At 38.1% G+C, this 57,671-nt stretch carries 47 protein-coding genes (2 of these 47 cut by a window edge); 27 read left to right on the forward strand and 20 right to left on the reverse strand.

Features of this window, described 5'->3' with window-relative positions; translation table 11 throughout:
* From D0817_RS06050 to rpsF, 9 genes are all read right to left on the reverse strand, one after another.
* Positions 1 to 572: the 5' portion of an OmpA family protein gene (locus D0817_RS06050; RefSeq protein ID WP_127337508.1), read on the reverse strand. 1,363 nt of this gene lie to the left of the window's left edge; only the first 572 of its 1,935 coding nucleotides appear in the window; the start codon lies at positions 570 to 572; its stop codon lies off the left edge, out of view.
* An 11-nt stretch (positions 573 to 583) separates the two neighbouring features.
* Positions 584 to 1,516: a PorP/SprF family type IX secretion system membrane protein gene (locus D0817_RS06055; protein ID WP_127337509.1), complete on the reverse strand. Its 933-nt coding sequence runs from the start codon at positions 1,514 to 1,516 to the stop codon at positions 584 to 586.
* Positions 1,517 to 1,562: 46 nt separating this feature from the next.
* Positions 1,563 to 6,317 carry an Ig-like domain-containing protein gene (locus D0817_RS26190; protein WP_238160826.1) on the reverse strand — a complete coding sequence of 1,585 codons (4,755 nt, stop codon included), beginning with the start codon at positions 6,315 to 6,317 and terminating at the stop codon, positions 1,563 to 1,565.
* Positions 6,247 to 10,998, reverse strand: a complete 4,752-nt coding sequence (locus D0817_RS26195; RefSeq protein ID WP_238160827.1) for an immunoglobulin domain-containing protein — start codon at positions 10,996 to 10,998, stop codon at positions 6,247 to 6,249. Before D0817_RS26195 ends, D0817_RS26190 begins: the two co-directional genes overlap by 71 nt.
* Positions 10,999 to 12,245: 1,247 nt before the next feature.
* A complete protein-coding gene (locus D0817_RS06065; protein ID WP_127337510.1) occupies positions 12,246 to 12,719 on the reverse strand; it encodes a DUF6495 family protein in 474 nt (157 codons plus the stop codon).
* 108 nt (positions 12,720 to 12,827) lie between these two features.
* A complete protein-coding gene (locus D0817_RS06070) occupies positions 12,828 to 16,031 on the reverse strand; it encodes a TonB-dependent receptor (protein ID WP_127337511.1) in 3,204 nt (1,067 codons plus the stop codon).
* Between the two features lie 100 nt (positions 16,032 to 16,131).
* The gene (rplI, locus tag D0817_RS06075) at positions 16,132 to 16,572 is read right to left on the reverse strand and encodes a 50S ribosomal protein L9 (RefSeq protein WP_127337512.1); all 441 of its coding nucleotides are present in this window, start codon (positions 16,570 to 16,572) and stop codon (positions 16,132 to 16,134) included.
* Between the two features lie 66 nt (positions 16,573 to 16,638).
* Positions 16,639 to 16,935: a 30S ribosomal protein S18 gene (gene rpsR / locus D0817_RS06080; protein WP_002987043.1), complete on the reverse strand. Its 297-nt coding sequence runs from the start codon at positions 16,933 to 16,935 to the stop codon at positions 16,639 to 16,641.
* A 5-nt stretch (positions 16,936 to 16,940) separates the two neighbouring features.
* Positions 16,941 to 17,282, reverse strand: coding sequence for a 30S ribosomal protein S6 (gene rpsF / locus D0817_RS06085; protein ID WP_007810575.1), 342 nt, complete (start codon positions 17,280 to 17,282; stop codon positions 16,941 to 16,943).
* Between the two features lie 177 nt (positions 17,283 to 17,459).
* On the opposite strand from rpsF, the gene D0817_RS06090 reads away from it, so the two are divergent.
* The gene (locus tag D0817_RS06090; RefSeq protein ID WP_127337513.1) at positions 17,460 to 18,158 is read left to right on the forward strand and encodes a LytR/AlgR family response regulator transcription factor; all 699 of its coding nucleotides are present in this window, start codon (positions 17,460 to 17,462) and stop codon (positions 18,156 to 18,158) included.
* A gap of 2 nt (positions 18,159 to 18,160) precedes the next feature.
* On the opposite strand, the gene priA is transcribed toward D0817_RS06090, so the two are convergent.
* The 5 genes from priA to nadC form a co-directional block, all read right to left on the reverse strand.
* Positions 18,161 to 20,611 carry a replication restart helicase PriA gene (gene priA / locus D0817_RS06095; protein WP_127337514.1) on the reverse strand — a complete coding sequence of 817 codons (2,451 nt, stop codon included), beginning with the start codon at positions 20,609 to 20,611 and terminating at the stop codon, positions 18,161 to 18,163.
* A gap of 26 nt (positions 20,612 to 20,637) precedes the next feature.
* On the reverse strand, positions 20,638 to 21,381 hold the full coding sequence (gene bla-B1-FLAV, locus D0817_RS06100; protein ID WP_127337515.1) for a subclass B1 metallo-beta-lactamase: 744 nt from the start codon (positions 21,379 to 21,381) through the stop codon (positions 20,638 to 20,640).
* 18 nt (positions 21,382 to 21,399) lie between these two features.
* Complete coding sequence (locus D0817_RS06105; protein WP_127337516.1) at positions 21,400 to 21,831, reverse strand: DUF2147 domain-containing protein; 432 nt, start codon at positions 21,829 to 21,831, stop codon at positions 21,400 to 21,402.
* A gap of 1 nt (position 21,832) precedes the next feature.
* The gene (locus D0817_RS06110; protein ID WP_127337517.1) at positions 21,833 to 22,756 is read right to left on the reverse strand and encodes a YihY/virulence factor BrkB family protein; all 924 of its coding nucleotides are present in this window, start codon (positions 22,754 to 22,756) and stop codon (positions 21,833 to 21,835) included.
* 153 nt (positions 22,757 to 22,909) lie between these two features.
* A complete protein-coding gene (nadC, locus tag D0817_RS06115; protein WP_127337518.1) occupies positions 22,910 to 23,767 on the reverse strand; it encodes a carboxylating nicotinate-nucleotide diphosphorylase in 858 nt (285 codons plus the stop codon).
* 238 nt (positions 23,768 to 24,005) lie between these two features.
* Here nadC and D0817_RS06120 point away from each other — a divergent pair, with 238 nt between their 5' ends.
* Entirely contained in the window at positions 24,006 to 25,103 is a 1,098-nt protein-coding gene (locus D0817_RS06120) for a DNA alkylation repair protein (RefSeq protein WP_127337519.1), read from the forward strand.
* A 43-nt stretch (positions 25,104 to 25,146) separates the two neighbouring features.
* On the opposite strand, the gene D0817_RS26620 is transcribed toward D0817_RS06120, so the two are convergent.
* The gene (locus tag D0817_RS26620) at positions 25,147 to 25,584 is read right to left on the reverse strand and encodes a hypothetical protein (protein ID WP_161568418.1); all 438 of its coding nucleotides are present in this window, start codon (positions 25,582 to 25,584) and stop codon (positions 25,147 to 25,149) included.
* A gap of 16 nt (positions 25,585 to 25,600) precedes the next feature.
* On the opposite strand from D0817_RS26620, the gene D0817_RS06130 reads away from it, so the two are divergent.
* The 9 genes from D0817_RS06130 (at position 25,601) to rlmH (ending at position 38,054) form a co-directional block, all read left to right on the forward strand.
* Positions 25,601 to 29,917 carry a CusA/CzcA family heavy metal efflux RND transporter gene (locus D0817_RS06130; protein WP_127337521.1) on the forward strand — a complete coding sequence of 1,439 codons (4,317 nt, stop codon included), beginning with the start codon at positions 25,601 to 25,603 and terminating at the stop codon, positions 29,915 to 29,917.
* A gap of 12 nt (positions 29,918 to 29,929) precedes the next feature.
* Positions 29,930 to 31,138 carry an efflux RND transporter periplasmic adaptor subunit gene (locus tag D0817_RS06135; RefSeq protein ID WP_127337522.1) on the forward strand — a complete coding sequence of 403 codons (1,209 nt, stop codon included), beginning with the start codon at positions 29,930 to 29,932 and terminating at the stop codon, positions 31,136 to 31,138.
* Between the two features lie 9 nt (positions 31,139 to 31,147).
* A complete protein-coding gene (locus D0817_RS06140) occupies positions 31,148 to 33,145 on the forward strand; it encodes a heavy metal translocating P-type ATPase (RefSeq protein ID WP_127337523.1) in 1,998 nt (665 codons plus the stop codon).
* Between the two features lie 657 nt (positions 33,146 to 33,802).
* Positions 33,803 to 34,684: a pirin family protein gene (locus D0817_RS06145; RefSeq protein ID WP_127337524.1), complete on the forward strand. Its 882-nt coding sequence runs from the start codon at positions 33,803 to 33,805 to the stop codon at positions 34,682 to 34,684.
* A gap of 2 nt (positions 34,685 to 34,686) precedes the next feature.
* Positions 34,687 to 35,082: an OsmC family protein gene (locus D0817_RS06150; RefSeq protein ID WP_127337525.1), complete on the forward strand. Its 396-nt coding sequence runs from the start codon at positions 34,687 to 34,689 to the stop codon at positions 35,080 to 35,082.
* Positions 35,083 to 35,088: 6 nt separating this feature from the next.
* A complete protein-coding gene (locus D0817_RS06155; protein WP_127337526.1) occupies positions 35,089 to 35,373 on the forward strand; it encodes a GNAT family N-acetyltransferase in 285 nt (94 codons plus the stop codon).
* A gap of 300 nt (positions 35,374 to 35,673) precedes the next feature.
* A complete protein-coding gene (locus tag D0817_RS06160; protein WP_127337527.1) occupies positions 35,674 to 37,092 on the forward strand; it encodes an amidohydrolase family protein in 1,419 nt (472 codons plus the stop codon).
* Positions 37,093 to 37,192: 100 nt separating this feature from the next.
* Positions 37,193 to 37,495, forward strand: coding sequence for an antibiotic biosynthesis monooxygenase family protein (locus tag D0817_RS06165; protein WP_127337528.1), 303 nt, complete (start codon positions 37,193 to 37,195; stop codon positions 37,493 to 37,495).
* A gap of 85 nt (positions 37,496 to 37,580) precedes the next feature.
* On the forward strand, positions 37,581 to 38,054 hold the full coding sequence (rlmH, locus tag D0817_RS06170; protein WP_127337529.1) for a 23S rRNA (pseudouridine(1915)-N(3))-methyltransferase RlmH: 474 nt from the start codon (positions 37,581 to 37,583) through the stop codon (positions 38,052 to 38,054).
* Between the two features lie 33 nt (positions 38,055 to 38,087).
* Here the strand turns inward: rlmH and D0817_RS06175 are convergent, their stop codons facing one another.
* The gene (locus D0817_RS06175) at positions 38,088 to 38,735 is read right to left on the reverse strand and encodes a hypothetical protein (RefSeq protein ID WP_127337530.1); all 648 of its coding nucleotides are present in this window, start codon (positions 38,733 to 38,735) and stop codon (positions 38,088 to 38,090) included.
* Between the two features lie 2 nt (positions 38,736 to 38,737).
* The gene (gene folP, locus D0817_RS06180) at positions 38,738 to 39,562 is read right to left on the reverse strand and encodes a dihydropteroate synthase (protein WP_127337531.1); all 825 of its coding nucleotides are present in this window, start codon (positions 39,560 to 39,562) and stop codon (positions 38,738 to 38,740) included.
* Positions 39,563 to 39,713: 151 nt separating this feature from the next.
* Between folP and D0817_RS06185 the strand changes: the two genes are divergently transcribed.
* The 16 genes from D0817_RS06185 (at position 39,714) to D0817_RS06260 (ending at position 51,876) form a co-directional block, all read left to right on the forward strand.
* Positions 39,714 to 40,253 carry a DUF1599 domain-containing protein gene (locus tag D0817_RS06185; protein WP_127337532.1) on the forward strand — a complete coding sequence of 180 codons (540 nt, stop codon included), beginning with the start codon at positions 39,714 to 39,716 and terminating at the stop codon, positions 40,251 to 40,253.
* Positions 40,254 to 40,324: 71 nt separating this feature from the next.
* Positions 40,325 to 41,446, forward strand: coding sequence for a BT_3928 family protein (locus tag D0817_RS06190; RefSeq protein ID WP_127337533.1), 1,122 nt, complete (start codon positions 40,325 to 40,327; stop codon positions 41,444 to 41,446).
* Between the two features lie 87 nt (positions 41,447 to 41,533).
* Entirely contained in the window at positions 41,534 to 42,199 is a 666-nt protein-coding gene (locus D0817_RS06195; RefSeq protein WP_127337534.1) for a PGAP1-like alpha/beta domain-containing protein, read from the forward strand.
* Between the two features lie 293 nt (positions 42,200 to 42,492).
* Positions 42,493 to 42,996, forward strand: a complete 504-nt coding sequence (locus D0817_RS06200; protein ID WP_127337535.1) for a TlpA family protein disulfide reductase — start codon at positions 42,493 to 42,495, stop codon at positions 42,994 to 42,996.
* Positions 42,997 to 43,051: 55 nt separating this feature from the next.
* Positions 43,052 to 43,804 (forward strand): triose-phosphate isomerase, encoded by a 753-nt coding sequence (gene tpiA / locus D0817_RS06205; RefSeq protein WP_127337536.1) that lies wholly within the window; start codon positions 43,052 to 43,054, stop codon positions 43,802 to 43,804.
* Between the two features lie 199 nt (positions 43,805 to 44,003).
* Complete coding sequence (gene prmA / locus D0817_RS06210) at positions 44,004 to 44,837, forward strand: 50S ribosomal protein L11 methyltransferase (RefSeq protein ID WP_127337537.1); 834 nt, start codon at positions 44,004 to 44,006, stop codon at positions 44,835 to 44,837.
* 145 nt (positions 44,838 to 44,982) lie between these two features.
* On the forward strand, positions 44,983 to 45,258 hold the full coding sequence (locus D0817_RS06215; RefSeq protein WP_127337538.1) for an ATP-dependent Clp protease adaptor ClpS: 276 nt from the start codon (positions 44,983 to 44,985) through the stop codon (positions 45,256 to 45,258).
* Between the two features lie 63 nt (positions 45,259 to 45,321).
* Positions 45,322 to 46,593, forward strand: a complete 1,272-nt coding sequence (locus D0817_RS06220; protein ID WP_127337539.1) for a sterol desaturase family protein — start codon at positions 45,322 to 45,324, stop codon at positions 46,591 to 46,593.
* Between the two features lie 11 nt (positions 46,594 to 46,604).
* On the forward strand, positions 46,605 to 47,303 hold the full coding sequence (locus D0817_RS06225) for a lysoplasmalogenase (protein ID WP_127337540.1): 699 nt from the start codon (positions 46,605 to 46,607) through the stop codon (positions 47,301 to 47,303).
* Between the two features lie 100 nt (positions 47,304 to 47,403).
* Positions 47,404 to 47,856, forward strand: a complete 453-nt coding sequence (locus D0817_RS06230; protein WP_127337541.1) for a 2-dehydro-3-deoxyphosphooctonate aldolase — start codon at positions 47,404 to 47,406, stop codon at positions 47,854 to 47,856.
* Between the two features lie 13 nt (positions 47,857 to 47,869).
* Positions 47,870 to 48,307 (forward strand): hypothetical protein, encoded by a 438-nt coding sequence (locus tag D0817_RS06235; RefSeq protein ID WP_127337542.1) that lies wholly within the window; start codon positions 47,870 to 47,872, stop codon positions 48,305 to 48,307.
* Positions 48,308 to 48,501: 194 nt separating this feature from the next.
* Complete coding sequence (gene kdsA / locus D0817_RS06240; RefSeq protein ID WP_127337543.1) at positions 48,502 to 49,320, forward strand: 3-deoxy-8-phosphooctulonate synthase; 819 nt, start codon at positions 48,502 to 48,504, stop codon at positions 49,318 to 49,320.
* A gap of 19 nt (positions 49,321 to 49,339) precedes the next feature.
* Entirely contained in the window at positions 49,340 to 50,245 is a 906-nt protein-coding gene (locus tag D0817_RS06245) for a hypothetical protein (protein WP_127337544.1), read from the forward strand.
* 102 nt (positions 50,246 to 50,347) lie between these two features.
* Positions 50,348 to 51,022, forward strand: a complete 675-nt coding sequence (locus D0817_RS06250; RefSeq protein WP_127337545.1) for a YiiX family permuted papain-like enzyme — start codon at positions 50,348 to 50,350, stop codon at positions 51,020 to 51,022.
* Positions 51,023 to 51,113: 91 nt separating this feature from the next.
* The gene (locus D0817_RS06255) at positions 51,114 to 51,566 is read left to right on the forward strand and encodes a hypothetical protein (RefSeq protein WP_127337546.1); all 453 of its coding nucleotides are present in this window, start codon (positions 51,114 to 51,116) and stop codon (positions 51,564 to 51,566) included.
* Between the two features lie 4 nt (positions 51,567 to 51,570).
* The gene (locus D0817_RS06260; protein ID WP_127337547.1) at positions 51,571 to 51,876 is read left to right on the forward strand and encodes a hypothetical protein; all 306 of its coding nucleotides are present in this window, start codon (positions 51,571 to 51,573) and stop codon (positions 51,874 to 51,876) included.
* Between the two features lie 73 nt (positions 51,877 to 51,949).
* On the opposite strand, the gene D0817_RS06265 is transcribed toward D0817_RS06260, so the two are convergent.
* The 3 genes from D0817_RS06265 to bglX form a co-directional block, all read right to left on the reverse strand.
* Positions 51,950 to 53,341, reverse strand: a complete 1,392-nt coding sequence (locus tag D0817_RS06265; protein WP_127337548.1) for a M20/M25/M40 family metallo-hydrolase — start codon at positions 53,339 to 53,341, stop codon at positions 51,950 to 51,952.
* A 168-nt stretch (positions 53,342 to 53,509) separates the two neighbouring features.
* On the reverse strand, positions 53,510 to 55,432 hold the full coding sequence (locus D0817_RS06270) for a discoidin domain-containing protein (protein ID WP_127337549.1): 1,923 nt from the start codon (positions 55,430 to 55,432) through the stop codon (positions 53,510 to 53,512).
* Positions 55,433 to 55,529: 97 nt separating this feature from the next.
* On the reverse strand, positions 55,530 to 57,671 hold the 3' portion of the coding sequence (bglX, locus tag D0817_RS06275) for a beta-glucosidase BglX (RefSeq protein WP_127337550.1). The gene runs 159 nt beyond the window's last position; 2,142 of the gene's 2,301 nt are visible here — the last part of the coding sequence; the start codon falls outside the window, past its right edge — the gene reads right to left on this strand; its stop codon occupies positions 55,530 to 55,532.

Raw genomic sequence — 57,671 nt, forward strand, 5'->3', positions numbered from 1 at the left:
AACGGCTGGTTGTTCCAGGTGTATAATTTTTCACTAAATTTTGTTGTATCCCTTGCGGAGGTAAACACAATTTTATCCTGAAAAAAAGTAGCCCCAAAATCAGATTTACTGGTATTGATATCGAGATTTTTTATGTTATAAAGAGATTTCGATTTCGAGAGACTGTCAAGCTGTTTCTTTTGGGCGGCATATCTGTTAATTTCATTCTGATCTCCTTTTTTATCCAGATATTCTTTGATCATTCTGTTGGCTTCGTCATAATCCATAACACCTTTTAAGGACTGAATGTAGCGCAGGTAGTAAATATCTGTCAGATTGTTACCTTGTGCTTCATATAATTTTTTGTACCATTTCAGCGCATTTCTGGCATCTGAAATAAAATAATACGAATCGGCTGCATTCTTTAAGGTCTGTGTGGACGGATTCTTGATGTTTTGCAGAATTTCCTCGTAGGCTTTCGAAGCATCTACATACGAATAGTTTTTAAACAACGCATCGGCCTTTTTTAAATTAGTCTGAGCAGAACCAATAGTAAAACTCAGGACTAAACTTAGGATATATAATTTTTTCATAGACTTTGTTTTTAGAAGAATCGTGGAGATTTGATTTTGCTTTCGCCTTTATTAAACTGATAGCGCAGGATGATTTCATGTGAACCATCATTATACTTGTTCAATTCGCTTACGGTGTAGTCAAAAGCGTATCCGATGTAAAAGCTTTTTGATATCTGAAAACCTGCCAGTATACTTACAGAATCATCGGTTCTGTAAGCACCGCCAATTACAAATGTTTCGGCAATCATGAAATTGGCTGAAACATCAGCAGTAAGCGGAGCCCCACTGACTGCTTTTACCAAAAATGCCGGTTTGAATTTCAAATTCGGATTCAAATCAAACACATAACCTCCCATTAAATAATAATGCAAACGATCATAATCTATAGATTCCTGAACATCATCGTAATAATTACTCTGAATAAAACTCGGAATCGAAAGTCCCAAATACCATTTATCGGTATAGTAATAAATCCCTGCTCCAACGGCCAATTTCATCTGATTGTTAATATTTTGATTTAACAGATTATCGTTATTATCATAATATCTTCCTTTTGACCAGTCGATATTGAGCATTCGCATACCGGCTTTTAATCCAAAGGCTAATCTTTTCTCATATCCAAGCGGTATGGAGTAAGCAAAATTTCCGTCCACATACAATTCGTCAGATGGTCCGATTTTGTCATTGACAACACTCAGACCCAATCCGATTTTTTCATTTCGAAGTGGTGCATGAATCGAAAATGACTGGGTTTCCGGAGCTCCGTCAATTCCAACCCATTGGGAACGATACAAAAGTGCGGCTTCCAATGCTCCGGTAGATCCTGCATAAGCAGGATTTACCGACATTGTATTATACATATACTGTGTATATTCCGGGTCTTGCTGCGCAGAAGCCCAAAACGTGGTAAAAGAACATATTAAAATGAAATACGTTTCTAATGATTTTATATATAGTTTCATAACGATACTTATTTAGTTTAATTAATTAGATAAGAGTATTAATGGACTATCTCATTATAGATAACCATCCTTTTTTAACCGTTCCATCTCCGGTGTCTATCACATAAAAATAAGTACCTGTAGGCAACATATCTCCTCTATTAATAACTCCGGATACATTTGCAGTCCCATCCCAGTCGTTTTCATATTTCTTTTTGCTGTACACTAACGCACCGTATCTGTTGAATACTTTTAATTCATTATTTGGGTGTGTTTCGATACAATCAATTCTGAAAAGATCGTTTTGTCCGTCATTATTTGGAGTAAACTCATTGTAGACTGTCAGACAAATTGGCTCAACAAAAGCCGTAGCCGAATTATTTGAAGGATCAACATCTAAAGGAGTTGAAATTTCGATTGTTGCAACATTATTATAGTTACCATCTGGCAATACCAGAAGTGTCACTTGCAGGGTTTCACTTTCTCCGCCAGCTAAAGTTGGAATTGTCCAGATTTGAGTTGCGGGATCGTAAACGCCAACAGATGTTGTGAAGGACACCAGACTGTATCCGCTTGGGATTAATTCACTTACCTGTGTATTAATAATAGTTCCCTGTCCAACATTATTTACCGTTATTGTAAAGACAACCTCATCTCCAAAATTCGGAGTCGGATTATTAACCGTATTTGTTATGGTCAGATCTGAACATGTTGCTACTGTAACATTTAACGATTTAGTTGTCGTTTCATCACAAGTATTCACATACGTCACGCTCACTGTTCCCGGACCAACATCAGACCACGAAACGGTTACAGAATCATCTGATGTTCCGCCTCCGGTAACAATGGTTCCGTTTGAAACGGACCACACATAATTCGATTTCCCGTTTCCAATAGAATAAGTAACTCCCTGGAATACACATGGCGTATCATCACTAGTTGTAATTTGTACAAGAGCATCATTTGCAAATTGTACTGTTATTCCCAAACGTGAAGTATTTACACATCCATTGGTGGTATTATTAAGCGGAACAGCATAATAAGTTGTAGCGGTAAGCGGCGTGTTCGCAGCCAATGGTGTACCTCCTGTTGCAGAAGAATAGTAAACTACATTTGCTTCATTTACCACTATGTCTTCAATCGTCGGAGTATCTGATAAACAAAATGTTTGGGTTGTTCTTGGAGTAGTAACTATTCCCGGTGTATTTACATTAACCGTAACTATTAATCTTACCGGGTTCTCACAACCTACGTTACTGGCAATAGCACCATAATAAGAACCTGTTACCAAAGCAGTTGTTGCCGGAATTGCAGTACCTCCTGTTGAAGTACTATACCAAACTACATTAGGTTCATTTACCTGAATATTGGCAATGGTTGGTGTATTTACCGAACAGAAGTTTTGGGTCGCTGAATTTGTAGTTGGAGTTGCTGTAGTGTTTTCGATTGTAACAGTTACCTGTAATCTTGTCACACTTTCACAACCAGTTGCCGGATTAGATATAGCACCATAATAGATACCATTTGCCAATGGTGTCGTTGAAGCTATTACTGCACCACCTGTAGGAGTGCTGTACCAAACTACATTTGGTTCATTTACCTGGATATTAGCCACTGTTGGTGCTGCTGTTATACAGAAACTTTGTGTATCATCAGTAGTTGTTGGTGTTGCCGGATTAGTTACTGAAATAGTTACCAATAGGCGAACTGAACTTTCACATCCCGTGGCAGCATCCAATAAAGCAGCATAATAAACTCCGCTGGTCAAAGCTGTTGTGGCTGGAATTGGTGTTCCTCCATTCGCAGCACTGTACCAAACCACATTAGGCTGATTGGTCTGAATGCTCGCAAAAGTTGGTGCATCTACTAAACAGAAATCCTGCGTGGTATCTGTTGTAGTTGGCGTTGCCGGATCGGTTACTGAAATAGTTACCAATAGGCGAACTGAACTTTCACATCCCGTAGCCGCATCTAATAGAGCAGCGTAATAAGTACCACTTGTCAAAACTGTTGTAGCAGGGATTGCTGTTCCCCCATTCGCAGCACTGTACCAAACCACATTAGGCTGATTGGTCTGAATGCTCGCAAAAGTTGGTGCATCTGCTAAACAGAAATCTTGTGTAGTATCTGTTGTAGTTGGAGTCGCAGGATCGGTTACGGATATGGTAACCAATAAACGAACTGAACTCTCACATCCTGTTACGGCATCCAATAAAGCAGCGTAATAAGTACCGCTGGTCAAAGCTGTTGTAGCAGGAATTGGTGTTCCTCCATTCGCAGCACTGTACCAAACCACATTAGGCTGATTGGTCTGAATGCTTGCAAAAGTTGGTGCGTCTACCAGACAGAAGTCTTGTGTAGTATCTGTTGTAGTTGGCGTCGCAGGATCAGTTACGGAAATCGTAACGGCCAGTCTTATCGAACTTTCACATCCTGTTACGGCATCCAATAAGGCGGCGTAATAAGTACCGCTTGTTAAAGCTGTTGTGGCAGGAATTGGAGTTCCCCCATTTACAGCACTGTACCAAACGACATTAGGCTGATTGGTCTGAATGCTTGCAAAAGTTGGTGCATCTATTAAACAGAAGTCTTGTGTGGTATCTGTTGTAGTTGGCGTCGCCGGATCGGTCACTGAAATAGTAACCAATAAACGAACTGAACTTTCACATCCTGTTACGGCATCCAATAAAGCAGCGTAATAAGTACCGCTGGTCAAGGCCGTTGTCGCAGGAATTGGTGTTCCTCCATTCGCAGCACTGTACCAAACCACATTTGGCTGATTGGTCTGAATGCTTGCAAAGGTTGGTGCATCTACCAGACAGAAATCCTGAGTGGTATCTGTTGTAGTTGGCGTTGCCGGATCGGTTACGGAAATTGTAACGGCCAATCTTATAGAACTCTCACATCCTGTTACGGCATCCAATAAGGTGGCGTAATAAACTCCGCTGGTCAAAGCTGTTGTGGCTGGAATTGGTGTTCCGCCATTTGCAGCACTGTACCAAACCACATTTGGCTGATTGGTCTGAATGCTCGCAAAAGTTGGTGCATCTACCAGACAGAAGTCTTGTGTGGTATCTGCTGTTGTTGGTGTGGCCGGATCGGTTACGGAAATAGTTACCAATAAGCGAACTGAACTTTCACATCCTGTGGCAGCATCTAATAGAGAAGCGTAATAAGTACCACTGGTCAAAGCTGTTGTGGCTGGAATTGGAGCTCCTCCGTTAGCAGCGCTATACCAAACCACATTAGGCTGATTGGTCTGAATGCTTGCAAAAGTTGGTGCATCTACCAAACAGAAGTCTTGTGTGGTATCTGTTGTAGTTGGCGTTGCCGGATTGGTTACGGAAATTGTAACAGCCAATCTTACCGAACTCTCACATCCTGTTACGGCATCCAATAAAGAAGCGTAGTAAGTACCACTTGTCAAAGCTGTTGTAGCAGGAATTGGAGTTCCACCGTTCGGAGCACTGTACCAAACCACATTGGTCTCATTGGTCTGAATACTTGCGAAAGTCGGTGCATCTACCAAACAGAAATCTTGTGTAGCATCTGTTGTTGTCGGCGTAGCTGGGTCATTTACAATTATTGTTGCCGATTGAAGTGTCCCTGCAATATTCTCACAAGTAGCATCACTTGTTACCGCAACATAATATGTAATTGGACTTACTGCACGTGTTAAACCTGTTACTGTTAAAACACCTGTAGCATTTATCGCATAAGTCAAGCCACCGGCCACCAGGCCATTTGTTATGGGCTGGGTTTTATTGGCATCAAAATACCAGGTAAATACCGGATTGGTCAGCGTAGTCGCTGTTGGTGTTAATACTCCAGGTACATTATGACATACAGCGATATCGTCAACTGAAATATCATTTGCTCCTGAAGGAGGTAAAATGGTCAGCGTAATTTGTTTTCTGTCTGCGGCTGCAGTTTCACAAAATTCAGTAGAACTCACTCCAACAAAATAGGTGTATGTTCCCGGAACAAGACCATTTACAATTAACTGGGCGGTCGTTTCTCCCGGAATTAACTGACTTGTTGTTCCGTCAAAACTATACCAGTAGTATATTGGATTTGTCAGTGCCGGAGTTCCACTCAGGCTTGTTGCAAGTGTTATAGTACCGGTTGGTGAACAAACTGAAGTAGCTGTTCCTCCATTTAAGGTAATATCTGTTAAAGCATTTACCGGAGCTGAAGCCTTTACCTCTACAGTTACTTCTCCTCTTGCCAATGCTTCACAACCGTAACGTACCGGCTGTATGTAATATTTATAAATTCCTGCTGCCGTTGTAGCTGGTACGGTATATGCAATACCATTGGCTACGACATTTCCACCAACAGGCGAATCGTACCATCTGTAGGTTGAACAGGCTTCGGCCGGTATCTCAAGTGTGACAGGGCTTCCCGGACAGACTATTACTTTATTATTAAGGTCTCCTCCTGTTACTTTTGTATTGGCTACTCGCTCAACAGTGTGAACTCTAAGGAATTCCAAAACTCCTGCAACTCCTCCAAAACGAATTCTCACGCGATCGTAAGGCTCTGGCTGAGAAGATACAAGTACCATAGACATGGTGTTTCCAGGTAATAATCGTACACTTAATAATGAACTTGTATTCTGAATTGGCGCCCCAACTGCAACATTACCTAAATAACGCTGAATTGTGAAGCCGGTTAGTAAATTAACATCTAAAAGAACTCCCGGTTTTGAAACCACAATTCTTAATGTATCACTAACAATTGATGGTGTTTTAAAGGCTACTGTTAAATCTGCAGCGGCAAGAGCACCCGCTATACATGGTAGCAAAAGTGGTAACGTCATTATCTGCTACATTCAAGGCGTCACTAACACCTACAGTGGCTGTTAAAGCCCCGATCGGAAGACCCAGATCTGTAGCTCCATAATATATATCTTGTATATCTCCCGGAGTACAGGTTACCGTAGAAACCGGTCTGGTATAATAAGCGTCAAATACCTTTGTGTTTTGAGCAACACTTAAAAGTGATGCAGACTGGATTCTGATTCCGTCATAATCCTGAGGTCCCAAAGTATTTGAGGGTACAAAAGTATATTCGAATGAATTTTCTCCTGAGATTAAATTCACTAACGATCCTGAAATAGACTGCATCGTTCCGATATCAACCCCGCTTTTAGTTCCAATAATGGACAAATCTTGTCCTACCGCTAAAACACTGGCTTCAGATCCTAATTTTATGGTTACCGGAGTTCCTTTTACAATATTGGCAGGCCATGTTAGATTTTGCCATGTTGTTCCAATTCCTAAAAGTCCAACTCCCGTTGTAATCGTTGAAAAAGTTTGAGGATTGCCATCTACAGCTGCAGTTGGATTAGTCACCACTCCTGATATAATGTTGCCCTGGGTTTGTCCTGTTGCATACACTCTTTCCGATAGTAACGGACAGGTACCCGGATCTATAACATTCACAGAAACAGTTCCTGTAACAGAACAATTGGCATTACTTGCCACAACTGTATAGGTATAAATTCCCGGTGTATTTAATACTCCTGTTGTAAAGGGTGGTCCTGTCAGCGTATTCCCCTGAGGATCAAACCAGGTTAATGTGCCGTTTGATGTTGCAGTTAAGGTCACAGAAGAACCTGCATTCACAGAAACTGAGGGATTTACAACCAAACTTGGCAACGGGTTAACAGTAACTGTTACTGGTAGTTTAACAGATGGACATGTAACACCGTTACCTTGAGCTTGAATTGAGTAAACACCACTTGCTGTTATATTTCCTGCTGCATTTTCGGTTATGATATTATTGGACGCATCATAAAAAGTATAAGTTGTATTTCCTGTTGTGTCAAAACCTATGATGGCATCTCGTAAGTTTACACTTCCGCAACCTGCCGGCAAAGGTGTTGTTACTGCTAAAGGTGTCACTGTAGGAATAGTAATATTTACTTGTTTTAAAGTATTAATGACATTCTCACAAGTACTTGCGTTGGTCACAGAAATATAATAATTATAAGGAACTCCCAGAGCAGTAAGCCCTGAAACCGTAAGAGCACCAGTTGTCACATCTTTAACAAAGGTTACGCCTGGCTGGGTTCCTACAACAGATCCTGTTATAATTTCCTGATCTTTATTCTGATTGGTATAATATCTAAATTGAGCTCCCGCTAAAGCAGAGGTCGGAGCCAATACAACTGTTCCGGAGCAGGAAGCTTCCAGAGGACTTGTAATCACCACATCGGCAGGAGTTGCTAACGGATTTACAGTTATAGTAACAGGCTGACGAACACTGTTAATACAGGCGCCACGTGCTGATTCTACATAATAGGTTGTCGTATTACTTAACGGAAGTGTTGGATTTACAGCCACTATACTTCCTCCTGTTGGGGAATCATACCATGTAAACGTTTCTGTTCCTGTTGAAGCAGCTGTTAATAAAGCTGCATCTCCTGCACAAATTGTTGTCGCTCCTGTTATTACAGCATTCGGATATCTGTAAGAAGCTCCATAAATATTTACACTGGTTAATAATGCAGCTACGCCGCCTAATCTAACCTCAACTCTGTCAAAAGTCGAAGCGGCAGTAAAACTAGCTTTAAATCGGTTACCGGATAATAATTGTACATTCAGTAAATTATTATTAACGTTAATTCTGTCATTATTATAGGTTGCACCGTCATAGGTTGCTAAACTAATATAAGATAAAGCACTTACATCGAGAAGGCCGCCCGGAACTTCTAATTCAACATCTATAATGTCACCCGCCTCACCTGGAGAAGCGAAAGTTAAGGTTTGCTGAATATAACTTCCAAGTACCCCAACTGGTATGGTAAGAGTAGCTGCAGTGTTAATATTTCCATCAACAGATCCACCGGGATTGGTCGCTCCACAGCCAACACATAAAAGTCCCGGATCCAAAGTGGTCACCTGAGCATTCGCCTGAAGGCAATTACTAACTGTATTAATTACTACTACATTAATTACTGCTCTGGCACTGCTCACACAACCTGTTGTCAGATCTGTAGCTTCAACATAAAATGTTTTATTTGCCGTTAAAGCCGGAGTTGGAGTATACGTACTGGTATTGGTTGCCAAAGCCGTTCCTCCTGTTGGGACATCAAACCAGGCATAAGATACATTAGCATCAGGATTTGAAATACCTAACATTACATTCTGGCCGGACTGAATCACTACATTCGATGATACAGGTACCGGTACTGCCGGTAACGGATTTACAATAAGGTTCACCGGAGTACGTGAACTCAAACAACTTCCTATTGAAGCTTCTACATAATAACTAATGTTAGCCGTTAAAGCCGGTGTCGTAAATGAAGTTCCTGTAAAAACTAAATTCCCTGCTACATTGGCATCATACCAATTGTATACCGTACCCAAAACTGGTGCCTGAACAGTTAAAGCGACCGTCTGTCCACTGCAAATTGTTGTGGGAACAGCTGTAATAACTGGCGCAACAGGGTTTTGCACTGAAACAGATACAGGATTACGCTCACTGTTTAAACAACCATTTCGGGTAATGGCTGTATAATAAGTGGTATTAGCATTTAAAGCCGGTGTGGTATAAGATGCTGTACTTACCAACGGAAGACCTCCGGTTGCGGCACTATACCATTCAACTGTTTCTCCCGCACCCAAAGTAGTGGTCAGTGTTGTTGTTTGTCCACTACAAATGGTTGTACTTCCTGTAATCACAGGAGCTTTATATCGGTAAGCCGCCTGATAAATATCCAGGCTTGTGATGGCTGAAACCAGACCGCCCAATCGCACTTCAACACGATCAAAAGCTGCACCTGCCACAACACTCGCTCTAAAACGGTTTCCTCCCAATAATACAATATCAACTATATTATTGATCGAAACTCTGTCATTATTAAAAGTTGCTCCGTTATAAGTGGCTAAACTAATATAATTTAATACACTTAAATCCATGACACCTCCCGGAACTTCCAGCTCAACATCAACAATATCCCCTGCTCTGCCGGGATTATTAAATTGAAGTGTTTGCTGTGCGTAGCCATTAATTAAACCAACCGGAATGGTAAGTCTCGCAGCAGTTGCCGGATTTCCATCCACTGAATTATTAGGATTTGTCGAACCACATAATAGACAAAGTCCATTAAAATTAGTCTGCTGGCTATTTGCTTCTAAACAAGTTCCCAAAGGATTACTGATAACTGTTACTGTTACCGGTACTCTCGAAGCACTTACACAACCTCCGGCTGCACTTTGCGCTTCCACATAATAGGTTTTAGTCGCTACTAATATAGGCGTTGTAAATGTTGTCGAATTTGTCAGAAGCGCAGTTCCGCCCGTGGCAACGTCATACCAGTTCAGGGTCACACCTGCACCCGTAGCCGCAGCGCTTAATGTGGCATTCTGACCAGATTGAATGGTAACACTTTGTGTCAGTACTGTTGGTAACACCGGTACCGGATTTGATGTTACAGTCACCTGTGTTCTTGCAGGACTTACGCAGGAACCTATTGCGGCTTCTACAAAAAAATTGGTAGTACCAACAGGAACTACTGGAGAATAAGTATCACCAGAGGCTAAAATCGTTCCTCCGTTATTTACGGAATACCAGTTGTACGTGGTTCCGGGCACAGAATTAATTACAGATAAAGTAGTTTGCTGTGTAGCGCCGGCAGAACATATTGCGGTTCCCACAGTACTGATAGCCGGGGCAACAGGATTAGAAACATTAACCACAACGGGTAAACGTTCACTGCCTTCACAACCGGCAGCTCTGGTTACACCTATATAATAGGTAGTAGCTGTCGTTAAAACTGGTGTTTGATAACTATTAGCCGTTATCAAAGGAGTCGTAGAAGTTGGAGAATCGTACCACGACAAGGAAGTACCTGCTGCCGGAGTGGCAGTTAACGTAGTGAAATTCCCTGAACAAATTGTCTGACTTACACCTCCTGTTACGGTTGGTTTTGCAAAATCCAGGCGAACATCGTAAATTCTTAAACTCACCAAAAGGCTTAAAATGCCTCCAACCTGCACCTGTATCTGATTCGTATCACCTGTAACAGTAAAGCGTACTGCCGCAACCGTGTTTCCGGATAACAAATTTAAGTTTAGAAGCGGGCTGTTTAGTGCTACACTTGGACCTACATTTGTTCCTGAAAGTTTGGCCTGAAGCGTTGCATTAGATAATAATCCAACATCGAGCAAGCCGTTTCCTGTACCCAGATAAAGTACAATCTGATCTCCGGCTTTTGCAGTCTGATTGAATGTTAATGTCTCCTGGACAAAACATCCCACCCCGACAGCATTTGTCAGAGTTGCATAAGTAGTAAGGCCTGCGTCATTGTCGTAGGCACTGGCGGGACTATCAATATCCAACCCTACACATACTAATCCACCCTGGCTGTTAGTTTGCGACACAGGCCGGCAAACTGATTGCGAAAATGCATTAGTACATAGTAAGAGTAAAAATAATAGTCCGAATAATCTCTTCTGATAAGTGAGATTACAAAAAGTAAAGATTTTTTTCATAATTTGGAAGATTAGAAAATGGACAATAAAATACCTGTTGCGATAAGTACGTATACTTAGGCAATTCAAAAAACACTAATAATCAATAGATTAGATAAAATTTAAAACCTTATGGTAAGACCTTAAATTAAACTTCTTAAAAAAAACAATAAAATTTAGTTATATAATGAAAGAACATGAGAGCATTCTTTTATTCACGCTGAATAAAAAACTGACTCAAAAATTTTCAGGAATATTGATCTTAATCAATCTTCCAAAACGGAGTGATTTGTTGTAGTGCAAATTTTCATGAAAGAAAATTTTAAGCTAGCTAGAATTGGGGAATTCTATAACTGTACATGTATTCAATAGTAACAGAAAGTTGATTAGGCAATCTGTTAATTGTTGATTAGAAATAAATTCTAAAAAATTGAATTCATAATTTAATATAAAGCATTATCGGATTTCAAATTTAGACATGACAATATGTTTCATTTCCAAAACAACTGACTGGGTTTTGGAAACAAAAGTGAAAACTTAATGTAATTGAAATGTTGAAATTTATAAAACAAATTTGCTTTTAACTTAAAATTTAATTGGGGAATAAATTTTAGTTTTTTGAAAATCAAAACAGATAAAGCTAAAATAATTAGAAGACCTAAAGCAAATTTGATAAAGAGAGTATTGGTCAATTCCATAAGCAAATTAATTAAGTTATTAAAAATTTTAAACTTTAATAATTGTAAAAAAAAATAAGTAAAGTGATCTGTTTTTAATTTTATAAAGTGACAATAAAAGGACCTCTTTATAAATGTTTTTAAAAAATCATTTTGTTTAACTTTCTTTTACTAAAATTAATTAAAATTAAAATACAAAACAAAACTAAATTTCTTATTTTTTTAAGTTTAGTGAAATTCTGAAGCCAAAAAAAAGCGCTCATCCATTGCAATCATTGACGTTACGGACTTAAAATGAGACCTTTAACGATATCATATTTTTTTTAACTCTTTTTTGTGAAAAAAAAAAGTAAGTTTAGTACTACTTTTATGCTTTAAAATAGACTCTTTTGTTAAAACAAAAAGTACATTTGAAAAGTAAAACTTACAAAAAGCAATAAAAAGTTAAAATATTAATCTTTTCTAAAAAAACACGTAGAAATACGGGTAAAATAAAATACAAAAGATTAAACAAAAGTTAAAACACCTAAAAAAGGTAAATATTTTAACATCAGTCAGTTAACTTTTCACTAAAAGACGTCTTAAAATTGTTTAAGATTCAATAATCGTGTTGATCTGTTTGAATAACTGTCCGTCACTCAGGAAAGCGCCTTGCTGGATTAATTCGAAAATAGAAGCATTACGATCTTCAGTAAATACTTTTTTTCCGACCTTCATTTCTATTGTTTCCGTAAACATATTATCACTTAGCCACTGCAAGCCATCCTGTGTCAGAAAATCAGTTTCAGGAACCAGCGATTTTAAAACAATAGATTGTACATGAGTTTCAAAACACTGAAATAAGAAAATATGGTTTTTAGAAAAATGTTCCAAAAATTCTGCCCTGGACAAAACACCTTCCCAGATCAAATCTGAAAAAACATCCAATTCCTGTTCCGCAACTTCAGGTTTATTTTCCTTTATACTGTCCCACTCTGCCTTATCAATTGCCTGCGTTGCCAAAAAGCTTGAAAATTCTGCATGCAATTCTTCAAACTGCTCTTTTGTTAGTCTTGCGTATTTCATTATTATTCTTTCAAATTAAACCTTTATATACCTTTACAAGTGTCTTCATTTTTAAACAAAAAAAAGCCCCCTTAAATAAGGGGGCAAATTTACAATATCTTTATACGATTAGAAAATATATCGGACACCAAATTGCATTTGCCATCTTGAATTCAGACTGGCATCATAGCTGAATGTTTTTGTCTGTGTATTGGTAAAGGTATACGTTGGCGTATTCCCTGCCACAGTAACTCCAATTGGCTGTACGCTGGTAGGAACCTGAACCACTCCCCAATCGGAATTAAGCAGATTTCCAACATTCAGAATATCAATACTAAACTGTATGGTATTCTTTTTCTCTGACGCAGATGAAAATTTGAAATTATAATCCTGTAAAATTTTCATGTCCCATTTTCCTCTCCACGGAGAAATTGCCCCGTAACGCTCGGCATACTGACCTCTCCTGTCTCTTAAATAATCATCCTGCTCAATAAATTTATTAAAAGCATCCCCCTGCGCTGCTCCTCCTGTAAAGGTCATTTGGCTGATTTCAGCTGTTGTAGGCACATACATTAAATCATTGACCGCAGATCCGTCATTATTGATGTCACCTCCGTACGTATAACTAAAACGTCCGCCTCTGGCATATTCGAAGAAAGTAGAAACTGTAGTAGCCCATTTATCTTTCCCGTATTTCCATTTTTTGGAACCTACCCCAATAAAACGGTTATTGTCTCCGTACTTAGAATTAGAAAGCACGTCTTTATTTACATTCCCCAAAGCAGGATTAAAAGCAAAGGCATCTCCGGTAATCTCAGCTTCTATAGAATTCACATCTTTAGATACTAAATAGTTATACGCTAAACTTGCATATAATCCATTTTCAAAAGTTTTCTGGATTTTAACCGAACTGTTAAACGCAAACCCTTTATCAGAATTCGTCATTACATAAGCGCTATTTGCGCCTTTATCAGCCGCTGTATAGATTAGTCTGTTATCTACACCTCCCAGAGTTCCTGTTGGATCTTTTAAGCCCCAGTTTTGCACATGAACACCATTAATATCTTTATTGTAAGACATATCAATAGTCAGAATGTAATTGCTCTCAAATTTATGATCATATCCTAAACTTGTTCTCCACACCTGTGGCCATTTATAATCAGGATCCATAATCTGAAAGAAACTGTCATCTGCACCGCTTACCTGATTGCCTAACCAGACAAAAGGAATCCTGCCCGTAAAAACTCCTGATCCGCCTCGAAGCTGCGATGTGGCATCACCACTCGCATCCCAGTTAAAACCAATTCGCGGAGACCACAAAATTTTATCGCTTGGCAGATCGGTAGAAATTAATTTTCTGGCATTACCTGTTTCAGGATCAAAATAATCTAAATTGTTATTTCTTTTTGATCCTCCATTATTCGTATCAATATATTTCTGAATCAAATCTGCCGTGTTAAAATACAGCGGTTTATCTGCTCTCAGTCCCACAGATAGTTTGAAATTATCCGTAATACTCCAGTCATCCTGCGCATAAAAAGCCCACTGTCCCACATTTAATTCTGCCAGCTTCCAGCCATTATCTGCACCGACAGCATTATTGTTTTTAGAATTATAAGTATCAATGGCCTGTTGCATGTTCTGAGCCACTGAACTGGATGCAAATGGCAAAGCGGCGTCGGCTAAAAAGTCTGCTACACTTGCGTAAGGCCTGAAAGTCCCGTAATAAGGAACCGGATCTGTTGCCCCACGAAATTTATCGTAACCCGCTAAATTAAAAGAGTTTTCAAAATTAAATTTTTCAAAAGAGGTACCAAAAGTAAAGGCATGGTTTCCTACTGTGTACGTCAGATTATCCGTAATCTGAATTACTTTCTGTTTCAGTGTATTATTGATAGAAAAAGGTTCATGACCGGCAATAATATAGTTCGATCCCGCACCGTCCTGTATATTAATTACCGGAGCAGGAGATGAAAACGGATCCCTGAAATCATTAAAGTACGTATACCCTGCCTGCAGTTTATTCGAAACAGATTCACTAAATTTTGAATTTAACTCCAATAAAAAAGAACTCAGCTTATTATTAATCTCGTATCCGGCATTCTGAAACTGAAGAATAGAGGCATTTGGTCCTCTGAACCCTAAGGCTGTCGGATGCGCCGGTTTGTCCTTGGAAGCGTCCAGAAAATTATAAATAACAGCGAGTTTATGGTTATCATTAATGTTCCAGTCGAGTTTTACAATTCCTTTTGTTGAATTTGAATTATGAACGAAACCCTGATAGGCTCCGGGATTGTAATTAAAATTATTGCCATTGGCGTCTTTTAAATTGGTTAAGGCATTTGATACCGCAATCAAATCAGAATCCAGCACTCTTGATTCGTTGATGCCGGTAACACCATCATTGTTGTTGGCCACGAAGTTAGACCCTAAATCGCTTCTTTTATCAATTTCGAAATTTCCGAAAATGAATAATTTATCTTTAACAATCGGAGCTCCCAGACTGAATCCTGCCTGAGTTTGTTCTAAAGAAGGTACAAATATTTTTTCGCCTTTTATTTTACTTCCCGTAAAATCCTGGTTTCTGTAAAATACATAAGCAGTCCCATGAAATTCATTAGTTCCTGACTTCGTTACCGCATTTACGGAAGCACCCGTAAAACCGGACAAAGTAACATCATAAGGAGCTGTAGCTACCTGAATCTGGTCGATTGCATCTAATGAGATGGGCTGGGAGCCGGTCTGCCCTCCGGGAGTTGCGGCATCTAATCCAAAAGGATTATTAAAAATAGCACCGTTTAAGGAACAATTATTATACTGATCGTTTCTTCCTCCAAACGAACCACCACTGGCTGTTGGCTCCAGACGTGTAAAATCTTCTGCTGATCTTGAAATAGTAGGCAAAGCGGTCAATTCTCTTCTTCCAATTGTGGTCTCGGCGCCGGTTCTCCCGCTTTGGAAGACTTTATTTTTGGAAACTACTTTAACTTCTTCCAAAGTCTGGCTTTCATTTGCTAAAATAACATCCAGATTAAAAACTTTTCCCAGATCAAGGTAAACGTCATTATATTCCTGATTCTGATACCCTACAAAAGTAACCGTAATTTTATAAGGTCCGCCAATTCTCATATTCAAAATATTAAATCTTCCGTCTTCATTAGACAAGGAAGAATATTTTGAACCACTCGGAGTATGCACTGCCAGAATGGTAGCTCCCGGCAAAAGCTCGCTGGAAGAACTTTTTACAATACCCTTAATACTCGATGTTGTGGTTTGCCCTGCCGCTGTGGTAAGCCCAAGGACACATAACAATAATGCAAAGATTCTTTTCATTTTCCTGGTTTTGAGTGAGTTATTTCCCTCAAAATTAGGCAAAAAAAAATCACTCCGGGGAGTGATTTTTATATTTTATTAACAAAAAGTTAACAATCTGTTATTTCTCTGCAACAATTTCGTAAGGTAGTTCAACTATTACATCTCTGTGTAAACGGATGTTAGCAGTATATTTTCCAGTACGTTTTACGATACCACTAGTGATGAATTTTCTATCAATAGCGTTACCTGATTTCTCTAAAGCTTCAGCAATGTCGATGTTTGTGATAGAACCAAAAAGTTTCTCTCCACCAGCTTTTGCAGTAAGTTTAATTTCAAGAGCTTTTAAAGTTTCAGCTAATGCTTTTGCATCAGCAACAACTTTAGCTTCTTTGTGAGCTCTTTGTTTTAGGTTTTCAGCCAATACTTTCTTTGCAGAAGGTGTAGCCAATTGCGCGAATCCCTGAGGAATTAAGAAGTTACGACCGTAACCAGCTTTAACTGATACTACGTCATCTTTAAACCCTAGGTTTTGTACGTCTTGTTTTAAAATAAGTTCCATGTTGTTGTCCTTTATTTGAGAAGTTAGGTTCCATCTTACCGGAAACCAACAACTATTCTTTTAATATTATTTTAATAAATCGGCCACGTATGGCATTAAAGCTAAGTGACGTGCTCTTTTTACAGCTACAGAAACTTTTCTTTGGTATTTCAATGAAGTTCCCGTTAAACGACGTGGAAGAATTTTTCCTTGCTCGTTAACGAATTTCAATAAGAAATCAGCATCTTTATAATCGATATATTTGATTCCTGATTTTTTGAAACGACAATACTTTTTAGTTTTGTTAGTTTCAATGTTTAAAGGCGTTAAATATCTGATATCTCCGTCTTTTTTTCCTTTTGCAGATTGCTCTATTGTAGACATAATAATTAAGCTTTAGTAGATTTTAATTTGGCTCTTCTTCTTTCAGCCCATGAAATAGCATGTTTGTCTAAACTTACAGTTAAGAAACGCATAACTCTTTCGTCACGTCTAAATTCAGTTTCAAAAGCAATCAGAACTTCTCCAGCTACTTTGAATTCGAATAAGTGATAAAAACCACTTTTTTTGTTTTGGATTTCGTAAGCCATTTTTTTCAGACCCCAATCCTCTTTTGACACCATTTCAGCTCCTCTGCTAGTAAGAAATTCTTCAAATTTCGTTACTGTTTCCTTCACCTGAACCTCAGATAAAACGGGATTTAAAATGAAAACAGTTTCATAATGATTCATAAATACAATATTTATTTGTTAAAATTGGGTGCAAAAGTAGTGAATATATTTATATCTGCAACATTTTTTTACGTTTATTCGTTGAAAAACAAAAAATAACGTTCAAGTTTAGTTTTTTCCCTAAAAAAATAATATATTTACTATTGCTATCCTGAATTTATTCTAAATTTAAATGTTATGAAACTAAATTGTGTTGTTGTGGATGATAGTTCTATACAGAGGACAATTATTGCAAAATTAGTCAATAATCACCCAGGCCTGCATTTAATTGGTGACTTTTCGAACGCAATTGAAGCGAAAAGCTGTATCTCTCTTAATAATATCGACTTAATATTTCTTGATATAGAAATGCCCGTTATCAATGGTTTTGACTTTCTTGACGGACTAAAATCCAAACCTCAGATCATTTTTATCACTTCTAAAGCTGAATATGCCCTAAAGGCATTTGATTATGATGCCACCGACTACCTTCAAAAACCTATAGCGGTTGACAGATTCAACGCCTCCGTTAAGAGGGCCGTCGATATGCATTTGCTTAAAAAAGAAGTAAAAGAAGAAGAAGGCGAACACATCTTCATCAAAAGTAACCTTAAGAAACTCAAAATTTTCACTGCAAAGATCAAATGGATCGAGGCTTTCGGAGATTATGTAAGAGTCGTTACAGAAGACGACAGCAATCTGGTGCTTTCGACCATGAAATCTTTTGAAAATGATCTATCTAAAGATAAATTTATTCGTGTGCACAAATCCTATATTATTAATATTGATAAAGTAGAGCGATTTAACAGCAAATTTGCGGAAATTGGCATTACAAAAATTCCACTGAGCAGAAATAAGAAAGAAGATCTTGTAAAAGCACTTTCTACTTCTTCTTAATCCTAATAAAAATCGACGTTTATCACAACTTTTATAGCTCTGTAAGGAGCAACAGCCTCAAAACTATTCAACATTTTCTGAATAGTTTTTTTTGTGCCTCCCAGCGGCAGGTCTTGTGGAATCTTAATCAGGATTGTACGAAGGTATTCGTTTCTTATCCGGCTGATAGCCGGTTCTTCAGGCCCTAATACTGGTATATTCAGATTCTGGCTCAGCACCTGATACAGCCACATGGAACCTTCTTTGAGTTTATCAAAATCACGATGTTTTAAAGTCAGTTTGATAATCCTGAAATAAGGAGGGTATTTATAGATCTGGCGATCGTACAATTGCTCCTTATACATACCTGCATAATTATTGTTTGTTACCTGTTGAATGGTATTATGGTTGGGATTATAAGTCTGAATTACCACTTTCCCTTGTTTTTCAGCTCTTCCGGCCCTTCCTGCAACCTGTGTCATCATCTGAAAACTGCGTTCGAAGGCCCTGAAGTCAGGATGATGCAGCATATTGTCGGCATTCATGATTCCAACAAGGCTCACATTGTCAAAATCCAGGCCTTTGGCTAACATTTGTGTTCCGACCAGAATATCAATTTCCCGATTTTTAAACGAATCAATAATCTTTTCGAAACCAAATTTCCCACGGGTGGTATCCTGGTCCATTCTGCCAATTTTAGCTTTCGGAAAGAGAGCCAGTAATTCCTGTTCAATTTGCTCTGTCCCAAAACCTTTTGTAGTCAGGTCAATACTGGAACAGCTATGGCAGTGTGTAGGTTTTGCAATCGAATAGCCGCAATAGTGGCAACGCAACTGGTTTTTATGTTTGTGAAAAGTCAGACTCACGTCGCACTGCTGGCAATGCGGAACATGACCACAGGTCAGACATTCAATGATAGGCGAATAGCCACGCCTGTTCTGAAACAAAATCACCTGTTCACCCAATTGCAATGCTTCGGCAATTTCTTCGGTCAGGAGGTCGCTAAAATGCCCTGTCATTCTTTTTCTGAAATGTTTATCTTTCAGATCAACCAGCACAATTTCAGGCATTCGCACATTATTGTAACGTTCCATAATCGATACCAAACCATATTTACCACTTTGTGTGTTAAAATAGGTTTCGATACTGGGTGTTGCTGATCCTAAAAGCACTTTCGCCTGATGAAAATTAGCCAGAACAATAGCCGAATCCCTGGCATGATAGCGCGGTGCAGGATCTGTTTGTTTAAAAGTCTGCTCGTGCTCTTCATCTACAATCAATAAACCTAAGCTGGCAAACGGCAGAAAAAGGGCTGACCTTGCTCCTATGACAATTTGGGCCTTATCGGCACTTTCGAGTGTTTGTTTCCATACTTCTACTCTTTCATTATTACTGTATTTCGAATGAAAGACAGCGATTTTATCTCCAAAATGAAGTCGTAAACGCGATACTAACTGAGTCGTAAGGGCAATTTCAGGCAGCAAATACAATATTTGTTTTCCGGTCTCGAGATATTCTTCAATTAATTTGATATAAATTTCCGTTTTTCCGCTTGACGTTACGCCGTGGAGCAGACAGACCTCTTTATCAATAAAATTTTCCTTAATTTCAGTAAAAGCTTTTTCCTGAGCTTCACTCAGGTGTAATTGTTTTTCTGAAGCTTTTCCCTCAAAATTAACACGGTCCTGCTGCAGCAAATATTCTTCTAAAATTTCCTTTTCGATCAATGCCTTCACAGCCGCCGGAGAGGATTGTGAAGCTTCGACGATCTTCTTAACCGTGATGGGCTTTTTTTCGGAAGCATTTAACTGAAAATAAGCCAGAACTATTTCTTTTTGTTTATTGGCATTTTTAAGCACGTCCAATAATTGTCCCAAACCTTCATCTGTTTCGTATTTACTGTGGAGTTTCACATATCGGATCAGCTTGGGTTTGTAACTTTCTTTAATTTCTTCTTCTAAAACAATAATGTCTTTTGCCATTAATTTCTGAAGAATCGGAAGAATATTTTTTTTATTTAAAATGGAAGCAATTTCGCCAATTTTAAGTGAACTTTGATGGTGCAGCGCTTCATAAATTAAGAATTCGTCATCAGAAAGTTCAGAATCATTTACCACTGTATCCGGTTTATGCGAAATAATGGTTTCACTTTCCAGCAATAATCCGGTTGGAAAAGCGCCACGATACACGTCGCCAATGCCACACATATAATAATTAGCGATCCAGAACCAGTGCTTGATCTGGATCTCGGTTGCAATCGGTTTTTCATCCAGAATCTGATGAATTTCCTTTGCTTCGTATAGTGTCGGAGCATTCTCATGCGTATCTGTTACAAGTGCTGTATAGATTTTGTTTTTACCAAATGGCACGGCCACCCGCATTCCTTTTTTAATAAAATGGAATTCAGTCTCAGAAACGCGATAAGTAAAAGTTTTAGCTAGTGAAAGAGGCAGAACGACTTCGACAAAAAACATGTAATTATTTTATATGATTTACAAAATTACTTCTTTCCTGACGGTTTATTCAAATAATCTTCCACCAATTTTAAAGTATGATTCAAAGACTCTGTATTGGTCCAGTCTTCGTGGCCCGGAATTATGTACACCGGATTTTTAAATTTGGTTTGCACTTTTTTAATAGATTTCTTCCATTCTTTTACATCAGAATTCGCCAGATAACCTAGATCTGCTGCACTGGCGCTTTTTATAAAACAGGCGCCGTAAAGTATTTTTTCTTTTTCAAACCAGGCAATAATATTATCCGGCGCATGTCCTTTTCCCGGATAATACACTTCAAATTTATATTGTCCTACGGTAAATGTCGTATCATTGGGAAGGACAAATGCTGCTCTTGGTTTATTTTCTTTCTTTAAAATTTCGTCTGTGATTTTTCCGGTATAGGTTTTAATTCCCTTTTGTTTGTAGAATGCGATCCCTCCTACCCTGTCATCATGGGAATGCGTTGCAAAACACATCACAACCTCTTTATTATGTTTGGCTTTTATACTGTCTAATAATGGCTGAAATTGTGTTTCATCCCAGGGTGCATCGAACATTACAACACCTTTATCCGTAACCAGATACATGGCGTTGGCAGAAATCCGGGTTCCGTTATAATCGTGAAATGTTTTATAAACATAAAAGTCACCTGTTAGATGACTTATGGGTAATGCCGTATTCTTAGATTGTCCGAAACTGTTTGACAATGCTGATAAGAATAAGACTATTGCTATTACTTTTCGCATGTGAATATCAAAAAAATATTAGTTTTTTGCTCTGGTCCAATATTGGGTTCTTCCCATAATTGAAATACCAACATAACCGCGAAGTTTTAATTTATCAGCAGAATCTAATGTGATATAACATTTGTATTTTTTTCCGTTTGTAGGATCCAGAATTGTACCTCCATTATATTCTGCACCGTCTTTTTTAAGTCCGTTGATGATAACCATTCCTAAAATAGGTTTATTTTTTTCGGCACCATCACAACTTGTACACAAATCTTTTTTATGATCGGCACGAAGTATTTCTACTACCTTACCGTATATTTTTCCTGATTTCTCGTAAACTTCTACAATTGATTTGGCCTCACCTGTTTCATCGTCAATTGTTTTCCATTTTCCAATAACACTCTGACTTTGAATAGAGCCTATTGTTAGAAAGAAGACTCCAATTGTTAACATCCAATTTTTCATACTATTTTATTTTTTTTTGTTTTAATTTTCTGATAGTAGCATTGAGTTCAAACCCCAAAAGCAGTATCATACAGTTTATCCAAATATAAAACATTAGAATTAATAATGTCCCAATTGAACCATAAAGTTCATTATATTTTGAGAATTTTATAACCCAAATCCCAAAAAAGAATGAAGATATAACAATTAAGACCGTCGTAAAAACAGATCCAATGCTGATAAAAGGCACTTTATTGTACTGTCTTGTACCATAACGCAATAATATTGAGGATGTTATGAGAATCATTAAAATAACGAACGCATAACGTCCTAATATGATCAGCGGAATGCGGTCACTCAGCACATCCTGAATAATTGTTTTCTGAATAAAAACCTCAAAAACTACAATTGTGGCCACTGTCACAAAAAGTATAATGGTCATGAGAAGCGAAATGGCAAGTGCTACCAGATACTGACTAAAAAAGCCTCTTTTATCAAACACATGTTTTGACGATTCGAAGCCACTTAAAATTCCGTTAATACCGTTTGCCATCAAAAAAATAGAAAGCAAAAATCCCGAAGACAATAAGCCGGAGTGACTGTTATTTAAAATATCGCTGATAATTTTACTGATGGCATCATAGGTATTCGGCGGAACACCCTGTTGCACAAACTGCAAAAAATCGGCCTGGAATCCTTCAATTGGAATAAAGGGAATTAAGTTTAAAATAAATAACGCAAAAGGAAACAGCGCCATAAAAAAACTGAATGAAACCGCGCTGGCATGATAGGAAAAAGCACCTTCCAGAATCCCTAAAGTGTACAATTCCAGTAAATCGTATAACGAAAACCCTTCTAACCAGGGCAGTTTTATTCTCTTAAAAACTCCAACTACAGAACGTAATACCGGAATTTTGTCAATCCGGTCTTCTATTTCTTTAGACATAGTTATTATTTTAGATTTTTGGATTCTTAGATTATAGAATATAGATTATAGAATATAGATTATAGACTTCAGATTTTAGATTTTAGATTTTAGATTTAAACTCACAAGCCGTAACTCATAACTCAAAAACCATAACCCATAACTCACAACTCCTTAAAACGCCTTCAAACTCAAATCCATGTTGTAAACAGAGTGTGTCAGTGCGCCGGATGAAATATAATTTACGCCGCATAAAGCGTATTCTCGAATCGTTTTTTCGTTGATATTTCCGGAAGATTCCGTCTGGCATTTAGAGCCGATTAACTGTACGGCTGTTTTAGTGTCTTCGTAATTGAAGTTGTCAATCAGGATTCTGTGAACACCGTCGCTGAGCAGAATTTCACGGATTTCATCTAAATTTCTGGCTTCAACGATAATCTTCAAATCTAAATTTTTAGCTTTCAGATAATCTTTGGTTTTCCTGATGGCAAGCGTGATTCCGCCGGCAAAATCAATATGATTGTCTTTTAGCATCACCATATCGTAAAGTGCAAAACGATGATTTTCACCACCGCCTATTTTCACCGCCCATTTTTCAGCTGCCCTGAAATTTGGCGTTGTTTTACGAGTATCCAATATTTTGGCACCCGTTCCTTCTAAAAGCTGCACATACTGGTTAGTTTTAGTCGCAATGGCAGACATACGCTGCATCGTATTCAAAACGACTCTCTCTGCTTTCAGTATAGACTGGGAGCTGCCTGAAACTTCAAAAACAACTTCCCCGTATTCTACGCGTGTACCGTCTTCTATAAATGTTTTAACTTTTAAAGCAGGATCTACATATTCAAAAATCATTTTTGCAAGCGCAACACCTGCAATAATGCCCTGGTCTTTTACCAATAACTTAGCCTGACCATGCGCCGTTTCAGGAATACAGGCCAACGAACTGTAATCGCCTGCCCCAACATCTTCTCTAATCGCATTGCTAATCAATAGTTGTAATTCCGTCTGAAATTGTAATTGGCTAATCATTTTTTAGAATTTTATAAGATGCTAAAGTAGGACATATTTTGTGGATTTGAAAGTTGAACGGAGTTGAAAAGTTTTTTTAACACCCCAAATACTCCTTTTTTTTCACCACTAACCGACTGATTTTCATCAAGAATAAAGCTTAATTTTTAGTACGCTCTTACGGGTTTAATTTTTTTCTTCTTTGTTCACTGCGAGTTAAGAACATTAAATATCTTTGAGGTTCATTCAAAACAAAACCATGGGATTAATTAAAGATATTTATTCGGTTGCTTTTTACGAAAAGTTCAGTCAGGCGGCAGCCGAAGTACATCCGGCATTTCAGAAACAAAAATTTATCGATAGTATTTATGCCGGTGATTTTGCCCAAAAAGAATGGAAAGACCGAATGAAACACACCACCGTTGTTTTGCACCAGTTCATGCCTGAGAATTTCCCGGAAGCGGTTTCTTTAATCGATAAAATTATTGAAAACCTGAAAAAAAATCAATTTACAGAAGGAAACCTGGCCTTTATTTTCTTTGCCGATTATATCGAAATGTACGGTCTGGACGACTTCAAAACTTCGGCGAAAGCCTTTGTTTCGATTACTCAGTTTATCAGCTGTGAATTTGCCGTCCGCCCTTTCATTTTAAAATATAAAGAAAAAATGATCGAAGAAATGGTAATGTGGTCGCTGCACGAAAACCATCATGTGCGCCGACTGGCCAGTGAAGGAAGCCGCCCGAGATTACCATGGGCAATGGCAATTCCGTACTTAAAAAAAGACCCCGCTTCTATCCTGCCTATCTTGGAAAATCTTAAAAACGATCCCTCCGAATACGTACGCCGAAGCGTTGCCAATAACCTCAATGATATTGCGAAGGACAACCCTCAGACCGTTCTGGAAATTGCGGCGCGATGGAAAGGCCTTAGCAAAGAAACAGACGCAATTATCAAACATGGCTGCAGAACTTTACTGAAACAGGGACATCCCGAAATCCTGAGCCATTATGGTTTAGAAAGCTCAAATATTGAACTATCCGCTTTTGAAATTAAAACGCCGGTGGTAAAGATCGGGGACGCTTTACAATTTCAGTTTCATTTAAGAAACCTCAACAAGGAACCTAAAACAGTCCGTTTGGAATATGCTGTGTATTACAAGAAAGCAAAAGGACATCTGGCCAAAAAAGTCTTCAAAATAAGCGAGAAAACCTATCAGCCGGATCAATTGGTAAAAGTTGAACGAAACCAGTCTTTCAGGCTCATTACTACCCGCGTTTTTCATACGGGAATTCATGAATTGTCGATTATCATAAACGGAACGGAAAGCCAAACGCTGCGCTTTGAACTGATTTAACTGAAGAAGAATCCTCCTCATAAAAATTAAGAATATTATAATTTTAACATAAACCATTTATCCTTATCTTTACTCCCGTGAAATGGATTAACATCATATTATCAGTATATTTAATCGTGCTGTCGTCTTTGCCCTGTGCAGATTCGCTGCAGAGCGATTCAATAGCACATACCAACGAAATGGTATCCAAAACTGATAGTAAATCACATGAGAAGGAGTCGGACCTTTGTCCTCCTTTTTGCACGTGTAATTGTTGTGCCGCACAAGTTCTCAATACCACTCCGGTTATTGCATGGTCTTTTGACGAAAGCACTCCTCTTATCAAAAAACCGTTATCCTCATACCATTCTGTTCTTACTTCCAATTTCTGCGGAAGTATCTGGCAGCCGCCCCAAATAGTATAATGAAGCCCGAGTAATTTCGGGTTAAGATGTTGTGGATTTACCACAAATAAACAGGCGTAATCCGTCTGATTTCTCATTCATTATATCCGAAAAATGCTCGATAAAATTATACAATTCAGTATAAGGAACAAATTCATTATACTCTTACTTACCCTGATTCTGATCGCCTGGGGAAGTTATTCGCTTAAAAATTTACCGTTAGACGCCCTTCCTGATATTACCAACAATCAGGTGCAGATTATCACTACAGCACCAACATTAGCCAGTCAGGAAGTAGAACAATTAATCACTTATCCGCTGGAACAGGCTGTAAAAACGATTCCAAAAGTAATCGAACTCCGAAGTATTTCCCGTTTTGGATTGTCGGTTGTGACGGTTGTTTTTGAAGAAAATGCCGATACCTACTGGGCCCGCGAACAAGTTTTTCAGCGGTTAAAACAAGCAGAAGAAAACATTCCAAAATACGCCGGAACGCCGGAACTGGCTCCGATTACAACGGGTTTAGGCGAAATCTACCAGTACGATGTGTATGCCAAAAAAGGCTACGAAAACAAGTACAATGCCACCAGTTTAAGAACCATTCAGGACTGGATTATTGCACCTCAGTTACAGGGGGTAAAAGGTGTTGCCGAAGTGAGTACCTGGGGCGGAAGTGTCAAACAATACGAAATTGCCGTCGATCCTAACCGCCTAAACAGCTCCGGAGTAACCATTACTGAAATCTTTGATGCCCTTGAAAAAAACAACCAGAACACGGGTGGGGCTTATATCGAAAAAGATGAATTTGCTTATTTCATCCGAGGGGTTGGTATGGCTTCCGGGATTAAGGATATTGGCAACATCGTGGTTAAAAACCGAAACGATACCCCCATTTTAATTCGTGATGTCGCCACCGTACAAGCCGGAAACGCCATTCGTTTCGGGGCCACAACCAAAGATGGAAAAGGAGAAATTGTGGGTGGTTTAACCCTGATGCTGAAAGGAGAAAATTCGAAAGCCGTTGTGGAGCGTGTGAAAGAAAAAATGATCCAGATCAACAAAATGCTGCCTGAAGGTGTTGTGGCCGAAGCCTTTATTGACAGAAGCAAACTGGTCGATAATGCCATCGGAACGGTGACCAAAAACCTGCTGGAAGGAGCTTTAATCGTAATTTTTGTCCTGATTTTATTTTTGGGAAATCTTCGTGCGGGACTGATTGTCGCTTCTGTTATTCCACTCGCCATGCTTTTTGCCGTCATCTTAATGAATGCCTTTGGCGTAAGCGGAAACTTAATGAGCCTTGGAGCTATCGATTTCGGAATCATAGTTGATGGCGCTGTTATTATCGTTGAAGCTACCATGCATCACCTGCAAAAACTAAAAAAGAAAACGAAATTAACACAGCCTGAAATGGATGAGGAAGTATATGCTTCGGCTTCCAAAATACGAAAAAGTGCCGCATTTGGAGAAATCATTATCCTGATTGTCTACCTGCCGATTCTCGCCCTGGTGGGAACCGAAGGAAAAATGTTTAAACCAATGGCGATGACGGTTGGTTTTGCCGTAATGGGTGCGTTTGTCCTTTCGCTCACTTATGTGCCGATGATGAGTGCCTTATTTCTATCTAAAAATCCGGAACATAAAAGCAATTTCAGTGACAGTATGATGGCGTGGCTGGAGAAAATATATACTCCGTTTTTAGAAAAAACCCTTCGTTTTAAAAAACTAGTTTTGGGAATTGCCTTGTCTTTATTTCTTGTGGCAATTATCATTTTTCAAAATATGGGAGGCGAATTTATTCCAACCATAGAAGAAGGGGATTTGTCTATCAATGCCACCATCATGACCGGGAGCTCTTTATCCCAAATGATCAAAACAACCACCCGGTATGAAAAAATGCTGAAAGCCAAATTTCCGGAAATTAAAACCATTGTTACTAAAATCGGAAGCGGGGAAATTCCAACCGATCCGATGCCTATAGAAAGCGGCGATTTAATTATTGTCCTCAAAGACAAAAAAGAATGGACCAGTGCTGACAACTGGGAAGATCTCGCGCATCTGATGAAAGCCGAAATGGAAAAAATCCCCGGGGCGAATATTGAAGTTTCGCAACCCATCCAGATGCGTTTTAACGAATTAATGACCGGCAGCAGAAGCGATATTGCTATTAAAATATTTGGCGACAACCTGGACATTCTCGAAAGAAAAGCCAGTGAACTCATTCAGAAAATCAATACCATTGAAGGCGTTGGCGACTTAAAAGCCGACAAAGTAACCGGATTGCCTCAGATTACCATCAAATACGATTACGATAAAATTGCATTATACGGTTTAAATATTGAAGATTTAAATAAAATCATACGCTCCTCATTTGCGGGAGAAGCGGCCGGTAAAATCTATGAAGAAAGTAAAAGATTTGATATTGTCGTTCGGATGAACAAGGAAAACCGAAATGATATTAATGACGTCAGTAATTTGTTTATTCCATTACCCAACGGACAGCAGGTACCTCTTTCGCAGGTGGCCACTATCGATTATGAGCAGGGTCCTGTTCAGGTAAGCCGTGAAGACGGCAAACGACGAATTACTATTGGATTAAATGTCCGCGGGCGTGATGTAAAAAGCGTGGTAGAGGAAATTCAGCAAAAACTGGACAAAAAATTCGAGCTTCCTGCAGGATATTATGTGACTTACGGAGGCCAGTTCGAAAATCTTATCGAAGCCAACAAACGGCTTTCTATTGCTTTGCCTATTGCCCTCAGCTTAATTTTAGTGCTGCTGTACTTCACTTTCAAAAGCATGAAACAGGCAGCATTAATTTTTACCGCGATTCCACTTTCAGCTATTGGTGGGGTATTTGCTTTATGGCTGCGGGGAATGCCTTTCAGTATCTCGGCCGGAATTGGCTTTATTGCACTGTTTGGAATTGCAGTGCTTAACGGGATTGTTTTGATTTCATATTTCAACCAGCTAAAATCAGAAGGCATTGACAATCCGCTGGAACGCGTTTTAACAGGGACAAAAACCAGATTACGACCGGTTTTAATGACGGCGGCTGTGGCTTCTTTAGGCTTCCTGCCAATGGCTTTATCCACAAGCGGTGGTGCCGAAGTGCAGAAACCACTGGCTACGGTTGTTATTGGCGGTTTGTTTTCAGCAACTTTCCTGACGCTGATTGTGCTGCCTATCCTCTACTTATTGTCCGAAAAAAGAATTAAAATCAAATCAAAGATGATAAAACCCACCATAATGCTTATTGTATTGCTAATAGGCAGTTTCTCTTTTGCCCAAACCAGCCAGCCTGTTTCATTGGAAAAAGCAGTAGAAATGGCAAAATCCAATAATCTCAATTTAAAAATTGCCGATAAGGAAATTGAGAAACAAACCATCCTTAAAAAGACCGCATTTCAGCCAGATCCCTTGCAGGTACAATATCAGGGCGGACAGTTCAATAGTGCTGATTATGACAGTAACGTTTCTGTACAGCAGTATTTCCCTGTTGGAAAAATTACCAGGGCCAATCGGCAGTTGCAGGAAGAGCTCGTCAAACTGGCCGAAAAGCGAAAAGCCATGTCTGAATATGAAATTGAAAAAGCGGTTACATTAGCCTATTATCAATATGGCTACGGTCTTTCCGTTCAAAAACTAAACACTGAATTGCTGGATGTTTATGCTTTGTTTTTAAAAAATGCCGAGCTTCGTTTTAAGACTGGCGAAAGCGGGAATATCGAAGTCATTAGTGCAAAGGCAAAAGTGAAGGAAATTGAAACCCAAAAAGAGCAATTGGAATACGATCTGGCTATCTATCAAAAACAGCTGCAGTATTTTGTTCAGACCAGGGAAAACATTGTTCCTGATGCTGCGGTGGCTTCACAATTTACAGTGACAAAAGATTCCAATACCTCTACAGTAGAAAACTTAGCAGCTGACTATCACCAGCAGCAAATTTCGGTGTATCAGAAAGAAGCAAATGTGTACAAAGCACAGCGAACACCTAAGGTAGGTTTGGGTTACTTTGCGCAAACCATTGATACCAAATCCTTGTTTCAGGGATTTACGGCCGGTTTGCAGATTCCGTTGTTTGGCAGCGTAAATACGGCTAAAGCCAAAGCAGCAGCCATAAATATTAGCCAGTCAGAACTCGAGTTGGAGAAAACTAAATTCGCGCTGGAGCTGCAAAGGGAAGAATTGCAAAATGAGTTTCAAAAACAACAAAAAGGATTATCCTATTATCAAAAAGAAGGTTTGCAATATGCAGAACAAATTATCACAACAGCCCAGAAAAGCTACGCCAATGGCGATATGAGCTATTGGACATATATCAGCTTTTTAAATCAGGCCATTGACATAAAAAAGCAATATGCCGAAACGCTGCATACGTATAATCAAAGCGCCATTCGATTGCAATTTCCTTCAATTTCCAATAACTAATCGCTATTATCAATGAGAAATATAAAAAATACAACAACCCGTTTCACCCTCTTACTCCTCCCTATTGCCTTTTTCTTTCTGTTTTTAACTTCCTGTAATGAAAAAAAAGCGGAAGAAATTCACGAAGAAGAAGCATCAGAAAATGAAGTAAGCTTAACCGCCGTACAGTTTAAAACAGTTGGCATTCAGTTTGGAAGTGTCGAAAACCGTAACCTCAATACTATTATTAAAGCCAATGGCTATACGACGGTTCCACCACAGAATTCTGCCAAAATTGCGACACTGCTTGGCGGTACTGTGAAAGACATTTTAGTACTCGAAGGAACTTATGTCAACAAAGGCAAAGTGCTGGCGACCATTCAGAACCTGGAAGTCGTAGAAATGCTGGAAGATTACAAATCGGCTGCAGCCAATATCGAGTATTTGCAATTGGAATACAACCGACAGAAAACATTATCGGATGAAAATGTAAATCCGCGAAAAACATTTCAGGAAGTAAAAGCCAAATTAGCGGTAGAAAGAGCCAAAGCACAGGCCGCAAAAAACAAATTACAGGCCCTTCATATCAGCCCTGGCAGCAACACCGCCCTGATTCCTATTGTATCGCCCATCAATGGCTACATCGGAAAAATTAATATTGCGAAAGGAGCATTTGCAGAAACCGGAATTCCGTTATTTGAAGTCACAGATAACAGTCAGATGCATCTGGACTTAAATGTGTACGAAAAAGATCTGGGCTCTATTTCAATCGGTCAGGAAGTCGATTTTATACTGACCAACCAATCGAATAAATCCATAAAAGGAAAAATATTCGGTATCAATAAATCGTTTTCCAATGAAAGCAAAACCGTTGCCGTTCATGCTAAAATAAATCCCGACGATGCCAAAGGACTGATCTCGGGAATGTACGTTTCCGCCAATATCAATCTCAATAATGCGACAGTACCGGCACTTCCAAAAGCGGCTATTGTAAAAAACGGCGATAAATATTTTATTTTTATTAAAGAAACCGAACAGCATGAAAAAGAGAAGAAATCAGGATCTTCAGCAGAAACCGAAGAAATACATTTTAAAGCCATTGAAGTGATTCCCGGTACCACTGATATGGGATTTACCGAAATAAAATTTGTAACTTCAATCCCTGATAATAGCAAAATTGTTACACAAGGTGCTTTTTACCTTTTATCTGCCCAAAAAGGCGGTGGAGAGCACACCCATTAATTTTAATTTATGATACATAGCGACGATACAGACTGCTGCGAAACCAAACAAAATGCAGCAGCCCAAAAAAATAAAGCTGCCAGTTGCTGCTCCCATGACGATAATGGTCATGACGATCACGACGGGCACGATCATTCAACAGGAAACCAGACTGTTTTTCAGCTTTTTTTACCGGCTATAATCAGTTTTCTATTATTGATTATTGCCATAGTTTTCGATAATTACCTGCCACAGACCTGGTTTACGGGATGGGTACGGATAGTCTGGTATGCGGTTGCGTATCTGCCTGTTGGCTTTCCCGTATTGAAAGAAGCATTGGAAAGTGCCAGAGACGGTGCTTTCTTTTCCGAATTTTTACTGATGAGCATTGCCACGGTAGGTGCTTTTGCCATTGGTGAATATCCGGAAGGAGTCGCCGTAATGCTTTTTTACGCTATTGGTGAAACTTTCCAGGCTCTGGCGGTAACACGTGCCAAAGCCAACATCAAAACATTATTAGACCAGCGTCCGGATGAAGTGACCCTTCTCGAAAATAACCAGACCAAAATCATTAAAGCATCAGAGGCTCAGATCGGGGCAATAATTCAATTAAAACCAGGCGAAAAATTAGGTCTGGACGGCGAACTGCTTTCAGAATCGGCTTCCTTTAATACCGCGGCTTTAACAGGTGAAAGTAAACCGGATACCAAAAATAAGGGCGAAAGTGTTCTGGCCGGAATGATCAATCTGAATTCCGTGACTGAAATCAAAGTTACAGCTTTATACAAAGACAGTAAATTGTCGAAAATTCTTGAAATGGTTCAGGATGCTACCGCCAAAAAAGCGCCAACCGAATTATTCATCCGGAAGTTTGCCAAAATATACACACCAATTGTGGTCTACTCCGCCATCGCGATTTGTTTGCTTCCCTACTTTTTTGTGGATGAATATGTTTTCAGGGACTGGCTGTATCGCGCTCTGGTCTTTTTGGTAATTTCCTGTCCGTGTGCGTTAGTAATCTCTATTCCGCTGGGGTATTTCGGTGGAATCGGAGCTGCCAGTAAAAATGGAATTCTGTTCAAAGGTTCCAGTTTTCTTGATATAATGGCAGCCATTCAGGTGGTCGTAATGGACAAAACCGGAACCTTGACCAAAGGTGTTTTTAAAGTTCAGAAAGTAGTGGCTGTTGGGATTCCCGAAGCGGATTTAATACAATATACGGCGGCACTCGAAACCAAATCAACACATCCTGTCGGCACTGCGATTATCGAATATGCCAATGGAACAGAGAAAGAAAACCTTGTGACGGCTGTTGAAGAAATCGCTGGTCATGGCCTGAAGGGTACCATTGACGGCAAAGAAATTCTCGCCGGAAACACCAAATTACTGAAGAAATTCAACATTGAATATGATTCTGAAATTGATAACACACCTTTTACCATAGTGGTAGTGGCCATCAATCAGAAATATGCCGGTTATTTTCTCATAGCCGACGAAATCAAAGAAGACGCCAGGCAAGCCGTGCAGAGTTTACATCGCATCAACGTAAAAACAGTCATGCTTTCCGGAGACAAAACCGCCGTTGTAAATTCCGTTGCCAAAGCATTAAATATCGATGAAGCCTATGGTGATTTGCTGCCGGAAGATAAAGTCGCCAAAGTGACTGAGCTAAAAAACAAAAACCTGAAAATTGCCTTTGTGGGCGATGGCGTAAATGACGCACCTGTTGTGGCACTGGCACATGCCGGAATCGCAATGGGCGGTTTAGGAAGCGACGCCACTATAGAAACAGCAGATATTGTCATTCAGAACGATCAGCCAACCAAAATATATACCGCGATCAATATTGGAAAAAAAACCAAACAAATCGTCTGGCAGAATATCGGTCTGGCATTTGTCGTGAAAGCCGTGGTGCTGATTCTTGGTGCCGGTGGCCTCGCAACAATGTGGGAAGCTGTTTTTGCAGATGTCGGAGTAGCTTTATTGGCCATCTTAAATGCCGTAAGAATACAGCGAATGAAATTCTAATACGAAACCGAAAATGTAGCCACAGATTAAAAGATTCACACAGAGTTCTCAAATAAAGTCAAATAAAAATTTGTGAAAATTCGCGAAATTCGTGGCAAGCTTTTCTAATCTGTATAATCAATGAAATCCGTGGTTAACAAACTCCGGAATAATAGCCACAGATTAAAAGATTCGCGCAGATTTTTTGCATAAAGTCAAATAAAAACAAGTGAAAAATTCGGGGAAATTCGCGAAATTCGTGGCAACCTTTTCTAATCCGTATAATCAATGGAATCCGTGGTTAACAAACTCCGGAATAATAGCCACAGATTAAAAGATTCGCGCAGATTTCTGCGTAAAGCCAAAATAACACCATTGAAAAATTCGTGAAAATTCGCGAAATTCGTGGCAACCTGTTCTAATCCGTATAATCACGGGAATCCGTGGCTAACAGAATACGGAATAATAGCCACAGATTAAAAGATTCGCGCAGATTTCTGCGTAAAGCCAAATAAAAACAAGCGAAAAATTCGTGAAAATTCGCGAAATTCGTGGCAACCTTTAATCCGTATAATCTGCAAAATCTGTGGCAAAAAGAATAAACAAATCTTAATCTAAATTAAGTTATAGCTTTCCACTACAACTGTAATTTTGTTTTCAACTAAAATAAACCATACCATGTCAAACATCAGCTTAATTATTGAAGAACGTGCCGCCAATATCGGTAATTTTATGGTTGGGAGATTACTGCCCTTCCGTGAAAAAAGAGCGGTCGGACCATTTGTATTTATTGATCATATGGGACCGGCACATTTAAACCAATATCAGAATATGGATGTTCCGCCTCACCCGCATATCGGACTTTCCACCTTAACTTTTTTATTTGAAGGAAGCATCATGCACCGCGACAGTCTGGGAACCGAATTAGAAATAAAACCGGGTGCCGTAAACTGGATGACGGCAGGAAAAGGAATCGTTCACTCTGAAAGAACACCCGAATATTTAAGACATTCCGATAAAATGCTTCACGGATTGCAGATCTGGGTCGCACTTCCGAAAGAATTAGAGCAAATGGATCCGAATTTTGCACATGTGGAAGCAGAGGATATTCCGCACTGGGAAGAAAACGGTGTTTCTTATAAATTAATTGCCGGAGAAGCTTTTGGAAAAAAATCACCCGTTCCGGTGTATAGTCCGTTGTATTTTATTGAAATTAAAAGCGAAACCACCCAAAAAATAAACATCGGAAAAGATTTATTTGGCGAAAGCGGTTTGTACATTCTGGAAGGAAGCATCAAAAGCGGAGAACACGTTTACGATCCGAAACAAATCCTGATTACCAACGACAGTTCATTGTGCGAATTTGAAATTACAGCCAATTCAACCGTTTATATTTTTGGAGGAACACCTTTCCCCGAAGAACATTTTATCTTTTGGAATTTTGTTTCTTCGGATAAAGAATTGATCGAAAAAGCAAAAAAGGACTGGACCGAACAAACTTTCCCAAAAGTTCCGGGAGAAACCGAATTTGTACCTTTACCTGAACCAAGAATTAAATAAATATGGATACCATCAAAGCAACAATCGATACCCGAAAATATCGTACCGAAATAACAACTAAAACCGGCAATACACTTATTTCAGATGAACCGCAGGAAATGGGCGGAAAAAATTTAGGATTTAGTCCGTTTGAACTTCTCGCTTCATCCCTGGCTTCCTGCACTTTAATTACATTGCGGATGTATATTGACCGCAAAGGCTGGGAGGTTTCAGAACTTACGATCTGGGTTGATTTTGACAAAAATGAAGAACATACCGTTTCTTTGTTTTCGACGAAAATCTTAATTACGGGAAATGTAGACGACGCACAAAAACAGCGAATTTTAAAAATTGCAAACAGTTGTCCTGTTCATAAAACACTTGTAAATACAATTAAAATAGAAACTTCATTACTATAAATAATCATGGAAATTCAACAAATAAACGATATAAAAAAAGGCTATTTTGAAGCCCTCGAAGACGGAAAAGAAGCCGGAAAAATGACGTATACCTGGGCGGGAGATGCTAAGTTCATCATCGATCACACCGAAGTTAACGAAGAATTCAGCGGAAAAGGGGTTGGCAAAAAACTGCTTATGGCTGCCGTAGACTATGCCAGAAACAATAATCTGAAAATCATTCCGCTTTGCCCTTTTGCGAAAAGTGTTTTTGATAAGACGGAAGAAATTCGGGATGTACTTTTTTCTTGAGGTTCAAAGTTACAAAGGGACAGAGGTTCAAAGGTTTTTTTTTAGGTGCTGAGGTTCTGAGTTGCTGAGGTTCTAAGTTTTTTTTAGCTACTATATTTTAGACGCACTGGTGTGCGTCTTTTTTATTTTTATGGGAAATATTGCGTAACAGCTTAGCGAACTTTGCTTTTAAATTTACTCCGGGTCAAAAAAACCTTGCGCTCTTTGCGGTTAAACTCAAACCGCAAAACGCCAATTTCAATTCATATTTTTTAATCTCCTTCGAAAGTCTTACATTTGCATGTAATTTAAATCTAGACTATGACGAGGATAATTACACTTTTCTGTTTTTTTATAGCGCAAATCGGCTTTTCTCAATCAGCTGAACGTTATTTAGAAAAAATCAGAAACAATGAAGCGCTCTCCACTGCTTTTTTTCAACAAATGCCAAAAGGAGGCGATTTACACCATCATTTTTCAGGATCAATTTATGCGGAACCTCTTCTGGAAAGAGCCATTGCAGCAGATTTTTACCTGAATTTAGAAACGATGGCAGTTTCCAAAACAAAACCTGCTAAAGGAAACTGGGAAAATTTTTCTTCTCTTAAAAATAACGGAAAACTGGAATTCTACAAGCAGCAGGTGATGCAAACCTGGTCCGCAAAAGATTACAACGGTGTGTCTGTTCCTTCTGATGATTTGTTTTTTGATTCCTTTGATAAATTTTTCCCCACAATCGACGGACATTTTGCCGAAGGCATGCTGGAACTAAAAAAACGTGCTGTTGCTGAAAATGTAAGTTATATCGAAACACAATTATCTACAATTCCATGTGATATGAATGTTTCCGATTTAGGAGATTTTAATGCTAAACTTCGTCAGGCGGCAGCGCAAAAAGACGAAAAAGCAGTTCTGAAATATTTAGAGGAATTGTACAAATCCCTACAGCAAAAAGATGCTAAAAAATACGCGGAAGACTTTAATACCAACTTTATAGCAAAACTGCACAAGGACCTGAAAATTGACGATGACCGTTTCACCATGCGTTATCAAAATTTTGTGCTTCGCTTCATGGAACCGGTAGATTTATTTAAGAACCTGGTGATTGCTTTTATTTCGGCCGATGAAAGTAAATTGGTAGCCGGTGTAAACATTGTTTCTCCGGAACATGGCGAGAATTCAATGAAAGATTACTGGCTTCACATGGTGATGTTTAAATATTGCCATTTGAAATTTAATGATGTGAAATATACGCTGCATGCGGGAGAATTAACGCTGGGATTAGTACAGCCTGAGGATCTAACCTGGCATATCAACGATGCCATTTATGTTGCCGGAGCCAACCGAATCGGGCACGGAGTTGATATTGCCTACGAAGCCAATTCCTATGATTTGCTGCGCTACATGGCAAAAAATACCATTCCGATTGAAATCAACCTGACCAGCAACGAATTCATTTTAAAAGTTAAAGAGAACAGACATCCCTTTTCACTTTATAGGGAATTCAATGTACCAATCGTCATCAGCACGGATGACGCCGGAATTTTAAGGACAAACATGACCGAACAATATGTGTTACTGGCAAAAAGATATCCGGATGTGCCGTATGCGACAATCAAACAATATGTTTACAACAGTATAAATTACAGCTTTATTCAGGATGCTGCGGTAAAAAAACAATTACTAAAAGATCTGGACGCAAGATTCAAAACTTTCGAAGAGAAATTTTCTAAAAACTAATAATAATAAAAATCTGCTAAATCTCCTAAATCTGCGAGAAAAAAATAGCTCCCGCAGATTTGGCAGATCAGGCAGATAAAAAAACATTATAATTAAATTTATGATTCTGGAAGCCGTTTTTCTTTTTATAAAACCCGAATTAGCAAGTCAGTTTGAAGCTGATTTTGCCAAGGCAAGTCAGTTTATTTCTTCTATTGACGGGTATTTGGGACATCGTTTGGAGAAATGTCTTGAAGTCGAAAATAAATATCTTTTATTAGTGGACTGGAACATGCTTGAAGATCATACGGAAGGCTTCAGAAATTCTGCAGCGTATTTAGAATGGAAAAAAATACTGCATCATTATTATGAGCCGTTTCCTATTGTAGAGCATTTTGAAAACGTTTTTGAAAATAAAAAATAGCATTTTATTTTGCCACAGATTAAGGGATTAAAGGATTTTTAATCTGTGGAAATCTTTTAATCCGTTGCAAAAAAATAAAAAAAAGATGAACATCAAACTTATCGCCATTGGCAAAACCGACAATAAATCGCTTCAAACCCTGATTGACGATTATGCCAAACGTCTGTCATTTTACATCAAATTTGATCTGGAAATTATTCCGGATATCAAGAACGTAAAGAATTTATCGGAGAGCCAGCAAAAGGAAAAAGAAGGTGAACTGATTTTATCCAAATTAACACCAACTGATCAGTTGATTTTGCTGGATGAAAACGGGAAAAACTTCTCGAGCGTTGGCTTTTCGGAAGAATTGCAAAAGAAAATGAACTCCGGAATCAAAACGCTTGTTTTTGTAATCGGCGGTCCTTACGGGTTTTCAGATACGGTTTACAGCAAGGCGCAAGGCAAAATTTCGCTTTCACTAATGACATTTTCACATCAGATGGTACGTTTGTTTTTTATCGAGCAGCTGTACCGCGGATTTACGATTTTAAGGAATGAACCTTATCATCATCAATAAAAGTTTTTGTTTCAGGTTTTCTTTGTTTCAGGTTTAAAAAACGAATTCTTCTTCTTCACTTATAAAAACAAATGGAATCTTTTTATCAATTACAGTTTTTACTAAGATTTTACATTGAATGTAATCCCCATATGTCATGTTTTTATCATACGAAAATTTAATTTCAGCTTTCGGATTGATTACTAAACTATCTAAAAATGGCTTTAAATTATTTTTAGGAAAATCATATACTTTTCTACCGCTGTATTGTATTAACCCGTTCTTTTTAAAATACAACTGACTTCTATTATTCGGAATTTCCATTTTATAATACACTTTCGTGAATGGCAAAAAGGCTAAATTCTTTCCAACAGAATCAGCGTACGAATAATAATTTTCGGCTTTTTCGTTTTTATGGGCCTTCTCTGCCCGCTTTTTTCCCTGAAGTTTCATTACTTCCGGAATCACCAGTTTTAAAGGCAGTCGTTTGTCAATATTGAAAATCCAATTGGTAGAAATGATACTGTTTTTTCGGTTTACTTCAGCGACGGTATCTTTGCCATCCGTTTTAAAAAAGATATAAATCGGGGAAAGATCTTCTACATTTTTAACAATTGAAAGGTTTGCTTTTGGAAGTAAAACATCTTTTTTTTCTTCACAGGAAAAAAGAAGAACAATAAAGATCAGGCTTATGTATTTCATATTTAGAGACTCATTTTATTAAACAACGTAACACATTCCATGGCTTCTTTTACATCATGAACGCGAAGAATTTTAGCCCCTTTCGTCAAGGCAATGGTATTGATCACCGTGGTACCGTTTAAGGCTTCCTGCGCGGTAATATTCAGTGTTTTATAAATCATTGATTTTCTGGATATCCCGGCTAAAACGGGCAATTCCAGCACATTAAAAAGTTCCATCTTTTGAAGCACCTCATAATTCTGCGCAGTAGTTTTGGCGAACCCGAAACCCGGATCCAGAATCAGATCATTAATTCCGAGACTTCTGGCTTTTGCTACTTTTTCCGAAAAATAAAACAGCATCTCTTTTATAATGTCCTCATAGTCTGTCATGGTCTGCATCGTCTGCGGATTGCCGCGCATGTGCATCATGATGTACGGAACATTGTATTTTGCAATTACATCAAACATTTTATCGTCTAATCCTCCTGCGGCAATATCGTTTATAATCGCAGCGCCGCTTTCGATACTTGCTTTGGCCACTTCTGCCCTAAAGGTATCGATCGAAAGCAGTGCGTCCGGAAAGTGCTTTAGAATTATTTCAATAGCAGGAACAATGCGATCAATTTCTTCCTGTTCCGACACAAAATCGGCACCGGGTCTGCTGGAATAAGCACCAATATCCAGAAATGTTGCGCCTTCGGTTAAAATTTTGCCCGCGCGTGTGACAATCTCATATTCATTTTTATATTTTCCGCCATCAAAAAAAGAATCCGGCGTGACATTCATAACGCCCATCACTTTAGGGATCGATAAATCAATCAGTTGGCCTTTACAGTTAATTTTCATTTTTTTGTGATTTTTGTTTCAGGTTTCAGGTTTTAAGGTGTGGCGTTAACAATTTGTTTACAAAAAACTTGAAACAAAGAAAACCTTAAACTTGAAACTCTTTAATTTTATCCTTATTTTTGAAGAAATTTAAGCAAATATACAGCAATAAATGAAGAATACTTCCTTAGAATATGATAATGTAGTCACGGTTTGCCGTACTTTATTTATCAATAAAATGAAAGATTACGGCAGTGCATGGCGTATTCTGAGACTGCCTTCCCTTACGGATCAGATTTTTATAAAAGCACAACGCATCAGAAGTTTACAGGAAAATGAAATCCGTAAAGTCGATGAGGATGAAAAAGGAGAGTTTATCGGAATTATTAATTATTCTATCATGGCTTTAATACAGTTAGAATTAGGTGTGGTGGACCAGCCGGATCTGGATGTAGAAAAAGCAACCGAACTATACGACGCCAAAATTAAACTGACCAAAGAGTTAATGGAAGCCAAAAACCATGATTACGGTGAAGCTTGGCGCGACATGCGCGTGAGTTCACTTACTGACCTGATCCTGCAAAAACTGCTTCGTGTCAAACAAATTGAAGACAATAAAGGCAAAACTTTAGTCTCTGAAGGCATTGATGCCAATTATCAGGACATGATCAATTACTCGGTTTTTGCATTGATTTTAAATCCAATGAAATAAAAAATTCCAAATTCCAAATTCCGGCCTTAGGGGGAATCTGAAGAAATTGGAATTTAAATTACACTATACTTATGAAAAACATCATTACTCAATTCTCAAGACTTTTTGTCGGCGTATTATTTATCATTTCGGGATTAATAAAACTGAATGATCCGGTTGGTTTCTCTTATAAACTGGCGGAATATTTTAGTGAACCGGTTTTCAACATGCCTTTTTTAGAGCCTCTGGCTTTAGGATTAGCGATCTTTTTAGTGATTTTAGAAGTGGTTTTAGGGGTAATGTTATTAGTAGGTTACAAAGCAAAAGCAACGATTTGGTTCTTATTGCTATTGATCGTTTTCTTTACCTTTCTTACCTTCTACTCTGCTTATTTTGATGTGGTGAAGGATTGCGGCTGTTTTGGAGACGCTTTACACCTTACACCGTGGCAATCGTTTACAAAAGATATTGTTTTACTGTTCTTTATTTTGATTTTATTCTTCAATAAAAAACTGGTTAAACCTTTGTTTTCAAAAATGGTAACCAATATCATCACTTTAATAAGTGTGATTTTGTGCGTGTTTATGGCGGTTTGGGTATTAAATCACAATCCGATTAAAGATTTTCGTCCTTTCAAAGTAGGTAACAACATCGAGGAAGGAATGAAAATTCCGGACGGCGCTCCAAAATCTGTGGTTGAAATGATTTTTATCTACAAAGTAAACGGAGTGGATAAAGAATTTACCGAAAAAGATTTAGCCAATATTCCTGCCGGTGCTGTTTTTGTGGATAGAAAAGACAAAGTGATCACTGAAGGTTATGTACCGCCCATTCATGATTTTACAATGGTAAAAGACGATTCTGATTATAAGGAAGAGTTATTAAAAGAACCGAAATTAGTTATTTTTGTGACCTACGATTTAAATTTATCGAATCCTGAAGGCATGAAAAAACTGGAAAAAGTAAATCAGGAAGCCAAAGCGAAAGGATATAAAGTAATTGCAATGACGGCTTCAGGGCCTGATGAAATTGCCAAAGCCAAAAAACAATACGGTTTAAATGTGGACTTCTATTTCTGTGATGCAATAGCTTTAAAAACCATCGAAAGAGCCAATCCGAGTATTGTAGTTTTACATAAAGGAACTGTAGTTCAGAAATTACATTACAACGATGTTGATGATTTAAAATTATCCGACGTTGCGTACAGTCTCTAAAAAATAGCAAACCTTGTAATGAGCGCCAATATTCTACATTTTTAGAAATATTGGCGCTTTTTTTTATACTAAACCAATTTTAACGCCATGAAAAAACCATTTCAAATCCTTACTTTTTTACTGATCATTCTTTCGTGCATTTTAGGCTATAGCCAGACAACAACAAAAAACAACGACCAGGCCTATATCTTTTTCCTGCACAACAGATTTATCGAAGAGCACGATTTGAGCGAAGCTCATCCGGAATATGGCAGAGCGGAATACAATGAAATTATCAATTCTTTTAAGTCCGATAATTTTATGGTTTTTAGCGAAAAAAGAAAAAAGAACACCAATGGGGCTGAGTACGCAGAAAAGGTGGTCAGACAAATTCAAAAATTATTAAAAAAAGGCATTAAACCTAATAAAATTACTGTCATCGGAACTTCAATGGGCGGTTATATTGCACAATATGTTTCGACTTATCTGGCGAATCCGGAAGTGAGTTTTGTATTTATCGGCTGCTTTCGGGATATCGATATTGAGGAAATTCCGGAAATCAATTTCTGCGGAAACATTCTGACCATTTATGAAAAATCGGATGTTTTTGGCGTGTCGGCCGTTAAACGAAAAGAAACTTCAAAACTAAAAGTGAATCATTTCAGGGAAATCGAATTAAATACCAATTTAAAACACGGCTTTTTGTACAAAGCTCTAGACGAATGGATTGTTCCCTGTAAAAAATGGGCCAGCGGAAATTATGATCTGAATTGATAACCGGACATCCAAAAAAGGAAATCAGCGGCGTTTTTTTTAAGTTTTTAAATGCTTAAAAAGCGAAGAAACATCATTTTGCTGCCGATATAAAAAGCTTCCGGGTGAAATTTACTCAAAATTTGAATTTTTCCAACGAACTATTACGATTTCATACTCTTTTTTTTAACCGAAATTTCCTGTTTTGTGATAAAATAAGGCAGTGTTCAAATTTTGTTAATCTCCATTTGGCATTCGATTTCTTTGTTTAACTTTGTGAATTCAGTATTGAAATAAAATTTTATAATCCTACTATGAAACAAATAGCACTGTTCTTTATTGCCTTTATCACATTTTCGTGCACGCAGGCTCAGAAAACCAGTTTTTCCAAAGAAGCCTTATCTGAAAAATTATTATCGACTGATGGAAGTCAGGTTGCTTTCAAAAAGATATTAAAAAATTACAAAGGAAAAACTTTGGTTATCGAAGTTTGGGCCTCCTGGTGTGGGGATTGCGTAAAAGCAATGCCAAAAGTAAAAGAATTGCAAGCCAATAATCCTGATGTTTCCTATCTTTTCCTTTCTGCTGACAAAACCGCTGATAAATGGAAAACCGGAATTGAAAAACACGAATTAAAAGGAGATCATTTTATGATGAATGACGGTATGAAAGGTATTTTCGGAAAAGCAATAGATTTAGACTGGATTCCGAGATATATTATTGTGGACAAAACCGGTAAAATTGTTTTATACAGAGCTATTGAAACCGATTTTGATAAGATCAATGCTACTTTACAAGGATTGAAACAGGTGCAATAAAAATTGCCATTTCACTTAAACAAAAGTTAAAAAAAGAATAATAAAAACTACCAAAATGAGAAAAAAGATTGTTGCAGGAAACTGGAAAATGCATAAAAATGCCGCACAAACTGAGGAATTATTAAACGAATTAATTACCAAAATACCAGCACAAACCACTGCTCAGGTAATTGTTGCACCAACATTCGTAAACTTACAGGCAGCTGTTGCCAAAGTAAAAAACACAACGATTGGTGTTGCCGCTCAAAATGTTCACCAGGCTGAAGGCGGTGCCTTTACAGGAGAAATTTCTGCAGACATGTTAACCAGCATTGGAGTAAACACCGTAATTCTGGGTCACTCTGAGCGCAGAGCTTTTTTTCATGAAACAGACGCTTTAATCGCAAGTAAAGTAGATACTGCGCTGAAACATGATCTAACTGTTATTTTCTGTTTTGGAGAAGAATTAAAAGACCGTCAGTCCGATAACCATTTCAACATTGTTGAAAACCAATTACGTGACGGATTATTTCATATCGCAAAAGAATCATGGTCTAAAATTGTTTTAGCTTACGAACCGGTTTGGGCCATCGGAACAGGAGAAACTGCTTCTCCTGAACAAGCACAGGAAATGCACGAATTCATCAGAGAAGTGGTACGTAAAGCTTTTGGAGCTGATATCGCTGACGAAGTTTCCATCTTATACGGTGGTTCTGTAAAACCGGATAACGCTAAAGAAATCTTTGGTAAACCAGACGTAGACGGTGGTTTAATCGGAGGTGCGGCTTTAAAAGCAGAGGACTTCTTAGCTATTGTAACTGCAATCTAAAGAATTATTTTGCCACAGATTGCACAGAATTGCACAGATTTTTAAAAATCACTATACTCTTTTAATCTGTGGCATTACATAGAGCGATACTTACGGTATCGCTTTTTTACGTTTATAAATTATACTTAAAATAATAAGGTTCTGCCGGATTTGTAAACAACTTCTGCTTTGGATTCTTACCTTTGCAAAAAAATCAGTTATGTCGAACATATATTTAGGATACCATTTTACCATTGAACCCAAAGAACCGGGTTCGGAAATTTTAATTGCAGAATTAGGCGAGAAAGCGTTTGAGACTTTTACAGAAACAGAAAACGGAATTTCGGCTTTTGTGAAAAAAGATTTATGGGATGAGAATATCCTGAATGACATTTATATCTTAGAATCAGAAGAATTTAAAATTGAATATACCATTGAAGAAATCGATCAGGTAAACTGGAACGAAGAATGGGAAAAGAATTTTGAAGCCATTGATGTGGATGGAAAATGCCATGTTCGTGCGCCTTTTCATGAAAAAACAAATGCTGAGTTTGATATTATTATTGAACCAAAAATGAGTTTCGGAACAGGTCATCACGAAACAACACATATGATGATTCAGCATTTGCTTGAAACGGATGTGAAAGGTTTGAAAACACTGGATATGGGTTGCGGAACTGCGATTTTAGCTATTTTAGCTGAAATGAAAGGGGCTCAGCCTATTGATGCCATTGATATCGACAACTGGTGTTACCTGAATTCGATCGAAAATGCAGAACGCAATAATTGTAAACACATTACCGTTTATGAAGGCGATGCTGCGCTGTTGGCCGGTAAAAAATACGATTTGATCATAGCGAATATCAACCGTAACATTTTGCTAAACGATATGCAGGCTTATGTAGATTGTTTAAATCCAAAAGGGACTTTACTGTTAAGTGGTTTTTATGAGGAAGACATTCCGTTTATTGATGCTTCGTGTACAGAAAAAGGCCTGACTTATGTTAAAAAGTTTCAAAGAAACAACTGGGTTTCATTAAAATACGTAAATTAGATAGCTAATTATCTAAAAATTTAATTGCCCGCAGATTAAACTGATCAGACAGATTAACATTGATTTAGCTTTTTAAGAACAGCTTTCAGGTAATCTTTTGATAAAGAAAAATAGTAATTACAACAGTACAAAAACTTAAAAAAAAATGAGTACTAAAGAAAAAGTAAGAGAAAGAGTCCGGGAAAAAGAAGTTACGGCTTTCAATAACGAAATCATTGTTTACAACGACGATGTAAACACTTTTGATCACGTAATTGATACTTTAATGCGTGTTTGCAGCCATACACCCGAACAAGCGGAACAATGTTCCCTAATCGTACACTACAACGGAAAATGCACCGTAAAGACGGGTCCCATGGACAAACTGAAACCGCAATGCACACAACTTTTGGAAGCTGGTTTAAGCGCCGAAATTGTTTAAACTGAGAATATTTTAAAAAACATTCAATTTTATCTATATTTGGGTAAAATTGAATGTTTTTTTATGGAAGAATATGGAAAGATATTAATTATTGCCACACCGGTTTTTTTAGTCTTAATTATAATCGAAAAACTATATGGCATTTACAAAAAGGAAGACACCGCACCTTTAATAGACAGCGTATCGAGTATCAGTTCCGGAATTACCAATTCGGTAAAAGATGTTTTGGGCCTGAGCCTTACTTTTATTTCCTATGAATGGCTGGTTTCTAAAATTGCTGTGTATCATCTGGAAGCCAACGTCCTGTCCTATTGCATCGCCTTTTTTGTTATTGATTTTTATGGCTATTGGAGTCACCGGTTAGCGCATCAGATTAATTTCCTCTGGAACAAACATGCAATCCATCACAGCAGTGAAGAATTTAATTTAGCCTGTGCCTTGCGACAACCCATTGCAAGCCTGGTCAATTTATTTACTTTTTTACTGATTCCCGCCGCTTTGCTGGGCGTTCCTGCTACAGTCATTGCGATTACGCTTCCGCTTCATTTATTTTTACAATTTTGGTATCATACCAAGCACATCAAAAAAATGGGGTTTATTGAGCACATTTTAGTAACTCCCTCCCATCATCGTGTGCATCATGCCATAAATCCCGAATATTTAGACAAAAATCATTCACAGATCTTTATTTTCTGGGATAAGCTTTTTGGGACTTTTCAGGAAGAATTAGAGGAAGTTCCGCCTGTTTTCGGAATCACGAGACCAGCCAATACCTGGAACCCGATCCGGATTAATTTTCAGCATTTAACTTTGCTGATTAAAGACGCCTGGCGTGCTCCAAAATGGAAAGACAAACTTACCATCTGGTTTAAACCAACAGGATGGCGTCCTGAAAATTTTGAAGAACTATATCCTGTAAACAAAATCGAAAATGTTTATGATTTTGAAAAATACGGCACACAAAATTCGCAAAAACTGGTTTATTGGTCGGTTGCACAGGTCTTAATTACACTTTTGTTTGTCACTTATTTATTTGACAATATTGCCAAAATTGGTTTGCCCAATATCTTTCTTTACGGCTTTTTTATTCTGATTACGATTTATAGTTACAGTGAGCTTATGGACAAAAGTAAATATGCGGCTTTCTGGGAAGGCTTTCGTTTTGTAACAGCGATTGGAATAATTTCTTATTACGGAGACTGGTTTGGACTGAACACTATTTTTCCATTCGCCAATTATGTGATTATTGCTTATTTGACTTTCTCTTTTTTTGTTTCGATCTATTTTGTTTCTGTCGATTTTAAAACTGCCCAAAATCAACTTATCCATTCATAATCCCCCAAACTATGAAAAATACTTTATTTCTTAAAATCTATATTGGTTTTAGTATTCTTTACCTGCTGATTTTGCTTTCAGGATACGAAAACTTTGATCTTTTTTTAAAGCCGATCCTCATTCCTTTATTAGGATTTTCGGTTTATCTTTATAAGAAATTTCCCACCAAAAATATCATTCTAAGCGCCCTGCTATTTTCCTGGATTGGTGATGTCATTTTACTTTTTGCAGATATAGACGAGATTTATTTTATTCTCGGATTGGTTGCTTTTCTTATTTCCCATGTCATTTATTCTGCTCTTTTTAATAAACAGACCAAAATCCGTTCTAAAAAAAACAAAGCTGCTTTTTTAATTGGAAGCCTTGTAATTGCATGTTATCTAATTGGCATGTTATCCTTTTTATTACCGGCTTTAGGAGATCTGAAAATTCCTGTAATTGTTTATTCAACCGTAATTTCACTGATGTTATTATTTGCATTCAATGGATTTTTAACCTGGAAAAGACCCGGAAATCAGTACGTTTTTATGGGGGCGATCGTCTTTATTGCTTCGGACAGTATTCTGGCAGTGAATAAATTTCACACGCCAATTGAAAAAAGTTCTTTTTATATCATGTTAACCTATCTTGTGGCACAATATCTGATTGTAACTGGTATTTTAAAATTGAATTCAAATGGGAATCTGAAAGCAGAGAATCCGAAGATTTAAAAATTTAATTTACGCATTTCAGGTCATAATTTTCTTAATGCAGATTATTTTAAAAATCGTTTTTACCGCTTACATTTGTACTACAAAACATATCATTAACATGAAAAAAATAGCCCTGTTTATCGTTTTGCTTCTTTCGGTAACTTCTTGTATCAGCACCAAATCGACTTTGAAAAATGTAGATGACAATGCTCCGGATTTAGTTTTGAAAAAAGACAATACGTTTGTCATTACTCTATTCAGCAATGATAAAAAATACGGTTACGATCCGGATTATCCTGTGAATATCTTTTACCGGAATACCAAAGATGAGGCGCTGAACGAAACCCGTTTTTTAAATGCGCTGGCCGGACCAAACGGAGAAAAAATCACCTATACCCGACTGGAAACCTGCTGCCCTTTCCCGACCAAAAGAAGCGATATGGGAGCCGGATTCCTGAATGTTTATGAACTCAAATGGGACGGACAAAAGAAACCCATCAAACTGTACCTGAACATTTATGAAAAAGGAATTTTAATGGTTCCGATGGGATTGCGTCTGAAAAAAGAATAAAGTCTTAAATAACATGATGAAAACAAAAACCACTTTTTTAATTGGCATCTTTTTATTGGTTCTTTTATTTCCTTATTCTATTTTATATCTGAATTCTGATTTTTTATCTTCTGTTTTACCCGGATGGCATACCACTATTTATCCCTTGGCAACATTGCTTAAATTCATTATTTTATTAATTGTATCTTTTTATTATTGGAAACTTTCAAAAATTAGAACTGAGGTAAATTTCAAAAATGTCATCATTTATTTTTTACTAACCGCTCCGGCAGTTTTAATTACAAAAATGGATCTTTATACGCTATTTCACTATAGTCCAAACAATACTGAGAACTTGATGACAACAATCAGGACCGTTATTTTTATAAGAATTTTTACCAATATTTTATTTTTTACCGGACAAATTTTGTTTGCCGTTTACTATAAAAAGCAAAGCAGGAAATTAACTTAAATTCTCATAATTCCACTAAACTTCAGTCACAATAGAAATGAAAATCATTTTTATTTAGAAAACCTGTTTTTTCAAGTAAAAACCACCGGAGTCAATCGGTGTTCCGATACGTAACGGAGTCATAAAAAAAACTTAAATCTTCATCTGCGATTCATAAATCATAACTACCTTTGCACAGTCAAAAAATTCATACTATGAACATACAACATATTCCACAAATTAAGCATACTGATAGCGGAAATTTCTTTTTACTAGCCGGGCCTTGTGCCATTGAAGGAGAAGAAATGGCACTTAGAATTGCTGAAAAATTAGTTGGTATTACCGACAAACTTCAGATCCCTTATGTTTTTAAAGGATCCTTTAAAAAAGCAAACCGTTCCCGAATTGATAGTTTTTCCGGAATCGGTGATGAAAAAGCATTAAAAATTTTAAGAAAAGTTTCAGAGACTTTTCATATTCCTACCGTAACAGATATTCATACCAATGAAGATGCTGAAATGGCAGCACAATATGTAGATGTATTACAAATTCCTGCTTTCCTGGTACGTCAGACAGATTTAGTAGTCGCAGCTGCCAATACCGGAAAAGTAGTAAACCTGAAAAAAGGACAATTCATGAGCCCGGAGAGCATGAAACATGCGGTTCAGAAAGTATTGGACTGCCAGAATGAAAACGTGATTGTTACCGATCGTGGGACTATGTTTGGCTACCAGGATATGATTGTTGATTTTAGAGGGATTCCTACTATGCAGCAATATGCTACTACGGTTCTTGATGTTACACATTCTTTACAGCAGCCAAATCAAACGGCTGGTGTTACGGGAGGACGACCTGATATGATTGAAACTGTTGCCAAAGCGGGTATCGCAGTTGGAGTTGACGGTATTTTTATCGAAACTCATTTTGATCCTGCTAACGCAAAAAGTGATGGTGCCAACATGTTACATTTAGACTATTTTGAAGGTTTAATGACCAAATTGGTTGCTATCAGAAAAACAGTTAACGCATTTTAAATTTAATACATTAAGTTCATTGAAAACTAAATTTTTATTTTTTGTCCTATTAGGTTTTTCATTAAACACTTTTGCACAAGAAGAAATCGCAGTAGAAAGATACACCGCTCACAACAAAGGGAAATTCTTCGTTTCCTGGGGTGGTAACAGAGATAGCTACACTAAATCTGATGTAAACTTCAGAGGTAAAGATTACAACTTTACGGTGGCAGATATGAAGGCACATGATAAACCAAAAGGATGGCATATTGATTATGTAAATCCGGCTAACATGACAATTCCTCAGACTAATTTTAGAATGGGATATTTTATTAATGATCATTACAGTGTTTCGATTGGCTGGGACCACATGAAATATGTAATGACTCAGAATCAAACGGCTAATGTTACCGGGTATATTAATTTACCTGCTGATCAGGCCGGATCCTATTATAATGGAGACAATACATATTATAACAACAGACCTGTAGATATGTCTCTAAATGGCGCTCAGGAAGGTGGTTCCAATTCTCAGGGAAATCCTCCTGCGTTTTTAATGTACGAACATACCGATGGCCTGAATTATGTGAATACTGAGGTTTCCAGACATGATGATATTTCTAAATTGTTCGGGTTACCGAACACGGATAAATTTCAGATTAATCTAACCGAAGGTCTGGGTGCCGGAGTTTTATATCCTAAAACCAATACCACACTTTTAGGAAAAGAACGTCATGATGATTTTCATGTTTCCGGTTACGGATTGTCTGCAAAAGCAGGTATTAACTTTACGTTTTTCAAATATTTCTACCTTCAGGGAGAATTAAAAGGCGGTTATATTGATATGAATGATATCAGAACTACTACTAGCAGTGAAGATAAAGCTTCCCAGCATTTCCTTTTCTTCCAGCGAATTATTGCTTTCGGAGGAATTTTCAGAATCTAAAAACCACTTTATTTTATATTTTATAAAATAGCTGTCATTTTATTTGGCAGCTATTTTTTTTATCATTTACTTTGTAACTCAAAGTACTTTAATTTGCATTTCATGAAATCTAAAAAATATCTATTTCCGTTAATCACATTCCTGATCAGTTTTGGATTAGCATTGTTTATTAGTCTGAAGGTTTTTCCAAACAATCCATTTGCAGGAAATAAACCGGGAAAAACGGTATCCGGCAAGTACAAAGATGGTGATATAATTTTTCAAACTTCGGAATCTAAACAATGTGAAGCCGTTCGTATCGCTACTAATTCAAAGTTTTCGCATTGTGGAATTATTTACGATATAAATGGAAAATGGTTTGTTTTTGAAGCCGTTCAGCCAGTACAACTTACACCACTTGAAGATTGGATCAAACACGGCAAAGACAGCAAATATGTGGTGAAAAGATTGAAAAACGACAGTGTCCTGAAACCTGAAGTGCTCCAAAAAATGAAACAGTACAGCCAGCAATTCGACGGCAAAGAATATGATGCCTATTTCGAATGGACCGATAACAGGATTTATTGTTCTGAATTAGTCTGGAAAATTTATAAAAACGGTGCAGGCATTGAATTATCAAAACTTAGAGAATTGAAAGACTTTAATCTTACCGATCCGAGAGTTGGAAAAATATTAAAAGAGCGTTATGGCAATGATATCCCGCTAGAAGAGAAAGTCGTTGCCCCTTCTGATCTTGCCGATTCTACACTTTTAACGACGATCCTCGATAACTATTAAAAATCACAAAAGCTGATTGAAATCTTCATTGGCTTTTTATTTTATTTATTTACTTTGAAATTCAAAGAACTTTTAAAAATACAACCAACTTATGAAAGACCAGATTATTGAAAAAATATACGAATACAGCAAACAGCCCTATCAAAAGTATTTCAAAAAAAATAAACCGTGGGAAATTGACCAGACTGCCTTATTACACTATCCCGAAGGAAGTTTAGGTTTTGGATTAGGAAACTTTCTTTCAGAAAATCATTTTGATATGCAGCCTAAACTCGAAGACCATGATATCATTCACGTCCTGACCAATACAGGGATTTCGGTACGCGAAGAAATCGGAATGCAGTATTACCTGTGGGGAAATGGCAAAAAAAGCTTGTATTTAATTCTGGTAATTGCTTCCGGAACGCCCTTCTATCTCAAAGAAATCAATTATTTCATGCAACAATATAAAAGAGGCAAAAAGGCATTACCGTTTCATTATCTGGACTTTTCAAAAATGTTGTTTACACCCATTCATACGATTCAGAAAACTTTTAATATTTAGACTCATGAAAACTATTGACAAAAAAACTTTCGATGGAACAGCATCCATTGACTTAACGATCGGATCGTTTATAATTAGTACACTGCTGTTTGTCCTGTACATTCTTTCGAATGAAAATTCAAATGTTCTGGTGATGGCAAGTCCGTTTGTGGTTTCAGCCATTGTACTGAATACGATCATGCTATTGCACCTGACCGACCTTTTTATACGAATGCCGGAACTGCGAAAAGACATTGGAATTAAAATCCTGATTTTGCTTTCTAATATTCCGGTCACCTTTTTGTATTACTGTATTGTCATGAAAATCTGATTACTTTCGATTACTTCCAAAAAAAAAAGCTGCAAGTAGGTCACTTGCAGCTTTTATATTTATTTCTGAAATCTTAATTGGCCTTAGGCGCATCGATTCCGTTTTGGTCCATCAGATACATTAGAGCTGTCATTGTAGCCGCTCCAAGTTCTAATTCTCTTTTGTTGATCGCATCAAATTTATCGTTTGCTGCGTGGTGATAATCAAAATAACGTTGTGAATCCGGTTTTAAACCAGCTTTTACAATCGCTTTAGACGTTAGATGATCAATATCCGATCCTGCGTGTCCAATAGTGAAACTGTGCACTAAATAAGGCTCAAAAAAGTCTTTGTAAGCTTGTATTTTTTTAACATTGGCATCATCTGCCTGTATTGAAAATCCTCTTGGGCTAAATCCACCGGAATCACTTTCTAAAGCAAAAATATGGTTCTCATTGTTTTTCTTTGAAACTTCTTCGTATTTCGCTCCGCCTTTTCCACCATTCTCTTCGTTCATGAATAACACGACACGAATTGTATTTTTAGGTTTGTAGTTTAAGTTTTTCAGAATACGGATTACTTCCATACTTTGTACTACACCAGCTCCATCATCGTGTGAACCGTCTGCCAGGTCCCAGGAATCCAAATGCCCGCCGACAACCATAATGTTTTCAGGATGTTCTTTTCCGGTAAGCTCACCGATTACGTTATACGATAAAACGTCCGGTAACGTTTCGCAGGACTGTTTGAAATAGAATTTTAAAGCCGGATTGTTTTTTAGTGTTGTACTTAACAATTCAGCTCCGTTGGTACTAATGGCAGCTGTCGGGATGTATTGCTCTTTTGGCAAATCACCATAGCTTTGCGCTCCTGTATGGGGAAAATCGTCTAAACGTAAGTTCATAGAACGAACAATTGTTCCTACTGCACCTAATTTAGCAGCTTCTTTGGCTCCTGCAAATCTCTGATCTACACAAGCGCCGTAGGATTTAAAAGTTTCGATATTTTCAGGATCCATTGGTCTGTTAAAAAACACAATTTTTCCTTTTACCTTATCTGCTCCCAGTTCTCCTAATTCTTTAATTCCCTGTACTTCTATAACTTCAGCGGTAAGCCCTGTTTTTGCCGTTGCCACAGATCCGCCCAAAGCACAAATCGGAACTACCGTTTTGGTTTTATTATCCAGAATATAAGCCGTTTCTTTTTCGCCTCGTACCCAATGCGGCACCATTACTTCCTGAAGGTATACTTTATCAAGTCCTAGTCTTTCTAATTGTGTTTTGGTGTATTGAACTGCAGCTTCAGCAGTTGGAGAGCCAGATAAACGGCTTCCGATATCATTCGACAAATACTCAAGCCAGGTATAACATTTGGATTCGGTTAAGGCTTTTTTGTAGAATAATTTAATGTTTTTTTCATCGTTTGATTGCGCAAAAGATGTCAATCCGTTTAAAACTAAAACAGTTAAAAGAATCGTTTTTCTCATGGTTTTTATAGCATTTTGGGTTATTTGCCCGCTTTAATTGCGAACATCACAAAGGAACAAAATTCTTTACAACCCACCCTATTTTTCCGAAAGCTTTTCTCAAAAAAAAACGCTGATTAACAACTTTTTTGTTGCAATCAGCGTTTTAAAAATTCATTCTGTAAAAAATTATTTTACCTCGATAATCTTACCCTTTGTACCGATTCCGTTTTCATTAAAAGGTTCAATGGTAAAGTAATATTTTGTTCCTTTATCCAAACCTCTGAAATCGTAAGAACTGTCTCCGTAGACCATTATGCTGTTGTATAATTTATCCGGAGTAATTCCATAATAAATATTGTAACCGATAGCATCTGCCTGCTTTTTCCAAGAAAGTATCGCATTACGGGAATCGGCTGTATTTCTTTTGACTTTAAAATCAGCAACCGGCTTTGGTTTTTCTGCTAATCCGTTTCCGAAAACCCTGAAATCCGAAACCGCAAACATTCCCGAAGCGTTGTGAATGTTTACCATCTTAATGTAACGTGCTTTTATGGCTTTTGTCAGCTCCACGTAATCGTGGGGCACATCTTTGTCATTGTTTGATTTATCGACCACCAGCGTCCAGTTTACGGCATCATCTGACATCAGGATTTGATACTGATAATACATATCCATCGCTTTATTAAACTGCGTTGCTTTATGATCGGCATAATTGATTTGCAGGGCGTTGATTTCCATCTTTCTGCCTAAATCCAGCTGTAGCCACTCCCCGGGTTTATCGGATGTGGCTGACCAGTAGGTCTGAATATTTTCATCGGTTAAGTTGGCCGCATCGTAACATATTTTCTCATATACTTTTTTCCCGCCATGATCCATTCGGTGTGTTTCGACCTCTTTACATTCTTCAGCAGAAGAAACGGTTACCGGTTTTTTATACGATAATAACATCCAGCCGGATGAAGCGCCTTTGGTCTGATCTCTTTGGGCTGTCGGCAATACAATAGGGAAATCGCCATAAGCCGTAATGGAGTACATCACATCGTCTTTATCGAATCCTGCGGGGAACATATCGATACGGCGTTCGAAACGGTCTTTGATCGAAATTTTACAGGTTCCCGTATTCCAGTAGTTCCCATAATTATCGGCAAAGGTATTTCCGTGCCCTGCACCAATTACAAATCCGCCAGGTTTATATGACATCGGATTGTGCTTCTGATAAACGAATGGCCCTAAAGGATTATCCCCCACGTGAACACCATTGGCATAGCCTTTAAACTCGGTAGCCGGAGCTCCGTATTGCATGTAATATTTTCCGTTGTGTTTAGTCATCCAGGCTCCTTCTATAAAATTGCCCCAGGGTGCCGGTTCCATATCATTGTTGGGTCCGAAACGTTCCCAACCGTGTGCTACAGGATCTAAACCTACCACGGCTTTTGCCTGTCCGTACGGTTTCTGAATATCTTCTACTTCTGTTGCGGCGTATAATTTGGCATAATCGGCCTGATTGCCTTTTGGAAGCCAGGTGTTGTAATCTACTTCGACGCCGACAAGTGGTAATTTTCCGCTTGAACCGTAATACATATAGACCTTTTTGTCATCATCCTGAAAAATCGCGGGATCCCAGGTGGGCAGCATAGCCGTGTTCACGTGTCTGGTCCATCTTCCTGATTTCGGATCAGCTGTTTTCCAGATGGGATGATCTTTTTTCCAGGTCGAACCTACATAAAATAAAGTATCATTTACGACCCAGGCTGCCGGGGCACACTGATCATCATCGCCCGGATTTCTTTGAAAACTTCCATAAACGAATTTCCAGTCGGACATGTCCTTGCTCCAGAAAAATCCTGCCTGATTGGTAGCAAACAAATAATAGTCCCCCTTATAAGTAATAATAACCGGATCTGCACTCGACCGTCGGGATTCGGGAATACCATTGTGATTCTGAGTGGTGTAATTGTATCCTATGTTTATCGGATTACAATAGGTTGTGGCAGGCTTTGCCGGATCAAACCATGCTGTTTTTCCGGGAACATTCTGAGCTGAAGTGCTATTTACCAGCCCCATAAGAAACAGCAAAATCGGAATGGAACACCATTTATTTATTTTCATTTTGATCTTATTTTGTTATGAATACTTTACATTTTTAGCTAAAAAAAGCCCCTCGGTTAACCAAATCCGAAGGGCTAATTACTAATTAACAAACCAACTATTTAGTTAACTCAAAACTAACTTTCTTATCGGCATTTGAATTTGTTCCAACGAAAACATCAAACTGCCCCGGTTCTGCTACAAATTGTAAATCAGAATTATAAAATTTTAAATCTTCCACTGTGATCTCAAAAGTCACCGTTTGTTTTTCTCCCTTTTTCAGGGCTATTTTCTGGAAACCTTTTAGTTCTCTGACAGGTCTTGTAACCGATCCGACTAAATCCCTGATGTATAACTGAACGGTTTCTTTTCCGTCAAAATTTCCTGTATTGGCAACTTCAACGGTCACTTTTACTTTTCCGCTGAAGTTCATTTTATCGGATGAAATTTTCAAATTCGAATAGTCAAAAGTCGTATAACTTAAACCAAAACCGAATGGGAATAAAGGCTCGTTTCTTTCATCGATATAATTCGATCTGAATTTCTCAAATTTTCCTTCCGTGTTAGAAAGCGGTCTTCCTGTATTTTTATGTGCGTAATAAATCGGCACCTGCCCTACGCTTCTTGGAAAAGTAGCGGTAAGTTTTCCGGATGGATTCACATCTCCAAACAAAACATCTGCGATCGCGTATCCGGCTTCACTTCCGGCGAACCAGGCATTCAAAATTGCCGGAACGGTTGCGTTTTCTTCATTTAGTACCAACGGACGACCATCAAATAAAACTAATACTACCGGTTTTCCGGTTTTAATCAACGCTTGCAATAAATCTTTCTGCGCTTGTGGAATTTCCAGATTGGTACGGCTGCTGGATTCTCCGCTCATTTCTGCAGATTCTCCCAGTGCAGCGACAATTACATCAGACTGATTGGCAATTTTAAGCGCCTCTGCTAACAATTCTTCTTTTGAACGGCCGTCACGGTGTAAGGTTTTACCAAACATCGTTGCATTGGTTTCAAAAGTTTCATCGTAATCTAAATTGCTTCCTTTCGCAAATAAAACTTTAACGGAAGGTCCTGCCACTTCTTTAATTCCTCTTAAAAGCGATACTGCATTTTCCATTTTTGTAGCGACACTCCAGGTTCCCGGCATGTTTTCTTTTGCATCCGCCAATGGTCCGATAAGCGCAATAGTCCCTGATTTTTTAAGCGGCAATGCCTGATTTTGATTTTTTAATAAAACCAGTGATTGTGCCGAAATTTCACGTGCTTCTTTTCTGCTGGCTGCGGTAAAAATTTCTGTTTTTGCTCTTTTTTCGTCGCAATATTTATAAGGATCTTCAAACAATCCCAGGTCATATTTTGCTTCAAGAATCAGTTTAACAGCATTATCAATTTGCTGGATTGTTACTCTTTTTTCTTCTAATGATTTTTTCAGAGTGCCAAGAAAACCTTCGCCAACCATATCCATTTCAACTCCGGCATTTAAAGCCAAAGCAGATACGTCCTGAAGATTCCCCATTCCGTGCTCGATCATTTCCGGAATTCCGGTAAAATCGGTTACTACGAAACCTTTAAAGCCCCATTGTTTTCTTAAAACATCGGTCATTAACCATTTACTTCCCGTTGCAGGGATTCCATCAACTTCATTAAAAGAAGCCATCACAGAACCTACACCTGCATCAACTGCCGCTTTGTAAGGTGGAAAATAGTCATTGAACATTTTGATATGACTCATGTCAACTGTATTGTAATCACGTCCCGCTTCCGGCGCTCCGTATAATGCAAAGTGTTTTACACAGGCCAGAATGGTATTGTTTTTGGATAAGTCTTTTTGCTGGTATCCGTTTACCATCGCCTTTGCGATCTGGCTTCCTAAGTACGGATCTTCCCCTGAACCTTCAGAAACTCTTCCCCAGCGTGGGTCACGCGAAATGTCTACCATTGGCGAGAAGGTCCAGTTAATTCCGTCTGCACTTGCTTCCTGAGCGGCAATCTGGGCACTTCTTTCGATTAAATTCATATCCCAGGTACAGGATAATCCTAACGGAATCGGGAATGTTGTTTCGTAACCGTGAATAACATCCATACCAAAAAGCAACGGAATTTTTAAACGGCTTTGCTCAACGGCAATTTTTTGTACTTCCCTGATTTTCTGAACCGATTTTATATTGAACAGACCACCTACTTTACCTTCAGCAATATTTTTTGCAACATTAGAACTATTAGCTTGTCCTGTAGTAATATCACCGGATGTTGGTAA

Origin of the sequence: Flavobacterium cupreum, assembly GCF_003996965.1 — a bacterium.
Lineage (GTDB): Bacteria > Bacteroidota > Bacteroidia > Flavobacteriales > Flavobacteriaceae > Flavobacterium > Flavobacterium cupreum.

Coding starts and splice junctions, on each gene's coding strand:
- D0817_RS06260 (WP_127337547.1), top strand. CDS start 51,571: ATGAAAACTATTGACAAAAAAACTTTCGATGGAACAGCATCCATTGAC.
- D0817_RS06150 (WP_127337525.1), top strand. CDS start 34,687: ATGGATACCATCAAAGCAACAATCGATACCCGAAAATATCGTACCGAA.
- D0817_RS06130 (WP_127337521.1), top strand. CDS start 25,601: ATGCTCGATAAAATTATACAATTCAGTATAAGGAACAAATTCATTATA.
- D0817_RS06145 (WP_127337524.1), top strand. CDS start 33,803: ATGTCAAACATCAGCTTAATTATTGAAGAACGTGCCGCCAATATCGGT.
- rpsF (WP_007810575.1), bottom strand. CDS start 17,282: ATGAATCATTATGAAACTGTTTTCATTTTAAATCCCGTTTTATCTGAG.
- D0817_RS06105 (WP_127337516.1), bottom strand. CDS start 21,831: ATGAAAAATTGGATGTTAACAATTGGAGTCTTCTTTCTAACAATAGGC.
- D0817_RS06135 (WP_127337522.1), top strand. CDS start 29,930: ATGAGAAATATAAAAAATACAACAACCCGTTTCACCCTCTTACTCCTC.
- D0817_RS06175 (WP_127337530.1), bottom strand. CDS start 38,735: ATGAAATACATAAGCCTGATCTTTATTGTTCTTCTTTTTTCCTGTGAA.
- rplI (WP_127337512.1), bottom strand. CDS start 16,572: ATGGAACTTATTTTAAAACAAGACGTACAAAACCTAGGGTTTAAAGAT.
- D0817_RS06185 (WP_127337532.1), top strand. CDS start 39,714: ATGAAGAATACTTCCTTAGAATATGATAATGTAGTCACGGTTTGCCGT.
- D0817_RS06120 (WP_127337519.1), top strand. CDS start 24,006: ATGGGATTAATTAAAGATATTTATTCGGTTGCTTTTTACGAAAAGTTC.
- D0817_RS06090 (WP_127337513.1), top strand. CDS start 17,460: ATGAAACTAAATTGTGTTGTTGTGGATGATAGTTCTATACAGAGGACA.
- D0817_RS26195 (WP_238160827.1), bottom strand. CDS start 10,998: ATGAAAAAAATCTTTACTTTTTGTAATCTCACTTATCAGAAGAGATTA.
- kdsA (WP_127337543.1), top strand. CDS start 48,502: ATGAACATACAACATATTCCACAAATTAAGCATACTGATAGCGGAAAT.
- D0817_RS06140 (WP_127337523.1), top strand. CDS start 31,148: ATGATACATAGCGACGATACAGACTGCTGCGAAACCAAACAAAATGCA.
- D0817_RS06165 (WP_127337528.1), top strand. CDS start 37,193: ATGATTCTGGAAGCCGTTTTTCTTTTTATAAAACCCGAATTAGCAAGT.
- D0817_RS06160 (WP_127337527.1), top strand. CDS start 35,674: ATGACGAGGATAATTACACTTTTCTGTTTTTTTATAGCGCAAATCGGC.
- D0817_RS06200 (WP_127337535.1), top strand. CDS start 42,493: ATGAAACAAATAGCACTGTTCTTTATTGCCTTTATCACATTTTCGTGC.
- D0817_RS06265 (WP_127337548.1), bottom strand. CDS start 53,341: ATGAGAAAAACGATTCTTTTAACTGTTTTAGTTTTAAACGGATTGACA.
- rlmH (WP_127337529.1), top strand. CDS start 37,581: ATGAACATCAAACTTATCGCCATTGGCAAAACCGACAATAAATCGCTT.
- D0817_RS06255 (WP_127337546.1), top strand. CDS start 51,114: ATGAAAGACCAGATTATTGAAAAAATATACGAATACAGCAAACAGCCC.
- D0817_RS06065 (WP_127337510.1), bottom strand. CDS start 12,719: ATGAAATACGCAAGACTAACAAAAGAGCAGTTTGAAGAATTGCATGCA.
- D0817_RS06220 (WP_127337539.1), top strand. CDS start 45,322: ATGGAAGAATATGGAAAGATATTAATTATTGCCACACCGGTTTTTTTA.
- D0817_RS06215 (WP_127337538.1), top strand. CDS start 44,983: ATGAGTACTAAAGAAAAAGTAAGAGAAAGAGTCCGGGAAAAAGAAGTT.
- D0817_RS06225 (WP_127337540.1), top strand. CDS start 46,605: ATGAAAAATACTTTATTTCTTAAAATCTATATTGGTTTTAGTATTCTT.
- D0817_RS26620 (WP_161568418.1), bottom strand. CDS start 25,584: ATGAGAAATCAGACGGATTACGCCTGTTTATTTGTGGTAAATCCACAA.
- D0817_RS06235 (WP_127337542.1), top strand. CDS start 47,870: ATGATGAAAACAAAAACCACTTTTTTAATTGGCATCTTTTTATTGGTT.
- folP (WP_127337531.1), bottom strand. CDS start 39,562: ATGAAAATTAACTGTAAAGGCCAACTGATTGATTTATCGATCCCTAAA.
- D0817_RS06190 (WP_127337533.1), top strand. CDS start 40,325: ATGAAAAACATCATTACTCAATTCTCAAGACTTTTTGTCGGCGTATTA.
- priA (WP_127337514.1), bottom strand. CDS start 20,611: ATGTTTTTTGTCGAAGTCGTTCTGCCTCTTTCACTAGCTAAAACTTTT.
- bla-B1-FLAV (WP_127337515.1), bottom strand. CDS start 21,381: ATGCGAAAAGTAATAGCAATAGTCTTATTCTTATCAGCATTGTCAAAC.
- D0817_RS06230 (WP_127337541.1), top strand. CDS start 47,404: ATGAAAAAAATAGCCCTGTTTATCGTTTTGCTTCTTTCGGTAACTTCT.
- D0817_RS06110 (WP_127337517.1), bottom strand. CDS start 22,756: ATGTCTAAAGAAATAGAAGACCGGATTGACAAAATTCCGGTATTACGT.
- D0817_RS06070 (WP_127337511.1), bottom strand. CDS start 16,031: ATGAAAAGAATCTTTGCATTATTGTTATGTGTCCTTGGGCTTACCACA.
- D0817_RS06155 (WP_127337526.1), top strand. CDS start 35,089: ATGGAAATTCAACAAATAAACGATATAAAAAAAGGCTATTTTGAAGCC.
- D0817_RS06270 (WP_127337549.1), bottom strand. CDS start 55,432: ATGAAAATAAATAAATGGTGTTCCATTCCGATTTTGCTGTTTCTTATG.
- tpiA (WP_127337536.1), top strand. CDS start 43,052: ATGAGAAAAAAGATTGTTGCAGGAAACTGGAAAATGCATAAAAATGCC.
- D0817_RS06055 (WP_127337509.1), bottom strand. CDS start 1,516: ATGAAACTATATATAAAATCATTAGAAACGTATTTCATTTTAATATGT.
- nadC (WP_127337518.1), bottom strand. CDS start 23,767: ATGATTAGCCAATTACAATTTCAGACGGAATTACAACTATTGATTAGC.
- D0817_RS26190 (WP_238160826.1), bottom strand. CDS start 6,317: ATGACGTTACCACTTTTGCTACCATGTATAGCGGGTGCTCTTGCCGCT.
- prmA (WP_127337537.1), top strand. CDS start 44,004: ATGTCGAACATATATTTAGGATACCATTTTACCATTGAACCCAAAGAA.
- rpsR (WP_002987043.1), bottom strand. CDS start 16,935: ATGTCTACAATAGAGCAATCTGCAAAAGGAAAAAAAGACGGAGATATC.
- D0817_RS06195 (WP_127337534.1), top strand. CDS start 41,534: ATGAAAAAACCATTTCAAATCCTTACTTTTTTACTGATCATTCTTTCG.
- D0817_RS06250 (WP_127337545.1), top strand. CDS start 50,348: ATGAAATCTAAAAAATATCTATTTCCGTTAATCACATTCCTGATCAGT.